Origin of the sequence: Bradyrhizobium canariense (assembly GCF_019402665.1) — a bacterium.
Lineage (GTDB): Bacteria > Pseudomonadota > Alphaproteobacteria > Rhizobiales > Xanthobacteraceae > Bradyrhizobium > Bradyrhizobium canariense.
Genome location: NZ_VSST01000012.1, coordinates 108391 through 153835, shown reverse-complemented (window position 1 = coordinate 153835; position 45445 = coordinate 108391). Strand labels below are relative to the sequence as shown.

The window sequence follows — 45445 nt, the reverse complement described above, 5'->3', positions numbered from 1 at the left end:
CTTCGATCTGAGCCGCGTCGCCACGGAACATAGGCGGGAATCGGCCAAAGTCAATGGAGCAGGCGCGGGAAGGCCCTAAAAAACCTGAGGTTTTCGCCCAAATAGCGGGCGAGGCTGCGGTTTTCCGCCCAATCCGGCGATCGGCCGGAGCTGTCCAAACGTCGGCTAACGCCCTTCCGAACCTTGGGCCCGGAAGTCGCCGGGGGCCATCCCGTAGGCGGCGTTGAAGACCCGGTAATAGGTCGCGAGGCTGTCGAAGCCGCAGGAGGTCGCGATGTCGGCGATCAACCGGTCCGGGGCTTCGCGCATCAAGCGGCGGCTCCGGTTCAGGCGTTCCTCCGTCACGGTTTGCGAGAAACTCTTGGCCGCGCTTTCGAACAGCATGTGCAGGTGACGCACGGAGATGCCGAGCAGGTCGGCCACCATGGTCGGCGCCAGATTTGGGTCTTGCAGGTGGCGCGCGATCAGGCGCCGTGCGTGCGAGAGCCGGGCGGTCCGCAGCGCGGCCTGCCCGAGGCGGCCGCTGGACCGCAGGATGCCGCGCTCGATCAACGCCAGATGGGCTAAAGCCTGGACGAGGGAAGCGGCATCGGCGGCGCCGTCGTCACCTGCGGCAACCGCACCGAGATCGGCGAAGCAGGCGCCAAGCAGGGGCGCCAGGGTGGAATCGTCGAACGTCCGGGGCGCAAGCTCGCGCATGCGCTTGTCCTGCGTGGAGAGGCCGATCACGGGAATCTTCAGGATCCGCAGGTGGAAGCCTCCTGCGCCCATCGGCGTGGTGCGATAGGGCAAGTCGGTGTGGCTGGTGGCGAAGCTGCCATTGGCGATCGTGAAGTCGCTGCCGCCCATGCCGCCGAACCAGCCGCCGCTGCCGAGCTGCTGATAGACGCAGATGCTGTCGCCCGGCGCGTGAGCGATGTCGGTCAGGCTGCGCTCGACCGTGTAGTGCGAGGCCTTCAGTTCGACGAGGCCGGCTCCGCCAAGCTGGCGCAGCGAGAATTCGCCGAAGAAGTCCGCGCGGCGTTCGCGCTCGAGTTCGGCGGTGACGCCGAACAGGCCCTTGGCGCGCACCTCGCGCCAAAAGTCGAAGCGGTCGTGCGGCTCGACCTCGTCGGTGCACCAGCGATACACGGCGGTCCCTCGCTTCCAGCGGAATTGCCCACAAGAATTGATTGAGAAAAAGCAGATTCCAGCGGGATCTGCCATAGGCTAGACGACAGAACCTGAGTCCTCAGGGCTGTTGAACCAGCGCTATGGCTGGGCCGACTATCACATCAACGACGCGGTTCCCATGAACCGCTGTTCGAAGGAACCGGCGTGGGCCGTTCTTGAGGGATTTTCGATGACGCGTCGGCTTTTCAGAGTACTGGCAGCGCTTGGCCTCGCGGCCGGCCTCAGCGGTTTCGCGCTTCCCGCCTGTGCCGAGAAGCGCGTTGCGCTCGTCGTCGGCAACAACGACTACAGGAACGTTCCGAAGCTGCTCAAGGCGGTCAACGACGCCCGCACCATGGGCGATACGCTAAAGCAGCTCGGCTTCTCGGTGATGGTCGCCGAAAACCAGAGCCGGCAGCAATTTTCGGAGACGCTGCTCGCGTTCGATCGGACGATCGAGCCCGGCGACACCGCGTTCTTCTTCTATGCCGGCCACGGCTTCGAAATCGCAGGCCAGAACTACCTGCTGCCGACGGACGTGCCGGCGGCCACGGAAGGGCAGGAAGAGCTGGTGCGTGACGCCTCCATCCTGGCCGATCGCATCGTCGAGCGCCTCCAGAACAAGAAGGCGCGAACCTCGATCCTGGTGTTCGACGCCTGCCGCAACAACCCGTTCGAGCGCAAGGGTACCCGCGCCGTCTCCGGTGGTGGCGGGCTTGCCCCGATGGTACAGCTGCCCGAAGGCGTGTTCTCGGTCTTCTCGGCGGGCCCGCGCCAGACCGCGCTCGACCGCCTCTCCAACGACGACGCCAACCCCAATTCGGTGTTCACGCGCACCTTCGCCAAGGAGCTGCTCCAGCCCGGCGAGAACCTGGTGCAAGTGGCGCAGCGTACGCGACGTCTCGTCAGCGAGATGGCCGACACCGTCAAGCACAGGCAAGTGCCGGTCTATTTCGATCAGATGGTCGACGACGTCTTCCTCAGCGGCATCGCCAAGGATGCCGCCGCGCGCCCGGCCGATCCACCGGCGCAGAAGCTCGCGGCGCTGCCACCGGTGTCGGTGCCGCGCGTGCCGAAGGAGGAGACCACCAACGCGCCGATCGCGAGCTTCTCGCGCCACAATGGCGGCTGGAGCGTGGTGTTCTCCTTTGCCGATCCGACCCTCGGCGTTTCCTGGCGCATGGCCGGCAATGGCGACTTCCGCGAAACCGGCTTCATCGATACGCTCGACCCGCGCACGCGCAAGAGAATGCCGAACCCGTCGATCGAATTGCCGCCGGACGCGCAAGCCGGCACCATCGAGGTCCGCTATGTCGACCAGTCCGGTGACATGCAGGGCCCGTTCCCGATCAGGTTCGATCCCGAAGCCGCGCTGATCCGCGACCAGCGCAAGATCCTCGACATGACCGCGACGAGCTGGCTGTCATTCCGCGAGTTCAACGGGCTGCTGGTCTACTACACGCACCTCGTGTCCTACCGCTGCGCCATCCGCGAGGTGCGCATCGGCATCGACACCGCCGTTCCGAACCAGGTCTTGAAGATGCCGGGCTGCGACATGCGCGATCCCAGCGCGATCAGCGCCGGCATGCCGCTCTACATGAAGCTCGCGCCGGCAACGCAGTTCATCTCGGTGGAGCTGACCTATCGCGACGGCAGCGTGTCGGAGATCAAGAGCTTCCGCAGCGCGAACCGCAGCAACAATTGAGGTGTCGAGCAGGACGCGTCCGCCGTAGCTATTCGCGGCGCTTCCTGATGAAGCGCTTGACGGCCTCGATCAAGGGCGGAGTCGGCAAGAAGAACGCGCCCATCGCGATCGAGATGATGACGCGGCGCAGCAGGAACTTCTCCTACTCCTCGTACGGATAACCGTTCTGTTCGATGCGCACCGGCGCAAGCGGCGGCCTGCGCGGTGCGATCATGATCAAGACGAAAAGTACGTTGATCAGGATCCAGACGCCGAGCAGTATGAGGATTGTCTGCACTGCAATTTCCTGAATGAGTCGGAATTGGCGGCGAGGCCAACGGCCATTCACAATCGCGGCAAATGAATCTTGCTTGTTGCACTGCACAGAAACCTTGACCCGTAAATGAGGGCCCGGCCGTGAAACCCGATACCTCGCAGCATCCCCAGGGCTCTTCGTTGAAAGTGCGGTGCTGCATCGTCGGCGGCGGACCGGCCGGCATGATGCTCGGCTATCTCCTCGGGCGCGCCGGCATCGATGTCGTGGTTCTGGAGAAGCATGCGGATTTCTTCCGCGACTTCCGCGGCGACACCGTGCATCCCTCGACACTCCAGGTGATGGACGAGCTCGGCCTGATCGACGGATTTCTGAAGCTGCCGCATCAGCGCTTGCAGAAGATGGACGGCCTGTTCGGCGGTACCCCCGTTCGCATCGCCGATCTCAGCCGCCTCCGCACCAAGTACCCCTTCATCGCCTTCATGCCGCAATGGGATTTCCTGAACTTCCTGCGCGAGGCCGGCCAGCGCTTCGCCTCGCTGAAGGTGATGATGAACACGGAGGCCGTCGATCTGATCCGCCGCGGCGAGACCATCGCCGGCGTGCGGGCGAATACGCCTGATGGCATCGTGGACATCGAAGCCGATCTCACCATCGCCTGTGACGGCCGGCATTCGACCGTGCGAGAGCATTCCGGCCTCGAGGTCGAGGAGATCGGCGCGCCAATGGACGTGCTGTGGTTTCGGGTCGGCCGCAAGGCGAACGAGACCGAGAACGTGTTCGCGCGCGTCGAGCCCGGCAAGATGATGATCACCTTCGACCGCGGCGACTATTGGCAGTGCGCCTATGTCATCGCCAAGGGACAATATGACGCGGTGAAGGCGAGGGGATTGCAGGCGCTGCTTGACGAGGTCGTCCGCATGGCGCCGATCCTGAAGAACGGCATTGCCGACGTGAAGAGCTTCGACGATTTCAAGCTGCTGACCGTTGCGATCAACCGCCTGAAGCGCTGGACGCAGCCGGGCCTGCTTCTCATCGGCGACGCCGCCCATGCGATGTCGCCGGTCGGCGGCGTCGGCGTCAATATCGCCGTGCAGGATGCGGTCGCGACCGCAAATTTGCTGGCGGACAAGCTGCAGCACGGCTGTCCGTCGGAGAACGAGCTCGACGCCGTGCGCCGTCGCCGCGAATTCCCGGTGAAGATGACGCAGCGAATGCAGATGATCGTGCAGAACAACATCATCAGCGGCGCCTTGCGAGGCGGCGACCGGCCGTTGAAAGTGCCGCTCATCGTGCGCCTGATCACCGCGCTGCCGTGGCTCCAGGGCATTCCGGCGCGCCTGATCGCGCTTGGCGTCCGGCCCGAGCACGTGCAGTCGAAGGCTGCGGCGGCACGGTAGCGCAAGGACCCGGTAGGGATAACGCGGCGTTAAATCGCGCTCAGGGCGTTGCCTGCGTACAACAGTTCAGATGGATTGAAGGCGCGCTGCTTGCCAATCCGGCGTCTTAACTGTCTTGATTCAAATTTGAGTAAGACCTGCGTGTGAGCGTGCACCCATCAAAGGACACGGGGTGTACCATGCGTACCAAGTTGATTGCCGCCTTCGCCTGCACGACCGCTCTGGTTTCGACGGGCGCCGCTTCCGCCGCCGATCTCGGCGCGCGCTACACGAAGGCGCCGGCCTATATGGAGTCGATGTTCAACTGGACCGGCTTCTATGTCGGCGGCCACATCGGCGGCGCATGGACCAACGAGCAGTTCATCAACAACGGGACCGGCGCGCCGTTCGGCGATCTGACCCTGGGGCAGGGCTACCGTCAGCGCAGCGCCGGCATCATGGGCGGCGCCCAGATCGGCTACAACTGGCAGGCCAACAACTACGTCTTCGGTATGGAAGGCACGATCTCCGGCCTCGACAACAAGGGCACGGTCGTGAACACGGCATTTGCTCCGGGCGGCAACGTCTTTGATTGGCGCGCCAATGTGCTTGCCACCGTCGTCGGTCGCGCGGGCTTCGCCGTGCAGAACAACCTGTTCTACATCAAAGGCGGCTATGCCGGCGTGAACAACCGTCTGTCGGTCACCGATACGGTCGGTCCGGCCACCGGTTCCGGCGGTCAAACCCATTGGGCCAACGGCTGGACCGTCGGTGCCGGCTGGGAATACGGCATCACCCGCAACTGGATCGTCGGCCTCGAATACAACTACGCAGCCTTCGCCAGCCAGACCTATCAACTTGGCGGCACGTCGGGCAACTACAGCTTCGATGCCAAGCCGCGCGACATCCAGTGGGCCGTCGTGCGCGCCAGCTACAAGTTCGACGCGCCAGTCATCGCCCGCTACTGAGTGGGTCAACGAACGACCAAGCAGCCATAAAAGACGATCACTACCCAAATTCAAAAGCCCCGGCATTGTCCGGGGCTTCTTTTTTGTGTGCAGGTTTATCGCGTACGATCTACGCCATCACCGAGAACCCGCCATCGACGGGGATCGCGGTGCCGGTGACGAAGTTAGAGGCGGACGAGGCAAGGAACACGGTAATGCCGGCGAAATCGTCGATGTCGCCCCACCGCCCCGCAGGCGTGCGTGCCAGCACCCGCTCGTGCAATCCCGATACCTGCTGCCGCGCACCGCGGGTCAGGTCAGTGTCGATCCAGCCCGGCAGGATGGCATTGACCTGGATGTTGTCGGGCGCCCATGCGTTGGCGCAGGCGCGCGTGTACTGAACGATGCCGCCCTTGCTCGCCGCGTAGGCCGTCGCGAAGCTCGCGCCGAAGATCGACATCATCGAGCCGATGTTGATCACCTTGCCGTTGCCGGACGCCTTCAGCGCCGGATAGGCCAGCTTCGAGCACAGGAAGGCGCTGGTGAGGTTGGTGTTGATCACCGTATTCCACTCGTCGAGCTCGAGCTCGTGCGGCGGCTTGCGGATGCTCATGCCGGCATTGTTGATGAGGATGTCGATGCGGCCGAGGTCCCCGACGACACGCTCGACCATCGCGGCGATGGCCGCCTTGTCGGTGACGTCGGTGGGAACACTGATCGCCTTCACGCCGCGTTGACTGAGATCGGCAACGGCGGCGGTAGATTTGGCTTCGTTGCGTCCGACCACGGCGATGTTGGCGCCGGCGTCGGCGAGGCCACGGGCCATGCCGAGCCCGATGCCGCCATTGCCTCCCGTGACGATCGCGACCTTGCCGCGGAGATCGAACCGACTGGATGTCATGCTGCTATTCCCTGGTTTCTTTTATTGGTTGCTCTGCCAGATCAGCACCAGCCCGAAGCCGGCCATGGCTGCGCCATAGCCGGCCCATTGCAACTGGTTGACCATGAAGCTCGATCGCGGCCACGCGACGGTGCCCGTGCCCTGCCCGATCCAGAGCAGCCCGACGGCAAGGGCAAACAGGCCTGCTACAAGCAGAAATCTGCGCATGCATTCCTCCCCATTGGTCCGCTCTGTCGTGCCGCAGCATGACGATAGCCGCGGCCCGAAAACTTGCCGGGAGACTAGCCGTAGCCGTGGTCGGGATACAATGGCTGCTGATGCAGGCCGCAGGGTGAATGCATGTCCACGCAAGGTCCGCTGAAGCACCGTACAACGAAAAAGCCCCGGCGATGCCGGGGCTTTGACGTCTGAAGATTAGGTCAGATCAGATCAGTACTTCGCGACGACCGGACCGGTCCAGTTGAAGCGGTAGACCAGCGAAGTCGAGATCGTCTGGTTCCAGGTGTTGGCGCGGATGTCGCGGCCCACAAGGACGTTGCCAGCATCGAACAGTTCGTTCTGGGTCTTGGCGTTGTAGAAGGCCGAGCGATATTCGGTCTTCATGAACCAGCCGGGCGACTGGATGCCGAAGATGTTCAGGTTGTTCTCGACGCCGCCGCCGACGAACCAGCCATTGCGGTTGTAGCTGTTGAGATGGATACCGGCGGGCACGCCGGCCAGGGTCATGAAGTTGGTCTGGCCGAAGTGAGCGCCCGAGTAACCGCCGTTGACGTAGGAGAGAACGTTCGGAGCGACCAGCCAGCCGAGGCGGACACCAGCGGCCCAGGAATCTTCCAGCTTCTGGTTGCCAGTGATGCCAGCGATCGGATCCTGGATGGTAGCACGGATGCTGCCGAACTGACCGTCAGCGAATACGCCGGCGACCCAGGTGCCGCTGAACTGCCAGTCGTAGCCGAGACCGACGGTGCCGAACCAGCCCGAGCCACCCTGGCGCTGATCGATCGTCAGGGGAACTGCGCCGACCGTGGTCTGCACGCGCTGGTCAGCGGCCGAGAGGCCGCCGCCGGCGCCGCCGAAGAGATAGAAGCCGGTCCAGCTGGCGACAGGCGCTGCCATCGGGGCCTTCACGTAGGGACGGGCGCCAAGGTCAGCGGCCGAGGCCGAACCGGTCATCGCGGCAACCGCGGTCAGTGCGAGCAAAATCTTCTTCATCTTAAAATCCCCAAGCTTTGGTCTGTCTGGCAGGCGCGAGCGCACTGAAGTCCGTGTCATCTGATGTCCCGGACTATACCTGCTTCTCTCCGAAATGCTGTTGCAGAGCAGGCACAGTTGCCGGGAAACGCCGCACGGCAAGGATTCCGAGTGTCGCTGTCGAAGTATACAATAATCCTGCATTATCAAAGTGATACGCCGAATTTTGCGATTTGTATCTTGGTAACTTCTCGTTAGTGAATCCGGCTTTGTCCGAAACGGAGGCAATCCTGCATCAGCCTGACTGGGTGAGTCGTTGGCCGAGTCGCGATGCGACGAGGCAGGGAATCACCGAAATCGAGGCGGACCGTTGGCAGGATGGTCGGGCAGGATCGGCGGGCAGGATCGGCGGGAAAGAGCGGTTGTCGTCCCCAAAAACAAAAGAGCCCCGGGCTTCATGCCGGGGCTCTGGATGGGATACGACCGGGTAGCGCTTGCGGATCAGACGTCCAGCAAATCGTCATTGGCGAATTCGGCCTTGTCCGAGATGAACGCGAAGCGCGCTTCGGCCTTGGTGCCCATCAAGCGCTCCACCGAATCCGCCGTGGTGTCGCGGTCGTCGGCGAGCAGAACCACTTTCAGCATGGTCCGCTTGGCCGGATCCATGGTGGTTTCCTTGAGCTGCGCCGGCATCATTTCGCCGAGGCCTTTGAAGCGATTGACCTCGACCTTGGCGTTGGCGTTGAACTCGCTCTTGATCAGCGCCGCCTTGTGCGCGTCATCGCGGGCGTAGACCGACTTCGTGCCGTTGGTCAGCTTGTAGAGCGGCGGCACGGCGAGGAAGAGGTGGCCTTCGTCGATCAGCCGCGGCATCTGCCGATAGAAGAAGGTGATCAGCAGCGAAGCGATGTGGGCACCGTCGACATCGGCGTCCGTCATGATGATGATGCGCTGGTAGCGCAAATCCTCTTCGCGATACTGCGCGAGCATCCCGCAGCCGATCGCCTGCACGAGGTCGGCGAGCTGCGTGTTTGCCGTCAGCTTGTCCTTGCCGGCGGACGCGACGTTGAGGATCTTGCCGCGCAGCGGCAGCACAGCCTGGGTCTTGCGGTCGCGCGCCTGCTTGGCGCTGCCACCGGCCGAGTCTCCCTCGACGATGAAGAGTTCCGAGCCGTCCAGACCGGCATCGCTGCAATCGGCGAGCTTCCCGGGCAGACGCAGCTTCTTGCCGGCGGTCTTGCGCGCGGTCTCCTTCTCTTGCCGGCGGCGCAGCCGCTCCTCGGCGCGGTCGACCACGAAGTCGAGCAGCCTGTTGGCCTGGTTCGGATTGCCCGACAGCCAATGGTCGAACGGATCCTTCATCGCCTGTTCGACGATGCGCTGCGCTTCGGCCGTGGCAAGGCGGTCCTTGGTCTGGCCCTGGAATTCAGGCTCGCGCACGAACACCGAGAGCATCACGGCTGCACCCACCATCACGTCTTCAGACGTAATGGACGACGCGCGCTTGCCCTGGCCGACGCGTTCGGCGTGGTCCTTGAGGCCGCGCAGCAGCGCGCTGCGCAGGCCGGATTCGTGCGTGCCGCCGTCAGGCGTCGGCACGGTGTTGGTGTAGGAGGAGAGGAAGCCGTCGGCATCCGCGGTCCAGGCCACCGCCCATTCGCAGGCGCCATGCGCGCCGTTGCGGCCCGACTTGCCGGAGAAGATGTCGGGATGCACCAGCGTGTCGGCATGGATCGCCGCCGCCAGATAGTCCTTGAGGCCACCGGGAAAGTGGAACGTCGCTTCCGCCGGCACGTCGTCGACGCCCTTGAGCAGTTCGGGCGCACAATTCCAGCGGATCTCGACGCCGCCGAACAGATACGCCTTCGAACGCGTCATCTTGAACAGGCGCTGCGGCTTGAACGCGGCCTTGGCACCGAAGATGTCGGTGTCCGGCTTGAAGCGCACGCGGGTTCCGCGGCGGTTGTTGATCTTGCCGAGATCCTCGAGCTTGCCCTTCGGGTGCCCGCGCTCGAACGTCATGCGATACAGTTTCTGGCTGCGCGCGACCTCGACCTCGAGCAGCGAGGAGAGGGCGTTCACCACGGAGATGCCGACGCCGTGCAGGCCGCCCGAGGTCTCGTAGACCTTGGAGTCGAACTTGCCGCCCGAGTGCAGCGTGCACATGATGACTTCGAGCGCCGACTTCTTCGGAAATTTTGGATGCGGATCGACCGGGATGCCGCGGCCGTTGTCTGTGACGGTCAAAAAGCCGTCCGCGCTCAACTCGACTCCGATGAAGGTCGCGTGCCCCGCCAGCGCCTCGTCCATCGAGTTGTCGATAACTTCGGCGAAGAGGTGATGCAGCGCCTTCTCGTCGGTGCCGCCGATATACATGCCGGGCCGGCGGCGCACCGGTTCCAGACCTTCGAGGACCTCGATGTCGGCTGCCGTGTAGTCGGCCTCGGCGCCGCCCGCGCGCGGGGCGGCCTTGGCTGCGCGGGGCTTCGGCTCATCGCCGCCGAAAAAATCGTCTTTTGCTTTGGGCTTCAACTGCTTGGACATATATCTTTATGCGCTTTGAGGGCCGCATGAGCGGCGAATCGGTTGGGCCGACTATGCCACTTCTGACCTTGAAAGGTTATCGCAGGGCGGGCCGGGCGGTGTGGTTGGGAGCCAATCCCGGCAATTTTACGCCGCAGCCCCACCAGTTCCCGGCAATGTGACGGTCCGGTCCGGTCTGGACCTGACTTTGTGACTTGATGTCACACAAGTCCTTGGCTTACCAGTCCTTTTCATCGAGCAGCACCTTCGGGCAGGGCGGAAAGGCTATTTTGAATGGAGCAGTTTGCGCACGCGCTGGCCGATTTCGTGCGCGCTCATCAGACGTGGGCAGCTCCCATCGTGTTCGTGCTCGCCTTCGGGGAGTCACTCGCGTTCATCTCGCTGCTGATCCCGGCCTGGGGCGCGCTGGTCGCGATCGGCGCGCTGATCGGGGTGAGCGGCATCAGCTTCTACCCGGTCTGGATCGCCGGCGGCATCGGCGCAGCACTCGGGGACTGGGTCTCCTACTGGTTCGGCTATCGCTACAAGGAGCATGTCGCCCAGATGTGGCCGCTCTCGCGCTATCCGGAACTCCTGCCCAGGGGTGAGGCTTTCGTGCGCAGCTGGGGCGTGCCGAGCATCTTCATCGGCCGCTTCTTCGGCCCCTTGCGTGCCTCCGTGCCGCTTGCAGCCGGCATTTTCGAGATGCCCTATTGGAGCTTCCAGGCCGCCAATTTCGTCTCGGCGCTGATCTGGTCGGCGGCGCTGCTGCTGTTCGGCGACGTGATCGCCAAGATCATGGAATGGCTCTGGCGGGTGGTGTGACAAGACGCACGGATTGGAAGGGTCGTGGAGAAACTTAAAAGTTGTTCTTTCCGAGAGTGCGGCTGGTAATTTTCACCTGCTAGTTGAGCTGCCGACCTGAGGGCCGAGCGCTCAGCATATGATCGTACGAATTTGTTCAGCTTTTCTGGCAGCATTGCTGCTCTCGTCGCCGTGCATGAAATTGCGTGCCGCCGAGTCACCGGATAGCGACGGTAGACCCGGCTGGATCGACCCGGGCTGGCGCCGAACGGTGGCCCGCGATGCCGTTAGCTTCGATGAGAACGGGCTCAGCACCGAGGTCTTCGAGTTCGAAATCAAGGCGCTCGACGAGAAGGGCGCAGCAGCCATCGCGCAGCAACGTTTTCAATACAACAGCTATTTTGACGATTTGACGTCAATCGAGCTTGCCACTCTCAAGGCAGACGGCGGCGTGGTCGCGGTGGATCAGCGCGCCATTCGCGATCAACCGGCATCGACAGATTCCTCATCGCCCTATTTCGACGAGGTGCGCGACAGGATCATCGCCTTTCCGCATGTTGCTCCCGGCGACAGCATCCGCGGGCGTCTGGTCTACAAGGCCAAGCAGCCGAGATTTCCGGGTGAGTTTGCGCGCTTTTGGAGCGAGCCGGCTAACCAGCCACCCGAGTTACTCGAAGTGACCGTTGACGGACCGGCATCCAGGCCGCTGCGGATAGCATTGCGCAACGTCGAGCACCATGAAGAGAGAGTGAACGATCGGATCATCCATCGGGTGCGTTTCCGGCAAGACGCGCCGAGACCCCGGCAGATCGACGAGGAGACTCTCGCGGGTGCAGAGCGTTTCGAGGTGAGCACGTTTGCTGACTATTCCGCTTTCGCGGCGACGCTGAACTCCCGCAACGCCCCCATGGCGCGACCGGATGAGAGGATTACACGACTTTCGCAGGAGATCGTCGGCGACGCCATCGGCGCACGCGCGAAGATCGAGCGCATCTACAATTGGGTGGCCCGTAATATCCGCTACGTCGGCATTGGCCTCGAGGACGGCGGCTGGACGTCTCAGCCCGCCTCGGCCGTGCTTGCGTCGCGCTATGGCGACTGCAAGGCGCATGCGACACTGTTCAAGGCGCTGCTCGCCGCCCAGGGCATAGAAGCCAATCTGGTCGCGGTGAACTCGGACGCAAGGTACACGCTCACCGAAGTGGCGACGCCAAATTTTGACCACGCGATCGCTTACGTCCCGGAGATTGACCAGTACCTCGATCCGACAGCCTCTCTCTTTGCCTTCGGATCGCTGCCGCCGGAGCTTGCGGGCAAGCCGGTCCTCAACATCGACAGAGGTGCCTTGGGCCGCATCCCCATGACCGAGCCGGCGCGCTTCCGGCTGGCCGCGGAAACGGACTACGTCCTTGGCAAGGACGGGAAGCGCGAGGTCCGGTCGATCCTGTCCGGGACAGGCGTCGGTGCACAATTAGGACGCGTGGTCGCGCAGGGCTTGGATGATGCGGATCGGCGGATGGCCGCCAGCCGGCTGATCGAGCAGGCCGGCCTGACCGGCACCGGTGATTATACTTACCCCAATCCGCGCGAGCTGACGGACAACTACGCCATCACGTCAACATTTCAGATCAGCAAAGCCCTCGAAGTTGATCGGCCCACGCGCGTCAGGATGTTGCCTTTGACGGATCCAAGGCAATCGCTCTTGCGGTTGGTTGCGCGCCAGGCGAGCGGGCGGCCGTTTGTTTGTCGGCCGATGGAATACCGCGAGGCCGCTTCGCTCACGATTCCCGAAAACACTTTCTTCTACGAAAAACCGGCGCCGGTCGTCTATTCGGCGACTTTCGAGGGCAGGACAGGCTACGGAGACGTTCACGGCCGGATTGACGTAAGTGGTACCATTGACCTCGATGGCCGAACCATTCGTTCCAACGCAGTTCTTCGCCTTACACTCGATGCGCCGGTCTGTCCGGCAGAGTTTGCTCCGGCAATCGAGAAAGGGTTCGATAAGCTTGACGAGTTCAAGTACGGGCTGATCGGCGTGACCTCGAAAGGCGGATCCTCGGTCATCGACGTCAGCGCCGACTTCAAGGACGGCGTGAGCGCATATCTTGCGCATGATTTTGAACGCGCGATGGAGCGCTTGAAGCCGCTGGCTGAAATCGGAAGCGCACGTGCGCAATTCTATCTGGGAGCGATGTACCGGAACGGAAGTGGGACTAAGCGCAATAGCGCGGAGGCCATCAAATGGTTTCGCCTGTCTGCCGAACAGGGCGATGCCTACGGCCAGGAGAATCTTGCGTACGTCTATGAGATGGGCCTGGGTACAGCTCGCGACGAGAAGCAGGCGGCCGACTGGTACGCCAAGGCGGCGGATCAGGGGAACGCTTTTAGCCAATCCCGACTTGCAGCTATGTACTGGGACGGACGCGGCGTTCCCCAAGACTTCTCTTTGGCTTTCGATCTGTTTTCGAAGGCGGCTGACCAGGGCTTGACGTTCGCGCAAACACGTCTGGGCCTCTTGCACATCAAAGGCGAAGGCGTGCCGCAGGATCTCGCCAAGGGTATATCCTTGCTGCGCAAGGCCGCTGATCAGAACGACGGGTTGGCCCAATACAATCTGGGGTGGGCGTATGAGAGCGGCACGGGCGTGTCCAAGGACACCCGGCAGGCGATCAAGTGGTACAGCAAGGCGTCCAATCTTGGAAACGGCCAGGCAAGCGCCCATTTATACGAGCTAACCCGCGCAGGTTCCTTTTGGGAGATTCTCTTCAGCCGGCTCGGCATGGCCAGGTGGTAGCGACGGCGAGTGCAGGCCAGCCGATCGAGCGCACCGGCCCCCTCTCTTGGCTACGGCAGCCCGGAATGACCGGTTCCAATACCTTGACGGCTCGCCGATCTGGCCTTATAGCCGCCCGCCATGATCAGCGCCGCGACCATTTTGTTCGCCCGCCGCCGCCGCTCTTTAGCGGTTTGGGCGGTCGATCGCGTTTGAGATCATCGTCTTTGCCGCTGGATCCGATCCGCGGCATTCTCTCTCCTGTCAGCGCGATCTGATCCGGCGGCCCCCAAGGAGGCCCAGCAGGAGACAACGATGTACACGCCACCCTTTTTCAAGCAAGACCGCGCCGCGAGCCTGAAATTTGCCGACACGCGCGGCTTCGGCACCGTGTGCGCCTTCGACGGCCACAAGCCGGTCGCCTCGCCAATTCCGTTCTATCTGACCTATGCCGCGGACGGCACCCCGCAGGCTGCCTTTCATGTCGCCCGTCACAATCCGCTGCTAAAGCTTGCGGACGGGACGAGCTCCTGGCTGCTCGCGGTCAACGGCCCCGATGCCTACGTGTCGCCGGACTGGTACGTCTCGCCGGATCAGGTGCCGACCTGGCTGTACCAGTCGGTGCATCTCAGCGGGCCGGTGCGGCTTCTGTCGGATGACGAGCTGGCGGTGCAGATCGACACGCTCAGCGAGAAGTTCGAAAACTGGCTGTTGCCGAAGACGCCATGGACGTCGGGCAAGATGACGGCCGGCAGGCTGGAAGCGTTGAAGAAGGGAATCGTAGGGCTGGTCATGGCGGTTGAAGAGGTCGAAGGCAGCTTCAAGCTCAACCAGCACAAGTCCGACGCCGACTATACGGCGATCGCCAATGCGCTCGGCGCGCAAGCCGGTGCCGACGCCAGGGAAATCTCGCAACTGATGCAGGACGTGAGGCCGGAGGCCTTCGCACCCGAAACCAACATGCTCGAAAGGAGCGCGCCATGACCTTTTCTGAAGCCAGCCTCGTTGACACCAAAAACGCCCCCAAGGCCGGCGCTGCGACGAAGCCCGCCACCGTCTTCGTCGACGGCGGCTCCGGCACCACCGGGCTCGGCATCAACGAGCGGCTGAAGCTCCAGGACGACGTGGTCGTGAAGACCATCGCCGAGGACAAGCGCAAGGATCCCGCCGCCAAGAAGGCGCTGATGGAGGAGGTCGACCTCGTCATCCTCTGCCTGCCGGACGATGCTGCCAGGGAAACGGTTGCGCTGATCGACAGCATGGGGCCGTCGGGGCCGAAGGTGCTGGATGCCTCGACCGCGTACCGGGTCGCGCCCGACTGGGCCTATGGCTTTCCGGAACTGACGCCGGATCAGGCTGGCAAGATCAAGGCTGCGAAGAAGGTCTCCAATCCCGGCTGCTATCCGACCGGCGCGATCGCGCTGCTGCGACCGATCGTCGATGCCGGCCTGCTGCCTGCGGACTATCCCGTCACCGTCAATGCCGTGAGCGGCTATTCCGGCGGCGGCAAGTCGATGATCGCGACTTTCGAGGACGGCAGCGCGCCGTCCTTCGAACTCTACGGCCTCGGCTTCGAACACAAGCATCTGCCGGAGATGCAGCTCTATTCGAACCTGACCCGGCGGCCGATCTTCATCCCTTCCGTCGGCAATTTCCGGCAGGGCATGCTGGTCTCGGTGCCGCTCCAGCTCGACACGCTGCCCGGCAAGCCCAGCGGCGCCGATCTCCACGCCGCGCTGGCAAAGCGTTACGCCGGCTCGAAATACGTCTCGGCGATGCCGCTTCAGAACGAAGCGACCAAGGGCGGCAAGCTTGAGCCGGAAGCGCTCAACGAGACCAATATGCTCGAGCTCTACGTCTTCGCCAGCGACAAACATCACCAGGCGGTGCTGGTCGCCCGGCTCGACAATCTCGGCAAGGGCGCCTCCGGCGCGGCCGTGCAGAACATGCGACTGATGTTGGGCCTTGCCGACGAGTAGCCGATCGAGCGTTGCTCGCGAGGCCAGCCCGGCGGACGAAGCGATGCTGCAACTTTCGGCCCGGCAAGACGATCCAGTGACGCCTGAAAGGAACGCGTGATGAGCTCGAAGAAGATCGGCATTCTCGGCGCCTCCGGTTACACCGGGGCCGATGCGGTGCGCCTGTTGGCGCGGCATCCGAATGCCGAGATCGTCGCGCTCACCGCCAACACCCACGCCGGCAAATCGATGGGCGAGGTGTTTCCGCATTTCTTCATGCTGGATTTGCCCCAACTCGTGGAATGGGAAGAGGTCGACTGGAGCAAGCTCGATGCGGTGTTCTGCGGGCTGCCGCACGGCACCACGCAGCAGATCATCGCGGCCGTGCTGAAGGCCAACCCGAAGATCAAGGTCCTCGACATGTCCGCCGATTTCCGGCTGCGCGACAAGGACACCTACGCGCAGTGGTACGGCCACGAACATCAGGCACTCGAGTTGCAGGGCGAAGCCGTTTACGGCCTGACCGAATTCTATCGGGAGAAGATTGCCGCGGCGCGGCTGGTCGCCTGTCCCGGCTGCTATCCGACGGCAGCGTTGTTGGCGCTGGTGCCGCTGGCGAAAGCAAATCTGATCGACGTCGATGACATCCTGATCGACGCCAAGTCAGGCGTCACCGGCGCCGGACGCGGCCTGAAACAGAACACGCTATTCAGCGAGGCGGGCGAGGGGATTTCGCCGTATTCGGTCGGCACGCACCGGCATGCGCCGGAGATCGAACAAGAGATCGGCGTCGCGGCGGGCGCGAGCGTGACCGTCAATTTCACGCCGCATCTCATACCGATGTCGCGGGGCGAGCTCTGCACGTCCTACGTCAAGCTCAATGGCGCGACGCCGGACGATTTGCGGGCCGCCCTCGAGAAAGCCTACGCGAACGAGCCGTTCGTGCATGTCGTCAAGAAGGGCGTGCTACCGCAGACCCAGAACGTACGCGGCTCGAACTATGTCCAGATCGGTGTCATCGCCGACCGGATCAAGAACCGCGCCATCGTGATTTCGGTGCTTGATAATCTGGTGAAGGGCTCGGCCGGTCAGGCGATCCAGAACATGAACCTGATGTTCGGATTTCCCGAGACCGCTGGACTGGAGCAGATCGCGCTGTTTCCCTGATCGGAGTGGCCGCCGTGGACCAAGGGACTCTGCAATTCTATCGGAGCAACGCCAGGTCCTATGCGGACTGGGCGAAGGCGCCCTCGACGCGGCTGCGAGGCTTTCTCGCTCTGCTGCCGTCCGGCGGCTCGATCCTCGAGCTCGGCTGTGGCGCCGGCAATCATTCGGCGGTGATGCTGGCCGAAGGTTTTTCGGTGCGCGCCACCGACGGCTCGCCTGAAATGGCCGAGATCGCGTCGCAGCGGCTCGGTCATGCCGTCGAGGCGATGCGGTTCGACCAGCTTGACGCGCACGAGGCCTATGACGGCGTCTGGGCCAGCGCCTGTCTCCTGCACGTACCGCGCGACGAACTCGCCGGCATCCTGGCGCAGATTCGTCGCGCGCTCAGGCCGTCAGGCGTGTTCTACGCCAGCTACAAGATGGGCGAGGGCGATGGCCGGGACAGTCTCGGGCGCTATTACAATTATGCGTCGCCGGAATGGCTCGAGGCGACCTACGCCAGCGCAGGTCCATGGATCACGCTGTCGTCGGACAGGAACGTGATCCAGAGCTTCGACGAGACGCCGGCGAACATGCTGCATCTCGTCGTTCGCAAGGCCTGATTTCAGACTACAAGGCCTGATCTCAAACCACCTTGAAGATCGCGACGGCCAGCACGGCCTGCGCGATGAAGCCGACGGTGAAGGCCAATGTGCGGAACACCGGGATCCCGAGCGCATAGACGATCAGATGCGCGACGCGGGACCAGAAATAGACGGCGCAAGCAAGCACCGTCCATTTCGAGGAATAGTCGATCGCGTTCAGGATCAGCACCAGCGGCGCGAACAGCACGAGGTTCTCGACGGCATTGTCATGCGCGAACATCAGACGGTTCGCCCATTCCGACTGCGGCTTGTCGGTGCGCGAGGGATTGGCCATCGCGCCACCGAGGCCGCGAATCTGGCAGCGGTTGATGGTGTAGGGAATCCAGAGGATTCCGGTCAGGACCACCGTCAGTGTCAGCCAGAACAATTCACGCGTCATAACCCGGTCCCCTCATCAATTTCTGCCGCAGGCGTGGAGCTTATACGAAAGCGCGGAAGATTCTGCTATGCGCGAACCCTGACATAGCTGCCGGGCGCGTCCTCGATCGGGGGAAACGCCTCGCTGCCGACCGTGCGGGCCGGGACTTCCTCGGGATCGAGTGCGCCCAGCCATTGCCGCCAGTCCGGCCACCACGAGCCCTTGTGCTCGACCGCGCCCTTCATCCACTCGGCGACATTGGCGGACTTCACGTTGTCGTTGGTCCAGTACTGGTATTTGTTCGAGGCGGGCGGATTGACCACGCCGGCGATGTGGCCCGAGCCGGACAATACGTATTTCACCGGACCGCCGAAGAACTGGGAGCCGTACAGCACCGATTCTGCCGGCGCGATATGGTCCTCGCGGGTTGCGAGATTGTAGATCGGCACCATGACCTTGGAGAGATCGAGCAAGGTGTTGTCCAGCACCAACGTGCCGGTCGAGAGCCGGTTCTCAAGATAGCAATTGCGCAGATAGTACGAATGGTTCGACGCGGTCATGCGCGTCGCGTCCGAATTCCAGTGCAGCAGGTCGAACGCGCTCGGCTGTTGGCCCTTGAGGTAATTGCTGATGACATAGGACCAGATCAAATCGTTGGAGCGCAGCATGTTGAAGGCCATCGCCATCTTCGAGCCTTCGAGCACGCCGGCCGCCTTCATGTCCTGCTCGAGGGATGCGATCTGCTCCTCGTCGACGAACACGAGCAAATCACCGGCATGGGTGAAGTCGACCTGTGCCGCGAAGAATGTCGCGGACGCCACACGCTGGCGGCGCTTCTCGGCGAGCCAGGCCAGCGTGGTCGCGAGCATGGTGCCGCCGACGCAATAGCCGGCGGTGTGCACCTTCATCTCGCCGGTGACCTTCTCGATCACGTCCATCGCCGTGAGCGGGCCTTCCTTCATGTAGTCTTCCCAGCTCTTGGCACCGAGCCGCTTGTCGGGATTGACCCATGAGATCACGAACACGGTGATGCCCTGATCGACGCACCACTTGATGTAGGATTTCTCCGGCTTGAGGTCGAGGATGTAGAACTTGTTGATCCAGGGCGGGATGATCAGGAGCGGCGTCCGCAGCACGTTCTCCGTCGCCGGCGCATACTGGATCAGCTGCATCATCTCGTTCTGGTAGATCACCTTGCCGGGCGTCGTCGCCATGTTCACGCCGACGACGAGATTGTCCGGATCGGACTGACGGATCTTCAGCGTGCCCTTGCCGGCGGCGATGTCCTCGGCCAGCATCTTCAGCCCGCGCGCGAGATTTTCGCCGCTGCTGGCCACCGTCGCGCGCAGCACTTCCGGATTGGTTAGCACGAAGTTGGACGGCGACATCGCGTTGGTGAGCTGCTGGACGTAGAACTCGGCCTTGCGGCGTGTCTGCGGATCGAGCCCCTCGGCGTCGCGCACAAGCTCCTGCGCAAATTTGGTCGTGAGCAGATAAAGCTGCATCACGAAATCGAAGAACTGGTTCGACTTCCATTCCGGATCGGCAAAGCGCTTGTCGCGCGGCGAGGGCGCGATCGCGGGCGGGGCGTCCTGACCGGCCATGCGGCGCGCCGCCGAGCCCCAGAGGTCGAGATAGTCCTTGGCGAGCTTGGTCTGGAGTGCGGAAGACCGCGACGTATCCGACAGCCAGTATTCGGCGACGGCGGTGAAGGTCTTGACGACCTCGGCTAGCTCGGCCGGCGGACGATCCTGCACCTCGCCGCTTTCGCGCGGCTTCAGGTATGCGGCGAGCGCCTTGCCGCCGCTCTCCATCGCCCGCGCGACATTCATCGCGAAGGTTTCCGCATCGAACTTCGTCTCGGGTTTGGGCGTATCGATCGTGGCCATACTCATGAGCAGAACAGTAACGATTCATTCCGTATTCGTCACCGCGAAGCTCGCATGTTTGGCGTTAAACACTCGCGAAGATGTGTTGCAGTGCGACAAATTTTCTTGGTTCCGTCACAATCGAGCCGCACCGCTCGGCTTGGTGGGTATCTGGGCTATTTTCTCGCTCGCACCATTTGGGCAGCAATGGTTTGAGCTTGGGCGCGGGCTTGGGTAAGGTTGCCCGGGGCCGTGCTTTGGGACGAAGTGGGGATTTCCCTAGTGTTGGCGTTGAGGGACCTGCAAAAGTCGCGGCGGATCTGTGGCGCGCTGCTGATGGTGGCGCTCGCCCTAGGCGGCTGCTCGAGTCAGCTTGCGGATATGACGCCTTCCGATGCGCAAGCGCATCCCAGGGAGGCCGGGAGCTATCTGCCGGTGCACGATCTGCCTCCGGATCGCGATCAGGCGGTCATCCCGCCGGACCAACGCGCCAAGATCGAGGCCGAGCTTGCTGCCGCGCGCGACCGTCAGGCGGTCGCCACCAAGGACGCGAAATAGGGCCCTGCAAGGTAATCGCTGGCGCCTCCGCCTCGCCGTGCTAAAAGACCTTAGTTCAGCCGAGAGTCAGGGCGAACGACTTCAGTCAACGTCGTCGATAATTGCTCTAAGTATTTGATCTTGAGTAATTTTCGCGAAGGACGCGGGCGCCTTCCGCCTGGTCTTTATGGCCTGTCGATTCTGTCCTGACCGGTTGCCCGGAGCCGAGAGAGCCATGGAAGAGTTTTACCGCATCCGCCGCCTTCCGCCTTACGTATTCGAACAGGTCAACCGGGCCAAGGCAGCCGCGCGGAATGCCGGCGCCGACATCATCGACCTCGGCATGGGCAATCCGGACCTGCCGGCGCCGGCGCATGTGCTGGAGAAGCTGAAGGAGACGCTGGGCAAGCCGCGCACCGACCGCTACTCGGCCTCCCGCGGCATCCCCGGGCTGCGCCGGGCCCAGGCCGGCTACTACGCCCGCCGTTTCGGCGTGAAGCTCAATCCCGACACCCAGGTGGTGGCGACGCTCGGCTCCAAGGAGGGGTTTGCCAACGTGGCGCAGGCGATCACCGCGCCCGGCGACGTCATCCTCTGTCCCAATCCGAGCTACCCGATTCACGCCTTCGGCTTCTTGATGGCGGGCGGCGTGATCCGCTCGGTGCCCTCAGAGCCGACGCCGCAATTCTTCGAGGCGGTCGAGCGAGCGATCGTGCATTCGATCCCGAAGCCGCTGGCGCTCGTCGTCTGCTATCCTTCGAACCCGACCGCCTATGTTGCGAGCCTCGACTTCTACAAGGACCTGGTCGCGTTCGCGAAGAAGCACGAGATCCTGATCCTGTCCGATCTCGCTTATGCCGAGGTTTATTTCGACGAAAGCAACCCGCCGCCCTCGGTGCTCCAGGTGCCGGGCGCGATGGACGTCGCCGTCGAGTTCACCTCGATGTCGAAGACCTATTCGATGGCTGGCTGGCGCATGGGCTTCGCGGTCGGCAACGAGCGCGTGATTGCGGCACTCGGCCGCGTCAAATCCTATCTCGACTACGGTGCGTTCACGCCGATCCAGGTCGCAGCGACCGCCGCGCTGAACGGACCGGACGATTGCATCAAGGAGATGCGCGACACCTACCGCAAGCGGCGCGACGCGCTGGTGGAATCGTTCGGCCGTGCCGGCTGGGAGATCCCGCCGCCGGAGGCGTCGATGTTCGCCTGGGTGCCACTGCCGGAAGCCTTCCGCAGCGTCGGCAGCATGCAGTTCGCGACCCTGATGGTGGAGAAATCCGGTGTCGCGGTCTCGCCCGGCGTCGGCTTCGGCGAGCATGGTGAAGGATATGTCCGTATCGCCATGGTGGAAAACGAGCAACGGATCAGGCAGGCCGCGCGCGGCGTGCGCCGCTTCCTTGAAAGCGGCATCGAAACGTTGCACAACGTCGTTCCGCTCGCCACTCGGCGTTAAGTTCTCTTCCGCAGGTTTTCCAAGGCATCATGGTTGCACCCCTGAAAGTGGGCATAGCGGGGCTCGGCACCGTGGGCGCCGAAGTTGTCCGTCTGATTGAAACGCAGGCGCGCGTGCTTGCCGGCCGCAGCGGCCGCGGCATCCGCGTCGTCGCCGTCACCGCGCGCTCGAAGGCCAAGAAACGCGGCGTCGATCTGCGCGGCGTCGAGTGGGTCAAGGATCCGCTTGCCCTCGCCACGCATCCCGGCATCGACTGCTTCGTCGAGCTGATGGGGGGCTCCGGCGATCCCGCCTTGTCGGCGGTCGAGGCCGCGCTCGCTGCCGGTAAATCCGTCGTCACCGCCAACAAGGCGTTGCTGGCAAAGCACGGCCTCAAGCTGGCAAAGGCCGCCGAAAAGCACGGCGGCGCGCTGAATTTCGAGGCAGCCGTCGGCGCTGCGATCCCTGTCATCAAGACGTTACGCGAAGGCCTTGCCGGAACCGGCATCAACCGGGTCTACGGCATCCTCAACGGCACCTGCAATTACATCTTGACCCGGATGGAGCAGGAGGGCCTGTCCTTCGCCGAATGCCTGAAGGACGCGCAACGGCTCGGCTATGCCGAGGCCAATCCGTCCTTCGACGTCGACGGCCACGATACCGCGCAAAAGCTCGCCATTCTCGCCAGCCTCGCTTTCGGCACGAAAGTTGCTCAAAGCGCGGTGTATGTCGAAGGTATCTCCTCCATCGCGCCGGAAGATCTCCGTGCCGCTGACGATCTCGGTTACCGGCTCAAGCTCCTCGGCGTCGCGGTTCGCACCGCCAAGGGCATCGAGCAGCGCGTGCATCCGACCATGGTTCCGAAATCCTCGTCGATCGCACAGGTGATGGGTGTCACCAATGCGGTCACGATTGATGGCGAGGGCATCCCGCCGATCACGCTGGTCGGCCCCGGTGCCGGCGGCGCTGCGACCGCATCCGCCGTCGTGGCCGACATCGCCGACGTCGCGCGCGGCATTCGCGCCAATCCGTTCGGCCGGCCGATTTCGCAGCTGCGCGATACCAAGAAGGCGCCGATGGAGCGCCATGAGGGCGGCTACTACATCCGACTTCTGGCACGCGATTTCCCGGGCACCGCGGCTGCGATCGCGACGCGGCTTGCGGAGCAGAAGATTTCGATCGAGTCGATCGTGCAGCGCCATCCCAATGGCGGCGCTGCGCCGGCAGACGGCAAGGCGGTCCCGGTGCCCGTCATCCTCATCACCTATGCCACGCACGAGGACGCCGTGCGCCGCGCGCTCGCGGCCGTGCAGAAGGACAAGGTGATCAGTGGGCGACCCCAGGTCATCAGGATCGAGAAGAACTGAGCATGACCCGGAAAAGTGTGAAGCGGTTTTCCGGAAAGGTCATGCTCCAAGAATAAGACACGGTTCGAACGAACTGTGGGTGTTACGAGTTGATGCGACGGAGATGTCCGTCCAAAACTGTTTCGAAGGAGTGAGCCGATGTCGACCCATATTTCAGTCCCGCCGCAAGCGTTGCTCGAGCGCATTCTCACGCTGGAGATCGTGCGTGTGACGGAGCGGGCGGCGGTGTCTTCGGCGCGTCTGCGCGGGCACGGCAACGAGAAGGCGGCCGACCAGGCCGCGGTGGACGCGATGCGGCGCGAGCTCAACAAGCTCCCGATCGAGGGCACCATCGTCATTGGCGAGGGTGAGCGCGACGAGGCGCCGATGCTCTTCATCGGCGAGAAGGTCGGCATGAACGCCGGCCCGCAGGTCGACATCGCCGTCGATCCGCTCGAAGGCACCACGCTGTGCGCCAAGAACATGCCGGGCTCGATCGCCACCATGGCGATGGCCGACGGCGGCACGCTGCTGCACGCGCCCGACGTCTACATGCAGAAGCTCGCGATCGGTCCCGGCTATGACAAGGGCGTCGTCGAGCTCGATGCGACACCGGCCGAAAACGTCCACCGCCTCGCCAAGGCCAAGGGCGTCAAGCCTGACGGCATCACCGTTCTCGTGCTCGACCGGCCGCGCCATGCCAGCATCATCGAGAGCGTACGCTCGACCGGCGCCGCCGTGCGCCTGATCACCGACGGCGACGTCGCCGGCGTGATCCACTGCGCCGACCCCGACAATACCGGCGTCGACATGTATCTCGGCACCGGCGGCGCGCCGGAAGGCGTGCTCGCGGCCGTGGCGCTGCGCTGCATCGGCGGCCAGATGCAGTGCCGTCTCATCCTCGACTCCGAAGAGAAGCGCGAACGCGCCGCCAAGATGGGCGTCAACGATCCCAAGATGATCTACGGCATCGAGGACATGGCGCGCGGCGACTGCCTGTTTGCCGCCACCGGCGTCACCACGGGCTCGCTGCTGTCAGGCGTCAAATTCCGCAAGGACGGCGTGATCGAGACCGAGACGGTGGTGATGCGTTCCGTCACCGGCACCGTGCGCTACATCAAGGCCGAGCATCGCGAACTGGCGAAGTTCCATTTGGACTAGTGTCAGCGACGTCCGCCTGCGTTCGTTCGGCGAATTTAGCCGGACGTCGTCGCATACAGCACCAGGATGGACATGATCCATCGCCTGTCTACTAAGGGCTGCGCGGCGCGGCCGGCATGAACAAGAACGCATCGCGCAAGGTCAGAGCGAGTTGGAGCGCTTTTTGGAGCTCACCAACTTCCTCAGCCCAAGGCAGCAAAAAAGCCCTCGCTGACGCAATGTCTCCGCTCGCGAGCGCGCGGCGCGCATTCGTGTCCGCCTCGGCATAGGCGTCGGTCGCGAGCATTTTGGACAGCTCTTGCGATACGCCGCCATCGAGGATTTCCAGGCGAGCTTCCGATACGTAGTGATCTGGCCGCAGCTCTATCAGGTTCTCTGACTTCGCCGGATCGAAAAGCCCGACCTTGCCCAGCATGATCAGAAGCGGGTGATTTCGCGCGAGAGATGACGGAATGATCTGGTAGGTCTTGAGCCTTCCAGCTCGGTCTTGAAGAGAAAAGAACGAAATGACCGGCCCGATCCGAAAGCGCGAGTTGCGGTGGAGCACCGCAACGTGACCGATGTTCTCGTCATCGTCTTTGTACACCGTCCCGCTCTCGATGTTTTTGTCGAGGCCATTTGCAATCAAATAGGACGAAGCGTTGGCAACACGAAGCGTGACGCCGCGTTGGTCGAGTCCGTCCACCTCAAATTCGATCTCGCGTCCGATGAATGCGGACAGTCCGACCGTATAGGCTCCGACGGTCTCTCCGGAACGGAAGGGAATGATTTCCATCCACGATCCGAACGGATGATCCGGAAACGGCTCGAACGAGCGGCGTGACTGCTCGAGCCACATCTCGGGCGAGCGGCCCACATTGCCGCGCTAGACGACGCCGAGACAGCCGGGAAGTGCTTCAAGCACGGCGCCGACAAAGGCAGTCGTAAGGCGCACACTCTCGGCGAACCCAAGCGCTTTCGTTTCTGAGTTGTCTTCGGCGGAGCCCATTGTCGCGACGACGAGGTGCGCGCGGTGGCGGCCGGCGGCGTGGAAAGCCTCCGGCCATACCCAGGAGGCTCGCTGCCATAGCTGCTGATCGTAGGGCATGGGTGCGGGCATCAAGAGGATGGTCATGAGATGATCGCCGACGCGGATGAACATCGGACCGTCGGTATCGTTACTTGGTGCGACTGGGCTGCGGTCCCACCGCAAGCCAGGATGACGAACGCGTAACGTCTCGATTAAAGATGCCTCGTCCGGAAGGCGGGCATCCTCAAGCAATATACATGCAACAGGGATGGTGGTCATGACAGATGCGCTGCACCCCGACTGGTTGAGACCCGTCACTTTGTTCATCTTGCGCGTGTTTGATGTGCGGGACTAGCGCTATTGTTGCACGGAAAGGATCATGCTTTAAAGCCTTTCATCTGAGACGAAGCCAGCCGGGGCGCGGAAAATCCGCGAAGCGAAACATGACCACGACATCCGATCTCTCCGCCGTCAAAGCCCTCGTCTTCGACGTGTTCGGCACAGTCGTCGACTGGCGCACCAGCCTGATCACGGACTTCATGTGGTGGGCGAAGGGCCGCGGCATCTCCGCCGACTGGACCGCACTCGTCGACGGCTGGCGCGGCATGTACATGGCCTCGATGGATGACGTGCGCAAACATCCCGAGCGCGGCTATGTCATGCTCGATGATCTGCATCGCCGCTCGCTGGAAAAGCTGGTCGCGCAATTTTCGATTCCAGGCCTGACCGAAGCCGATCTCGATCACCTCACCAGGGGCTGGCACCGCCTGTATCCGTGGCCCGACAGTGTCGCGGGCCTGACGCGGCTGAAGACGAAATTCGTGATCTCGCCGCTGTCAAACGGCAATGTCGCGCTGCTCACCAACATGGCGAAGTTCGCAGGGCTTCCCTGGGACCTCATCATGTCGGCCGAGCTGTTCGAGCACTACAAGCCCGATCCCGAAACCTATCTCGGCGCCGCGCGCCTGCTCGGCCTCAAGCCGGAAGAGGTGATGATGGTCGCCGCCCACAACGGCGATCTCGCTGCCGCGCAGAAGAACGGGCTGAAGACGGCTTTCGTGGCGCGACCGACCGAATACGGTCCGCTCCAGAAGGTCGATTTCGAGGCCACCGGCAATTGGGACATCGTCGCCAGGGATTTTGGCGGAATCGCCGACAAGCTCGGGTGCTAAGGTGGCTGCGACTTTGCAGAGGGCCAAGGCTCAGCCTCGCAGCACGTTCCACGGGGCGAAGGCGTTGTTGACGCCCTCGAGCGCCGGTCCGAGTTGCGGCACATGCCGCAGCAGCACCGATTTCATTCCGTTGTTGTGGATCCAGTCCAGACCGAAATTGGTGTAGACTTCCGCCCGGTAGTCATCGGTGAAGAACCGGTCGCTCTTGAGACGCCGCGATGCCATCAGGATGAAAATGCGGAAGGCGGTATCGCTGAAGCCAAAACCATCCGGCAGGTCCTCGGCCAATAGTCCGACCATCAGATCAACGCGATCGACGTCGCCCTTGTAGATCGCGCGCATCTTCCTGGCCGCGCCGGGGATGCTGGTGATTTCCTCGAATGTGTTGACCCGCTTCTTGCCGACCAGTTCGCGAAACCGATTGTAGCGCGGCACGCCGCGCTCGCGATCGCGCATGATATCGATGGCGGCCACGTCCAGCAACGGCTGGCCGTCTTTCGTGAACTGGCGCAGGAAGTTGGGAAAATTGTGGAGGCGAATGGCGCCGGGATGAGCGGTGCCGAAGGAGTGGAGCAGGTTGGCGAAGCCGTGAGTCTGCATGAACTTGCGGGAGGCGGGGCCCTGCATATGGACCAAATCGCTAGGGGTAATCTCTGCGCTATCGAGCCGCCGTACATCCATCTTTTCGGGGATCAGCGGGTGCAGGCGGTACACGGCGGTGAATTCCTCCGTCATCGCGTACGGCGCGCTGTGCTGATCCGTCGGAGAGCCGATGATACCAAAGGCGGCTTCGCTGTCCTTGCCGAGCACCGCGCGCAGCACCCGGCACGGGATCCCCGACCAGTTGGCGTGCATGCTGAAGTCCAGTGCGGGATGGCCGAGGATGCCTGGCGTCCATTCGACGGTGTGGATCTTGGCGATCAGGGCTGCGTTGATCAGGCGCGCATGCTGGAATAGCGCCTCGTCGTTCCAGGTCGGATACCGCGTCTTCAAGCCGTCGCAGATGACATTGTGCTCGCGTGCAAAGAGGTTGTGCAGCAGGCTGAGCCCCACCCACCAATTGTCATTGAAGCCGGTGAGATCGGCGCCCGGATGGACTGGATCGGCTGGAAGCATCCCATCATCGCCGACAGCGATCTTCCCATCTGCCCCGGAACGGATCTGCATCTGCCTCGCGCGGTCGCTGCCGTAGATCTGTCCGGCGTCCCACCAGTGCGAGTTGAGGTTGCGGAACGTGGGAGTCGCGCCGAGCCATGGTTCACGTGGCGTCTCGTCGCAAACGGTCCGACGGATCTTCATGCAGCCGTCGATCCGCTGATCCGCTGGCCATTCGTCGTTTGGCTTCAGCGGAATCTTGAACTCGTTTCCCGACTTAGGGGACCCATGGCTGAACCAATTATGGGTTTCGAACTGGATCCAGGCGGCGGCCAGCAGATTGAGGCTGGTCGCGGGAATGAATTCGCGGCGCGCCAGCAATTCCTCCGAGATCAAGCGCGGACTGGGTTCGAGCAGGTCGTCCAGGCTGCCCGGTACACATTCGGGCAGCGCGAAATTGCGTCCGAACCGGGCGCCAGCCATCCCCATGCGCGGATGGTCGAGGCTGTTGAACGAGCCGTCGGCGGAACGCCAGCGGTCATTGCCCGTGCTCCAGCGAGGCGATGTCGTGCCGTAGCCGGTATGGTGCAGATTGTGCTCACGCAGCCGGTCGCGGAACGCCGAGAGATTGGCAGCTCCGAGCAGGGTCGGCAGTTTGTCCCATGTGACAAAGAAGTTGACGGCCCGATAGACAACATCCGGGACCCATTGGAGCCGGTCACGATGGAAGACAAAACCATCGTTCTCGCGGGACATTGACGCTCCCAAACAATTCACGTCAATAAATGCGATCTGCAATTAGTAGCTGTAGTTCAATAACACCAAAATGTCCGCCTGCCAACGCCGCCGGAGACATTGCGGATTGCAATTGCTTGCCGGTCAGCCGGACAGCGGTGATCGTTCGGACGGCCCGGGCGGCGCGTGCGCCACCCGGACCTGATCCGCCGATTACAACGTCATCTGCATCGGTTCGGGATAATAGTGGAATCCTTCGCCGGCCTTGGCAACATGGCCATAGCCCGGCCAGGCGAAGTGATAGGACATCACGGGCGTCTTGTTCGCCGCAAGCATAGTCAGCAGCTTGACGCGCGACTCGGCCGCCTGCTTCGGGTCGGTGTCGTAGGAGAATTCCATCCGCGGCCGCTCGAGCAGCAGAACGGGATGGTGCGAGAGGTCGCCCATGAAGGCGAAGGACTTGCCGGCCGACGAGACCATGAAGATGGTATGGCCGACGGTGTGACCGGGCGCTGCGATCGCCTGAACGCCGGGCAGGAATTCCTGGCCATCCTTGAAGAACACGATGCGGTCGCGCACCGGCAGCAGGTTCTTGCGGGCGTGAACGACGAAATCCTTGGCGTCGCTGCCGAGCTTGCCTTCGTCGGTCCAGAAGTCGAAATCGGTCTGCGAGATGTAGATCTGCGCGTTCGGAAACAGCGGCTTGCCGCCGTCGTCCACGATGCCGCCGATGTGGTCGATATGCGCATGCGAGCAGACCACCGCATCGATGTCCCCAGGCTTGATGCCTGCCTCGGTCATGCTCTTCTGCTGCCGGCCGGTGGTGGCGCCGAACATCTTCGAGCTGCCCATGCCGGTATCGAACAGAATGAGCTTGTCGCCGGTGTTGACGATCGGCGAGTTCTGTTCGAGCACGACATTGTCCGGCGACAGGAAATTGTCGACAAGCATCTTCTTCACCTCTTCCTTGGGAACGCCGGTGAAGGTCCCGGAGGGGTCGCCGAGCGGCAGCGGTCCGTCGGAGACGATGGTGACTTCGGCATCGCCGAGAACGAAGCGGTGCCAGTAAGGCGTCTGGGTGCCGAGCTTGGGAGCGCGCGCCATCGCGCTGCTGCCGAGCATTGCGCTGGCACCAAGGCCAGCCCCGAGAGCGAACAAGGATCGACGTGAGACATCGATTGTCATGCGTTTCCTCCGCTTTTGTCTTTTGTTTTGCGCAATTGTTTGCGCGTTACATTCGGCCCGCGCCGATCGCCTCGCGTCAGCACGATCCGACCGCACGGCTGAATGCAATCAATGATTGTGTCGCGATTGTGTCTCTTGACCGCGCGTTGTAGGGGGCCGCGAGTTTCTTTCTGCGTCGCGAATGCCGTCTCACGCAATCCGCGGCACCAGGTCACTGCCTTCCGTTTCAGCAAAGCCCGCCTGCAAAACCTCTTCGCGCTTGTGGCGTAGATGCGCGCGCAGGATATGGGCGAGGCCGACGCCGTCGCGCCTCTGCAGTGCGTTCAGGATGGCATCGTGCTCCTTCACGGCGACCGCCCAGCGCTCGGGCGTCATCGGCGTGACATAACGCGCGCGCCGGATGCGCGCGGTCACCGACGCATACAGCCCTGCAAGCACCGGGTTTCCGGCCGCAGCGACGATGCCTTCGTGAATGGCGCGGTTGCCGCGATAGTACTGGATGAGATCGCGCTCGCGATAATGCCGCACCATGTCCGCGTGCGCGGCGGCGATCGCGGCGATCTCGGCGTCCATGATGCGCTCGCAGGCGAGCTCGCCGGCGAGCGCCTCGAGACCCTGGCAGACCTCGAAGAGGTCGCGCATGTCCTTGTCGGTCAGTTTTGCGGCGCGCGAACCGCGATGCGGCAAAAGCTGCACGAGCCCTTCGGCGGCGAGCACCTTGAGCGCCTCGCGTAGCGGCGTGCGCGATATCTGAAGCCGCTCGCACAGCTCGCGCTCGGGAATCCGCGCGCCGGGCGGGATTTCGCCGTCGAGCAGGATGGCCCGGATGCGGCCGACGACTTCCTCATGGAGCATGGGTCTGAAGTCCATTTGAATGCAAAAATGAAGCTATATGCGAATTAATGCAAGTTCCAGCTTGTAAATCGATCATTTTGCATTCAAAAATGTAGAAAAGCAGAAGGACATGAGGAAATGGACCAGCAGGTGGTGGCGGAAGACCTCGTTTTCGAGCGCCAGGACGGTATCGGGCGGATCACCTTCAACCGCCCGCAGGCGCGCAATGCCTTCACCTTCGCGATGTACGAGCGGCTCGCCGCGATCTGCGAGGAGATCAACGACGATCACGCGATCAAGGTGCTGGTGCTGCGCGGGGCCGGCGACAAGGCCTTTGCCGCGGGCACCGACATCAATCAGTTCCGCGATTTCAAGTCGCCGCAGGACGCGATCGACTACGAAAACCGCATCGATCGGGTCCTGACCACGCTCGAGCAATGCCGCGTGCCGACGATAGCAGCGATCAACGGGTTCTGCACCGGCGGCGGCGCGGGCATCGCCGCGGCCTGTGATCTCCGCATCGGCACCCAAAGCGCGAAAATCGGCTTTCCTATTGCCCGCACGCTCGGCAATTGCCTGTCGATGTCCAATGTCAGTCGTCTCACCGCGCTGATCGGCGCTGCCCGCGTCAAGGATCTGATCTTCACCGCGCGCCTCGTCGACGCGACGGAGGCGGCCAGTGTCGGGCTGCTCGGCGAGGTCGTCGAGGATCTTACCGCGCTCGACAGGCGCGCCGACGAGGTTGCCCGATTGCTTGCCAGCCACGCGCCGCTGACGCTGAATGCGACCAAACAGGCCGTGGCGCGTCTGCAAAGGCGGCTGACGCCGGACGAGGGCGAGGACCTCATCCTGATGTGCTACACGAGCCAGGATTTTCGCGAAGGGCTCGATGCTTTCCTCACCAAGCGCGCGCCGCAATGGCGCGGCCAATAGGACGCCCCGATGCAAAGCGATCGCTCGCAATCAACCTCCGGCCGTTCGGGGCCGCTTGCCGGCCTCAAGGTCATCGATCTCACCCATGTCATGGCGGGGCCGACCTGCACTTTGATGCTGGCCGACATGGGCGCCGACGTGATCAAGATCGAGAAATCGCCGAACGGTGACGACACCCGCCATTCGGTGCCGCCGAAGATTGGCGACGAGGCGGCCTCCTTCCTGATGATGAACCGCAACAAGCGTGGCATCGTGCTGGATCTGAAGACCGAGGGCGGCAAGCAGGTGTTGCGGCGGCTGATCGCGGGCGCCGACGTGCTGGTCGAGAATTTTGCGCCGGGCGCCATGGAGCGCCTCGGCTTCGGCTACGAAGACCTGCACAAGCAGCATCCAACGCTGATCTATTGCTCGCTGTCGGGCTTCGGCCGCACCGGACCCTACAAGCACCGCCGCGGCTTCGATCTGGTCGCCCAGGCGATGAGCGGCATCATGAGCTTTACCGGCGAACGTCCCGATGGTCCGCCGGTGAAATGCGGCCCGCCGCTGTCCGACATCACCGCCGGCCTGCTGGCGAGCATGGGCATCCTCGCGGCCTACACGCACCGTCTCAAGACCGGCGAAGGGCAGTGGGTCGAGACCTCGCTCTATGAGGCCGCGCTGGTGCAGACCTACTGGCAATCCACGATAGCGCTGGCCGCTGGCACTGCGCCGCGTGCGATGGGTTCGGCCCATCCGCTCAACGCGCCGTACCAGGCCTTCGAGGCCTCGGACGGCTGGCTGGTGGTCGGCGGCGCCAACAAGAAGCACTGGCTGTTGATGCTGGAAGCCCTCGGTGCGAGCGAACTCGCCTCCGATCCGCGCTTCGTCACCGGGGCCGACCGCATGGCCAATCTGAAGGAGCTCGAAGCTGTCCTGAGCGAGCGCTTTCGCACCCGGACGCGGGCGCACTGGCTCGCTGCGCTGGACGAGAAGGGCGTGCCGTGCGGACCCGTGCACGACATGCTGGAGGCGCTTCGCGATCCGCAGACGCTGGCGCGCGAGATGGTCGTCGAGGTCGAGCATTCCACGCTCGGACCCGTGAAGACGATCGGCTTGCCGGTCAAGTTTTCGGAGACCCCGGGCAAAGTGCGCACGGGCGCGCCGGTCTACGGTGAGCATACAAGCGAGGTGCTGGTCGAGCACGGGTTCGACCAGAAGCAGATCGAAGCGCTCGAAAAAGAAGGCGCAATCGTCCTGGCATCAGGAAGACGCGAGGAACGCGTCGCCTGACCGGACGTCGAAAACAACAAGATACAAAAATCAGCTGGAGGACATCATGGGTCGGACGTCAACACTTCTGCTCTCCGCCGCCGCAATTGTGCTCGCCGGCACGATGCCGGCGCTCAGTGCCTGGCAACCGCAAAAGCCGATCGAGTTCGTAGCGACCGCCGGGCCCGGCGGCGGCACCGACAATCTCGCGCGCGCCGTGCAGAACATCATCACCAAGCACAAGCTGGTGGAGCAGCCGATCGTCGTCGTCAACAAAGGGGGCGGCAGCGGCGCGGAAGGCTATGTCTACGGCAAGGCGTCCGCCGGCGATCCCTACAAGGTGATCTTCGGCACGTCGAATGCCTGGCAGCAGCCGCTCGTCTCCAAGGTCGCCTTCAACTACACCGATCTCACTGCGATCGCGGCGATGGCGCAGGACGAGTTCCTGCTCTGGGTCAAGCAGGACGCGCCCTACAAGACGGCGGGCGACTATCTGAAGGCGGCCGCCTCGGGCGAATTCAAGATGGGTGGCGCGCAGTCGAAGGATACCGACGAGGTGCTGACCCGCATGATCGAGAAAGCCGGCCACATCAAGCTGACCTACATCCCCTTCAAGAGCGGCGCAGAGACTGCCGTGCAGCTCGCCGGCGGACACCTCGACTCCCACGTCAACAATCCCAGCGAAAGTCTCGGGCAATGGCGCGGTGGAACGCAACGACCGCTTTGCGTTTTCAGCCCGAAGCGGCTGCCGCAGGGCGCCAAGGTCACCGCGACCGAAGGCTGGGGCGACGTTCCGACCTGCGTCGAGCAGGGCCTCGACATCAAGCAATATGAGCAACCGCGGACGGTGTGGCTCCCCGGCAAGGTCACCCCGGACCAGGCCGCGTTCTATGTCGACCTCATGAAGAAGGTGCAGGCGACGCCGGACTGGAAGGACTACATCGAGAAAACCTCCCAGGTCGACACGTTCCTGACTGGCGCCGAACTCGACAAGTTCATCAAGGAGGACCTCGAGCACGTCAAGCAGGTCGCGGGCGAGCAGGGCTGGTTGGTCAAGTGAGGCGGCCGATGGCGTTCGATCGCGCAGCCGAGTTCAACCACCGTCCTCATCCTGAGGAGCCCGCCGCAGGCGGGCGTCTCGAAGGATGGCCGGGGATGGGATGTCGTCCGGAGCCGTCCTTCGAGACGCGCGCCAAAGCGCGCTCCTCAGGACGAGGACTGAGCAAACATCTGGCGCTTCGCTGGAGCGGCCCATGATCTCGCGCCGCGCCCTCGAACTTGCGACCGCCGTTCTCACCGGCAGCTTTGGTGTGGCCGTCGTCGTCTCCAGTCTCGATAACGGCATCGGCTGGTCAAGCGCGGGCGTGGACGCCGGCACGTTCCCGTTCCTGACCGGGATCATCATCGTGCTCGGGAGCTTCTACAACCTGGTGCGCGGTTTGATGCCGGTTGCGTCACTGGCGAACGTCCCCATCGCCATCACATCGATCGAGCTGCGCCGGCTTGCCGGCCTGTTCGTGCCGGCCGCGATTTTCGTGGCTGCGATTCCGTTGGCCGGGATGTACGTCGCCTCAGCCCTGTACATCTTCGCGGTGCTGGCGATCCCCAGACAACAATCCGTGCCGCGCGCGCTTGGCATGGCGGCGGCGACAGCGCTCGCGCTCTACGTCGTGTTCGAGCGCATGTTCCAGGTGAGCTTGCCGCACGGCGCGCTCGCCGCGGCGTTCGGCTTCTGACGGAGAGGCCGATGGACAACCTCGGAGAACTCCTTCACGGCTTTGGCATCGCGATCACGCTGCCGCATCTGGCGCTGATGGTGATCGGCGTGCTGCTCGGCATTCTCGTCGGCGTGCTGCCTGGGCTGGGTGCTCCGAACGGGGTGTCGCTGCTGCTGCCGCTGACCTTCGGCATGCAGCCGGTCTCTGCCATCATCCTGCTCTCCAGCATGTATTGGGGCGCGCTGTTCGGCGGGTCCGTGACCTCGATCCTGTTCAACATCCCGGGCGAGCCGTCGTCTGTCGCCACCACCTTCGACGGCTACCCGATGGCGCGCGATGGACGTCCGACGACAGCGCTCGCCACCGCCTTTGGCTCGGCGGCATTCGGCGCGCTGATCGGCGTCATCCTGATCACCTTCCTCGCATCGTGGGTCGCGCAGGTCGCACTCGCCTTCGGGCCGGCGGAATATTTTGCAGTCTATTTCCTGGCCTTCGCCAGCTTCGTCGGCATGGGCGGGGCGGCGCCGATCAAGACCGTCGTCGCACTGGCGATCGGCTTCGCCATTGCCGCCATCGGCATCGACACTGTCTCCGGCAGCGTGCGCCTCACGATGGGCGTCGACGAGCTGGTCAAGGGCGTGAACTTCGTCGTCGCGGTGATGGGCCTGTTCGGCATCGGCGAGCTGCTCGTCGCCGTCGAGGAAGAGTTTCATGCCCGCGCAGTCTCGTCGAAGATAGAGTGGCGCGAGGTGTTTCGTGCCGTCGGCCGCCTGCCGCGACATAGCGTTGCGCTGCTGCGGAGCGCGGCCATCGGATGCTGGATGGGGATCACGCCTGGCGGCCCGACTGCGGCGTCGTTCATGAGCTACGGCATCGCCCGACGCTTCTCGCGCCGTGGCCGATACTTCGGCACGGGAGAGGTCGAAGGCATCATCTCGCCGGAGACGGCCGATCATGCCGCCGGCACCAGCGCGCTTTTGCCCATGCTCTCGCTCGGCATTCCCGGCTCGGCCACCGCGGCCGTCATGATGGGCGGGCTCATGATCTGGGGCCTCAATCCCGGGCCGATGCTGTTCGTCGACCAAAAGGACTTTGTCTGGGGCATGATTGCGTCGATGTATGTCGGCAACATCGTCGCCGTTGTGCTGGTGCTGCTGACCGTGCCGGTCTTTGCGGCGCTGATGCGGATTCCCTTCGTGATCATCGCGCCGCTGATCGTGATCATCTGCGTTGTCGGCGCCTATTCGGTGTCGAACTCCTATCTCGATGTCGTCATGATGCTCGGCTTCGGGATCGTCGGCTATCTCTTCAAGAAGCTGTTCTATCCGCTGGCGCCACTCGTGCTCGCGATCGTCATCGGCGACAAGGCCGAGGACGCGTTCCGGCAGTCGATGCTGATGTCCAAGGGATCGCTCGGGATATTCTTCGCCAACAAGCTGGTGACATGCCTGATCGTGGCGGGCATCGTGCTGTTGCTGCTTCCGCTCGTGCTGCAGCTTGCGCGCTTGCTGCGCAAGCCTGCGCCGTCGATCCACGAGACGACAGTCCAGAACACAGCTCGAGAGACCGCTCGAGAGAAGGTGATCATATGACCGCAAAGCCGCTCATTGCACTGGCAATGGGAGATCCCGCTGGCATCAGCCCGGAATTGACCGCAAAGCTCGTGGTGCAGGACGACATCCGCGCCCGCGGCCGGATCGTCGTGATCGGCGACCGGCGCGTCTTCGACCAGGGCGCGCGGATTGCCGGCGTCAAGCCGGAGCTGACCATGGTGGAGCAGGGGGCCGATTTGCGCGCGGCGGAGGGCGAGACGCTCTTCGTCGATCTCGGGCACCTCGATCCCGGCGAGGTCCAGCAGGGGATCGCGAGCCTCGCCGGCGGCAAGTTCGCGCTTGCCAACTACAAGCACGCGCTCGAACTCGGCCGCGACGGCCGGGTCGATGCCGCCTGCTTTACGCCGTTCAACAAGCAGGCGATGCGGCTGGCCCGCGCCGAGTATGACGATGAGATCGCGTTCTCCGCCGAAGTGGTCGGACTCAAAACTCCCGCAAGCGAGTTCAATGTGCTGGACCGGCTCTGGAATGCCCGCGTGACGTCCCACATCCCGCTCAAGGACGTCGCCGCGCGACTGTCCGGCGAACGTATCCATCGCGCGCTCAAGCTGACTGATGCCTGCATGCGCAATGCCGGCTTCGCCCGGCCGCGCATCGCGGTCGCCGGTCTCAATCCGCATGCCGGCGACGGCGGTAATTTCGGCCGCGAGGAGATCGATGTCATCGCACCCGTGGTCGCGGCCGGCCAGCGCGAGGGCATTGCCGCCGAAGGGCCGTTCCCGGCCGACACCGTGTTCCTGCGCGCCAAAAGCGGCGCCTTCGATGCAGTGCTGACGATGTATCACGACCAGGGCCAGATCGCGATGAAGCTGATGGGCTTTGATCGCGGCGTGACGTTGCTCGGCGGCTTTCCATTTCCGATCTGCACGCCGGCGCACGGCACTGCCTACGACATCGCCGGCCAAGGCATTGCATCAGTCGGTGCCAGTCGTGCCGCGGTGTTGCTCGCCGCGGAGATGGCCGTGCGTCGCGTCGCCTGATTTCTCCGACGGGGAGGTGGGCGCCTGCTTGTGTCTGCGGTGGCCGCGCAGTTTCGGACTTTCCGGGAAGAAGTGGAAACTTCCGTCCTCGTAACGAGTTGCCGTCGCATGAACGTCTCCAATCTCGGAGTTGGAACATGGTCGACGACGACCCGCTACGAACGGCGGTGGATATTGCTTGGTCCGTTTACCGCGCCCGGCATCGCCACGTCGATGCCGCGGATAGTCGTCGCTGCCTGCTTGAGCGTCATCTGCAAGGGAGATGGAAAGCGCGCGGGAGCGATGCCGAAGAACTCACGCAATTCGGGATTGCCTTCCTCGATCGGCTTCCTGACGACGAATGTTGAGGCTCATGGAAGGGCTCGTCTGCCGGGTCGCGGCCGCAAGTGCCAGGCCGAATTGGACGCTGCTCGCGATTTCGAACCTTCTGTCCGCCGCGATCATTCTGGTCGTGCGTGCGGCGGTTTAACGGGTAGCCTCTCATGCGCATCGCTCAGATTGCTCCCCTCGCCGAAAGCGTCCCTCCGAAACTTTACGGCGGCACCGAGCGGGTAGTGGCCTGGCTGGTGGATGGGCTGGTCGAGCTCGGCCACGAGGTCACGCTGTTTGCGAGCGGCGATTCCAGGACGAATGGTGCGCTTCATCCGGTTTGGCCACGCGCGCTGCGTCTCGGGCGGAAGGGGGCGGACCCGACGGCCGCGAGCGCCATGCTGATGGAGGCGATTGCAAGGCGTGCGAAGGAGTTCGACGTGATCCACGCGCATGTCGACTGGCTGTCGTTGCCGTTGCTCAGCCGTCTCGGCGTGCCGTTCCTCACGACCATGCACGGTCGCCTCGACTTGCCCGGGCTACCCGACGTAGCCAGGCAATTCCCTGAAGCATGCTTTGTGTCGATTTCCGATCATCAGCGCCTGCCGCTTCCCGATGCGAAATGGATCGGAACCATCCAGCACGGGCTGCCGTCCAACCTGTTTCGTCCGTCCTACGAACAGGGGTCCTATTTGGCGTTTCTCGGGCGTCTCACCGCAGACAAAGGTCCGGAAGACGCCATTCGCATCGCACGTGCGGTCCAGATGCCCCTCCGCATCGCCGCGAAGGTCCCCCGCGCCGAGACAGCCTACTTCAGGAAGCACATCGAGCCCAACATCGACGGTAAGAACATCCAGCTTGTTGGTGAAGTCGATGACGCGGAGAAACAGCCCTTCCTTGCCGAAGCCGCTGCGCTGTTGTTTCCGATCGACTGGCCGGAGCCGTTTGGGCTGGTCATGATCGAAGCGATGGCATGCGGAACCCCGGTGATCGCCTATCGCTCCGGCTCTGTCCCCGAAGTCGTCGAGCACGGATTGACAGGCTTCATCGTCGAGAACGAGGAGCAGGCCGTCAGGGCAGTCGGCGAATTGGGCAAGCTGGATCGAAGGAAGGTGCGCGCCCGCTTCGAGGAGCGCTTTTCCGCGAGCCGAATGGCGAGGCAGTACGAAGACCAGTACCGCAAACTGGCTGCCGCCGCGGCTCGGGAGTTGATCACTGAACCGTCGGAAACGTGAAAGGACCCGGCGATGTCGCTCGGAAAAGCGGGGCAGATTTGCATCTTTCTGGTCTTCGCTCTGGCTGCGCCGCCGGCGTTCGCCGCGGAGATCGACGCCGCTGCCATCAAGGTCGCTGAGCCGTCGAAGAAAACCCTGTCGAACGATAAGCCGACCGCGGCGGGTGTCCGGTTGCAGGTCCTGCTGGACCGCGCGCACTTCTCGCCCGGCGAGATCGACGGCAGGTTCGGCGAGAACGCCAAAAAGGCGTTGCGGGCCTATGCCGAAGCGCGGCAGCTGCCGGTTTCGGACACCGTGACGGACGATGTCTGGACCGCGTTACGGGCGGACGACCGGCCGGTGACGATGACCTATGCCATCACCGAGCAGGACGTGGCGGGTCCTTTCCTGAAAAAGCTGCCGTCGAAGATGGAGGACATGATGGAGCTTACAAAGCTAGGCTTCACCAGTGCGCGCGAGGCCCTGGCCGAGAAATTTCACATGAGCGAGCAGCTCCTGGCCGCGCTCAACTCCGGGCGCCATTTCGATCGCGCCGGCGACACCATCGTCGTGGTGGACACATCAGGCGCAGGCGAGGGCATCTCCACCAAGGCCGACAGGATCGAGGTCGACAAGGTCAGGCAGACTGTAAAACTGTTCGACAAATCGAATGCGCTGATCGGATTTTATCCCGCGACGGTCGGCAGCGAAGAGAAGCCGTCGCCTTCAGGCACGCTCAAGGTCACGGAAGTCAGCCGAAATCCGTACTATCGCTACAATCCCGCTTATCGTTTCAAGGGCGTCCATTCCCGCAAGCCCTTCACCATCAAGCCCGGCCCGAACAATCCGGTCGGCACGGTCTGGATCAACCTGTCTGCCGAGGGCTACGGCATTCACGGCACGCCTTCGCCGGAGAAGATTTCCAAGGCGGAATCTCACGGCTGCGTGCGTCTGACCAATTGGGATGCCGAGCGCGTCGCCGGCCGTGTCTCGAAAGGCACGCCGGTGGCATTCGTGGGCAGCCCCGGATGAACGAACGCCTCGAGGTGGCAACGCCGCTCGCCGATTGTGCGCTATTTCGGGATCGGCATCGTCAGCTCCTTGTCGGCCGTATCCACCACGAAGACAGCCAGCAATTTTGCGGGTTCGGTGTCGCTGGCATTGGCGCTGACGGCATGACGGTCGCCGGGTTTTTCAGAGAAGTTCTCGCCCTTGTGAAAGACCTTGGCGGGGCCGTCATTGACCTGACTGCGGATCGCGCCTTCCAGGACGGTGGCGTAGATGAAAGCCGAGGGCGCGTGGATGTGGGCCGGCGAGGAGCCTCCGGGACCATACTCGACCAGCACGCCTTTCATGCTCTTCCCCGGGACATTGGGCAGCGCCTGGTCGAACACGACGGTCACCTTGGCCGTGGGGGCCGCCGTCTCGGCGGCATGGGCCGTCAGGAATGATGCGGCATAGACAGCGGTTGCGATCAGCAATTTGCGCATGGGAGTCTCCTCAAAGCCTCGCGAGCCATGTTGCGAGCGACGTTTTGCCGAGCCGCGCCTCGCCGAGAGGGTTCAGCGATGTGTCGTCGATGGGAGCGCCGTAGTACGGCGCCTTTGGGTCTCCCACCACGGGTCGAGCGTCGCCGGACGCCTTCAGGCGCCGTGCGATGAATTCGTTGAAGGGCGCCTTCTCAGGTCCTGCGATATCGATCGTGCCGTTGAGCGGCTGGCCCATCGCGACCTCTGCGAGGCGATCAGCCACGTCGTCGGCCGCGATGGGTTGAAACAATGCCGTGGGAACGACGATCCGGCCCTCGGCCGCACCCATGTCACCGATGGCGCTGAGGAATTCGAAGAACTGGGTGGCGCGGACGATCGAATAGGGGACCGGAGATGCCTTGACGATGGTCTCCTGCGCCAGCTTGGCACGAAAATAGGCGATGTCGGGCGAGCGCTCGGTCCCGACGATCGAGAGCGCCACATGATGCTTCACGGCCGCAGCCGCCTCGGTCGCAGCGAGGTTTTTGCTCGAACGCTCGAAGAATTCAAGCACGGCGGCAGGCTCCCAGGACGGCGCGTTGGCAACGTCAACCACGACATCCGCACCCGCCAGCACTGCTGCGAGGCCTTCCCCGGTCACGGCGTTCACGCCTGACTTCGGCGAAGCCGCAACAGCGTCGTGGCCTTGTTGCTTGAGCTTCGTTACGAGCTTGGATCCGATCAATCCGGTCCCGCCGATCACGACGATCTTCATGGCCTATCTCCTCGGCACGTTGCGAGCGCGAGCCTTTCAGGATCGACGGCGCCCGCGTCGCGAAAGCGATGAGGCGACTCTTACCGGGGAAATGGGGCAGGCTCTTGCCTGTAACCGGCCTGCCTTGTCCAAAAATGCTGAAGACGTCTGTCCAATCGCCGATAGATAAAGTTGCGTATCGAAATAGTCCGACGCACGGAGCGCACCGCTGACGCCGGCATCCGCCAGCGGCGCTCGCTAGATTGCAGCACGTCCTTCTCGTTGGCGTTCGGTTACAGACGGCATTCGCACCACGCAGCGGAACCCGACATGGCCGGTCGAGGTATCGACCGGCTCGGCGTGCCGCGCAGCCGGGCGATATCGGCGGCAATAGTTCGGCGCGCAAAGATGCGAGCCGCCCTTGAGGACCCTGCGCGGAATCTGGATGTCGGGGAGGCGAGGGTCGTAGCTTGTGTGCTCACCGCCGCCGCGGGGATTTTTGGGGATGCAGCAGGGCTTTGCAGCGTCGGCGGCGTGCTTCGACGACCACCAGTCGGAGGTCCACTCCCAGACGTTGCCGATCATGTCGTAGAGACCGTAGCCGTTCGGCGGGAAGGCCATGACCGGCGAGGTACGCTCGTACCCATCCTCGCCGAGATTCTGGACGGGGAAGTTGCCCTGCCAGATATTGGCCATGTGCTTGCCGCCCGGCACCAGCGCATCGCCCCAGGCGTATTCCTCCGCCTCGAGGCCGCCACGCGCGGCGAACTCCCACTCCGCCTCCGTCGGCAAGTCCTTGCCGGCCCAGTGGGCATACGCTGCCGCATCGCTAAAGGAGACGTGAACGACCGGATGGTCGTCGAGGTCCTTGATGTTGCTGCCGGGACCATAGGGATGGCGCCAGTTGGCGCCGCGCAGGAAAGTCCACCACTGGCTCCAGTCGGTGAGATCGGTGATGCGCGGCGGCGGGGAGAACACCAGCGATCCCGCGTAGAGCATCTTCGCCAGCGCGCCCGGATAGTCCTTCGGATCCGGAACGACCTGCGCCTCGGTGACATGGCCGGTTGCGTTGACGAACTGCTTGAACTGCCGGTTAGTCACGGGCGTGCGGTCGATCCAGAAGCCGTCGACAGCGACGCGATGGCTCGGCGCTTCCTCGGGATAATGATGGTCGGATCCCATGCGAAAGGTTCCGCCGGGAATGAAGACCATCTCGCCGGTCTTCAAATCATCCGGCAACCACTCGCAGTGATCCAGATCCGCTCGCAACATGGTGGAAGCTCCGATACCCGCATTCCACCCGATGCTACTGCGCTACCTCTGGCAGACTTCGACGATGGCTCCTTGTCCGGCCCATTGGACGCATTGTCTGGTCCCCCACTTTTTTGGCGCTCCGGGCAGAGGAGGACGCTGCATTGCGTCCACATCTCTTTCCTTTGCACGCACGTCTTCGAACACGCGGCAAATCCATGCCGCGTGCGCTCTGCCACCCGCAGAACGCTTCCGCTTAATATCGCTAAGGTTGCAAATGATACCCGAAGATTGGACGGCTGTGATGTGCAATTTGTGCCAGTCTGCCCGGACAGTGAGACCTAATGCCCCATGGCTCAGATCCTTCAGTGCAGAGGCATTTGAGAGCAAATCTTGCGACAAATTCGGCGATGACTTGCCTGAAAACGCGAAGTCAGCTTGTCGTACCCACCTCGCGTTGTAGTGGTACTTCGCTATCGCGTGCCGCAGAATTGTCGCGCTTCAGTAACACGGTACAGCCATGGGGCAATTCCTTCTGGTTGATTCGCGCAAGCTGGATGGTTTCGAAGGTCTTCAGCAGGCCGTCCACGGCTCGCATGTCGATGTGATGCAACTCGGCCGCGGTCGGTTGCGCGGAACTTTATCCCATGTCGGCATCGGCGACTTCTCGCTCAGCATTGGTGCTTTCAACGTCGGCATGCGCACGCAGCGGGTTTCCAGCGACGACAGACTGATCATCGGGATGCTGCTCGCGGCCGAAGAGCGCGTCGCCCACTGGTCGTTCGACATGCAGCTCAATGATGTGCTCGTCATTCCGCCGCGGCTCGAACATGACGGTGTTTTTCACGGCGGCTCCGCCTACGCCGCCATGCGATTCGACATCAACGAGGTCGCGACGCTGTTCGGCGGAGAAGCACGGCTAAGCGATCCCGACACCTGGCGCAGCCGCGGTCATTTCCGCGCGCACATCGAGACCGGCGCGATCGCCTCGCGCCGCCTGGTCCGGATCATGTCGCACCTGCGCGACAACAAATATGGGCTGACGCTATCAACTGCCGATTTCTGGAAACGATCGATCGCCGAATGCATGGCTGCCAACGTCGCGTCGTCGCTGCCACCCGACGGGAATGGCTGGCTCCCTTCCGCACGCCGGCTGATCCGCAAGGTCGAGGAGTTTCTCGACGACGCCGGCACCCGTCCGGTGCACGTGTCGGAAATTTGCGCGGCGCTCGGCGTATCGCGGCGCACCCTCCACCGCGCCTTTCAGGAGGTATTCGGTCTCGGTCCGGTCACCTTCCTCAGGCACAAGCGTCTCTGCGCTGTTCATTCGATCCTGCACCAGAGCGCACCTGGCTCGACCACCGTGACAGCCGTCGCCATGCAACAGGGCTTTTACGAGCTCGGCCGGTTTTCGCAATATTACCTGGCAATGTTCGGGGAGCGTCCGTCGCAAACGCTTGGAATTGCGACGGTGCAGCCCGTCGAAGACGATATCACCAGAACCTAGCGCTCTGAGTCTGGACCGCGAACGACGCCATGATGGCATGCGTGCCGGTGTTTTGCCGGCGTGAAACGGCGAAAAAAACCGTCATGAAAACAACCAGATGGCTACTGTGCATGGGGTTGTTTTCAGAGTTTTGAGTTGGATAGGCAGGCCGCCTTCAGCTTTACGCCCCGCAGACGATCACGCCATACCAGCCCAGACCCCGATAGGTCTCGTAGCCCGGGGTGGCATGGAACGCGACCAGCGTGCCCGAGCCGTCCTGACAGAAGCCGGAACGCTGGCCATTGAGCGACAGCGAGATGCGTTCGCTGAGAATGCCTTGTCCGTCGGAAGCGGCGATCACGCGAAGATTGGAGTCGACCAGCAGCACGCGCGCCTTGTCGCTGTCGCCGACACGCACGCCTTGCACGATGGCGCGGGCCTGTGCCTCCCAGTCGAAATGGATGGCGAGCACCCCGATCGGCGCGCCGTTGGCCTGTCCACCGGCGCGGACGCTGGCGCAATAGGTCGCGACCTGGGCATTGCCGAGCAGCGGCTGGTTCTCGACGTCGCCGGCGACATAGTCGTCGCCGGAGCGCAGGGTCTTGGCCTCGCGAAACCATTTGGTGTGGGTGACGTTCTGGCCGACGGCGTGAAACCGGTCGGCGCGGCCGTTGGCGATGACGTTGCCATCGAGGTCGCAGAGCCAGAGGTCGAGATAGACGGTGTAGGCCCCCAAGATCACGCCGAGACGCTGCGAGGCATGGGACACGGCCGCGCCGTCGGGCGAGGCCGCGCAATCGACCAACGCGGAATCGGTCGCCCACCAGCGCACGTCGCAGGTCCGTTCATAGAGGTTGCGGTCGATGAGCTCGATGGCGTTGAGCGACAAATCGACCATGCGCTCGCCGCGCGAGCGCTGGCTCATCCGGTCGATCGAGGAGACGAGATCGCCAGTCCGTTTCGTCAATTGGCTTTCGAGCTCGCGGGCGATGGTCTCGACCTGCTGGCCGACGCCACGGACCTCCTGCGCCACCACGGCGAAGCCCGCGCCCTGTGCGCCGGCACGCGAGCTTTCGATCAGCGCGTTCAGTGCCAGCATCTTCATCTGGTTGGTGATCTGCTGGATCGACTTGGTCTTATCGACCGCGATCTGGTTGACCTCCGCCGTAAGGCGGTTGATCAGCGCGGAGATGTCGGAATCATCCTCGGCGGATTCATTTGCGATCGGCTTGGCTTTGAGACCCAGCGCAGCAGACATCGGGGGCTTCCCTTGGCAATGAGGTCTGATCTGCAACGAACCCGGAACAATCACTGACAGATCGAATACAATTCTTTTTCGAAGATTCCGCCTAACGCCTGCTTAATTTGCTGTTTTGCGGAATGCTCAAATGATAGTCAGTCCGCGCAGCAAAGCGGCAATCCACCGCTTTGTGCGGCGCAGACATTGCAAATCCCGGGGGATTGCGGGCCAATCGTTCCGTCGGCCGGGCGATGCAATACCTCCGGCTCCCAGGTTCCTCAAACCGACCGCTGTTCATGACGCCGCCCGCCACCGCCTTGCCCGTCGAAGCGCCCCAGGCGTTCCTGGGAGTGGCGCGCTCGCTCACCGACAAGCTCTGGCGTGACCGGCTGGATGCGCGCGGGGCGGCGAAGGCGCTTGCCATCGTGCAGCGCCACCAACTGCCCGAGCTGCTGGCGCGGGTGCTGGCAGGTCGCGGTGTCGACAGCGATGCCGTCGCCGATTTCCTCGATCCAACCATCCGCAAGCTCCTACCGGACCCGTTCACGGTGACGGAGATGGAAGCCGCCGCGAAGCGGATCGCGGATGCCGCAGGGAACGGCGAGAAGGTAGCGATCTTCGGCGATTACGATGTCGACGGCGCGACCTCGGCGGCGCTGCTGACCTGGCATCTGCGCCATTGCGGGCTTGACCCGCTGATCCACATTCCCGACCGCATCTTCGAGGGCTACGGGCCCAACACGGAAGCCGTGCGTGCGCTGGCCGAAAAGGGCGCCACGCTGCTCGTCACCGTCGATTGCGGCACCACCAGCATCGAGCCGCTCGCCGAAGCAAAACGTCTCGGCATGTCCGTCGTCGTGATCGACCATCACCAGGCCGGCACGGAGCTGCCGCTGGTCGATGCGCTGGTCAATCCGAACCGGCTCGACGATCTCTCCGGCCTCGGCCATCTCGCCGCCGTCGGCCTCGTGCTGGTGACGTTGGTCGCGGTCAATCGTGAATTACGCCAGCGCGGCTTCTGGACCGCGGAGATGCCCGAGCCGGATTTGCTCGGCATGCTGCATCACGTTGCGCTCGGCACGGTTGCCGACGTCG

General features: G+C 63.3%; 42 protein-coding genes (1 of these 42 cut by a window edge). 25 read left to right on the top strand and 17 right to left on the bottom strand.

The genetic code is table 11. From position 1 onward, the window contains the following. Positions 1–165: 165 nt before the first annotated feature. Complete coding sequence (locus FXB41_RS05460; protein WP_219680315.1) at positions 166–1131, bottom strand: helix-turn-helix transcriptional regulator; 966 nt, start codon at positions 1129–1131, stop codon at positions 166–168. 211 nt (positions 1132–1342) lie between these two features. Between FXB41_RS05460 and FXB41_RS05455 the strand changes: the two genes are divergently transcribed. Continuing rightward, positions 1343–2857 carry a caspase family protein gene (locus tag FXB41_RS05455; RefSeq protein ID WP_219680313.1) on the top strand — a complete coding sequence of 505 codons (1515 nt, stop codon included), beginning with the start codon at positions 1343–1345 and terminating at the stop codon, positions 2855–2857. A gap of 142 nt (positions 2858–2999) precedes the next feature. On the opposite strand, the gene FXB41_RS41440 is transcribed toward FXB41_RS05455, so the two are convergent. Then, positions 3000–3134 (bottom strand): hypothetical protein, encoded by a 135-nt coding sequence (locus FXB41_RS41440; RefSeq protein WP_007591544.1) that lies wholly within the window; start codon positions 3132–3134, stop codon positions 3000–3002. A 119-nt stretch (positions 3135–3253) separates the two neighbouring features. Between FXB41_RS41440 and FXB41_RS05445 the strand changes: the two genes are divergently transcribed. Beyond that, positions 3254–4510: an FAD-dependent oxidoreductase gene (locus FXB41_RS05445; RefSeq protein WP_219680310.1), complete on the top strand. Its 1257-nt coding sequence runs from the start codon at positions 3254–3256 to the stop codon at positions 4508–4510. 179 nt (positions 4511–4689) lie between these two features. Then, the gene (locus FXB41_RS05440) at positions 4690–5457 is read left to right on the top strand and encodes an outer membrane protein (RefSeq protein ID WP_007591542.1); all 768 of its coding nucleotides are present in this window, start codon (positions 4690–4692) and stop codon (positions 5455–5457) included. Between the two features lie 109 nt (positions 5458–5566). Here the strand turns inward: FXB41_RS05440 and FXB41_RS05435 are convergent, their stop codons facing one another. From FXB41_RS05435 to parE, 4 genes are all read right to left on the bottom strand, one after another. Beyond that, positions 5567–6337 (bottom strand): SDR family NAD(P)-dependent oxidoreductase, encoded by a 771-nt coding sequence (locus FXB41_RS05435; RefSeq protein WP_007591541.1) that lies wholly within the window; start codon positions 6335–6337, stop codon positions 5567–5569. A gap of 21 nt (positions 6338–6358) precedes the next feature. After that, entirely contained in the window at positions 6359–6544 is a 186-nt protein-coding gene (locus FXB41_RS05430; protein WP_007591540.1) for a hypothetical protein, read from the bottom strand. Between the two features lie 222 nt (positions 6545–6766). Then, positions 6767–7549, bottom strand: a complete 783-nt coding sequence (locus FXB41_RS05425) for an outer membrane protein (RefSeq protein ID WP_007591537.1) — start codon at positions 7547–7549, stop codon at positions 6767–6769. 480 nt (positions 7550–8029) lie between these two features. After that, positions 8030–10072: a DNA topoisomerase IV subunit B gene (gene parE, locus FXB41_RS05420; protein WP_007591536.1), complete on the bottom strand. Its 2043-nt coding sequence runs from the start codon at positions 10070–10072 to the stop codon at positions 8030–8032. Positions 10073–10345: 273 nt separating this feature from the next. Between parE and FXB41_RS05415 the strand changes: the two genes are divergently transcribed. The 6 genes from FXB41_RS05415 (at position 10346) to FXB41_RS05390 (ending at position 17358) form a co-directional block, all read left to right on the top strand. Further along, positions 10346–10876, top strand: coding sequence for a DedA family protein (locus FXB41_RS05415; protein WP_007591534.1), 531 nt, complete (start codon positions 10346–10348; stop codon positions 10874–10876). A 118-nt stretch (positions 10877–10994) separates the two neighbouring features. Continuing rightward, positions 10995–13652 carry a DUF3857 domain-containing protein gene (locus FXB41_RS05410; protein WP_246648623.1) on the top strand — a complete coding sequence of 886 codons (2658 nt, stop codon included), beginning with the start codon at positions 10995–10997 and terminating at the stop codon, positions 13650–13652. Positions 13653–13946: 294 nt separating this feature from the next. Continuing rightward, the gene (locus FXB41_RS05405) at positions 13947–14615 is read left to right on the top strand and encodes an FMN-binding negative transcriptional regulator (protein WP_219680307.1); all 669 of its coding nucleotides are present in this window, start codon (positions 13947–13949) and stop codon (positions 14613–14615) included. Further along, on the top strand, positions 14612–15610 hold the full coding sequence (argC, locus tag FXB41_RS05400) for an N-acetyl-gamma-glutamyl-phosphate reductase (protein ID WP_219680302.1): 999 nt from the start codon (positions 14612–14614) through the stop codon (positions 15608–15610). Before FXB41_RS05405 ends, argC (FXB41_RS05400) begins: the two co-directional genes overlap by 4 nt. Positions 15611–15709: 99 nt before the next feature. Then, positions 15710–16756 carry an N-acetyl-gamma-glutamyl-phosphate reductase gene (gene argC / locus FXB41_RS05395; RefSeq protein WP_007591529.1) on the top strand — a complete coding sequence of 349 codons (1047 nt, stop codon included), beginning with the start codon at positions 15710–15712 and terminating at the stop codon, positions 16754–16756. Between the two features lie 14 nt (positions 16757–16770). Next, entirely contained in the window at positions 16771–17358 is a 588-nt protein-coding gene (locus tag FXB41_RS05390) for a class I SAM-dependent methyltransferase (protein WP_007591528.1), read from the top strand. Between the two features lie 22 nt (positions 17359–17380). Here FXB41_RS05390 and FXB41_RS05385 read toward each other — a convergent pair whose 3' ends face one another. Together FXB41_RS05385 and FXB41_RS05380 are read right to left on the bottom strand one after the other, a co-directional pair. After that, on the bottom strand, positions 17381–17779 hold the full coding sequence (locus FXB41_RS05385) for an MAPEG family protein (RefSeq protein WP_007591527.1): 399 nt from the start codon (positions 17777–17779) through the stop codon (positions 17381–17383). Positions 17780–17844: 65 nt separating this feature from the next. After that, on the bottom strand, positions 17845–19653 hold the full coding sequence (locus FXB41_RS05380) for a PHA/PHB synthase family protein (protein WP_376707485.1): 1809 nt from the start codon (positions 19651–19653) through the stop codon (positions 17845–17847). 255 nt (positions 19654–19908) lie between these two features. Between FXB41_RS05380 and FXB41_RS05375 the strand changes: the two genes are divergently transcribed. The 4 genes from FXB41_RS05375 (at position 19909) to glpX (ending at position 24105) form a co-directional block, all read left to right on the top strand. Then, positions 19909–20184 carry a hypothetical protein gene (locus FXB41_RS05375; protein ID WP_035992760.1) on the top strand — a complete coding sequence of 92 codons (276 nt, stop codon included), beginning with the start codon at positions 19909–19911 and terminating at the stop codon, positions 20182–20184. A gap of 214 nt (positions 20185–20398) precedes the next feature. Beyond that, positions 20399–21619, top strand: coding sequence for an LL-diaminopimelate aminotransferase (locus FXB41_RS05370; RefSeq protein ID WP_018454429.1), 1221 nt, complete (start codon positions 20399–20401; stop codon positions 21617–21619). 29 nt (positions 21620–21648) lie between these two features. Then, positions 21649–22965, top strand: a complete 1317-nt coding sequence (locus FXB41_RS05365; protein WP_007591523.1) for a homoserine dehydrogenase — start codon at positions 21649–21651, stop codon at positions 22963–22965. A gap of 138 nt (positions 22966–23103) precedes the next feature. Continuing rightward, complete coding sequence (gene glpX / locus FXB41_RS05360; RefSeq protein WP_007591522.1) at positions 23104–24105, top strand: class II fructose-bisphosphatase; 1002 nt, start codon at positions 23104–23106, stop codon at positions 24103–24105. Positions 24106–24196: 91 nt separating this feature from the next. Here glpX and FXB41_RS40515 read toward each other — a convergent pair whose 3' ends face one another. Continuing rightward, on the bottom strand, positions 24197–24880 hold the full coding sequence (locus tag FXB41_RS40515) for a hypothetical protein (protein WP_246648621.1): 684 nt from the start codon (positions 24878–24880) through the stop codon (positions 24197–24199). A gap of 90 nt (positions 24881–24970) precedes the next feature. Continuing rightward, the gene (locus FXB41_RS40510) at positions 24971–25246 is read right to left on the bottom strand and encodes a hypothetical protein (RefSeq protein ID WP_246648620.1); all 276 of its coding nucleotides are present in this window, start codon (positions 25244–25246) and stop codon (positions 24971–24973) included. 311 nt (positions 25247–25557) lie between these two features. On the opposite strand from FXB41_RS40510, the gene FXB41_RS05350 reads away from it, so the two are divergent. Further along, complete coding sequence (locus tag FXB41_RS05350; protein WP_219680299.1) at positions 25558–26286, top strand: haloacid dehalogenase type II; 729 nt, start codon at positions 25558–25560, stop codon at positions 26284–26286. Between the two features lie 30 nt (positions 26287–26316). Here the strand turns inward: FXB41_RS05350 and FXB41_RS05345 are convergent, their stop codons facing one another. The 3 genes from FXB41_RS05345 to FXB41_RS05335 form a co-directional block, all read right to left on the bottom strand. Continuing rightward, positions 26317–28137 (bottom strand): peroxidase family protein, encoded by a 1821-nt coding sequence (locus FXB41_RS05345; protein WP_219680296.1) that lies wholly within the window; start codon positions 28135–28137, stop codon positions 26317–26319. Positions 28138–28329: 192 nt separating this feature from the next. Next, a complete protein-coding gene (locus FXB41_RS05340) occupies positions 28330–29301 on the bottom strand; it encodes an MBL fold metallo-hydrolase (RefSeq protein ID WP_007591519.1) in 972 nt (323 codons plus the stop codon). Positions 29302–29490: 189 nt separating this feature from the next. Beyond that, positions 29491–30156: a GntR family transcriptional regulator gene (locus FXB41_RS05335; protein ID WP_246648619.1), complete on the bottom strand. Its 666-nt coding sequence runs from the start codon at positions 30154–30156 to the stop codon at positions 29491–29493. 117 nt (positions 30157–30273) lie between these two features. Between FXB41_RS05335 and FXB41_RS05330 the strand changes: the two genes are divergently transcribed. The 9 genes from FXB41_RS05330 to FXB41_RS05290 all read left to right on the top strand — a co-directional run bounded on the left by FXB41_RS05330 (position 30274) and on the right by FXB41_RS05290 (position 39182). After that, the gene (locus FXB41_RS05330; protein WP_219680291.1) at positions 30274–31068 is read left to right on the top strand and encodes an enoyl-CoA hydratase/isomerase family protein; all 795 of its coding nucleotides are present in this window, start codon (positions 30274–30276) and stop codon (positions 31066–31068) included. Between the two features lie 9 nt (positions 31069–31077). After that, positions 31078–32337, top strand: coding sequence for a CaiB/BaiF CoA transferase family protein (locus FXB41_RS05325; RefSeq protein ID WP_219680289.1), 1260 nt, complete (start codon positions 31078–31080; stop codon positions 32335–32337). A gap of 46 nt (positions 32338–32383) precedes the next feature. Continuing rightward, entirely contained in the window at positions 32384–33376 is a 993-nt protein-coding gene (locus FXB41_RS05320) for a Bug family tripartite tricarboxylate transporter substrate binding protein (protein WP_007591514.1), read from the top strand. Between the two features lie 193 nt (positions 33377–33569). Further along, complete coding sequence (locus tag FXB41_RS05315; RefSeq protein ID WP_035992756.1) at positions 33570–34052, top strand: tripartite tricarboxylate transporter TctB family protein; 483 nt, start codon at positions 33570–33572, stop codon at positions 34050–34052. An 11-nt stretch (positions 34053–34063) separates the two neighbouring features. Continuing rightward, entirely contained in the window at positions 34064–35626 is a 1563-nt protein-coding gene (locus FXB41_RS05310; protein WP_219680287.1) for a tripartite tricarboxylate transporter permease, read from the top strand. Continuing rightward, positions 35623–36627: a 4-hydroxythreonine-4-phosphate dehydrogenase PdxA gene (locus FXB41_RS05305; RefSeq protein ID WP_219680285.1), complete on the top strand. Its 1005-nt coding sequence runs from the start codon at positions 35623–35625 to the stop codon at positions 36625–36627. Before FXB41_RS05310 ends, FXB41_RS05305 begins: the two co-directional genes overlap by 4 nt. A 137-nt stretch (positions 36628–36764) precedes the next feature. Beyond that, positions 36765–36974, top strand: a complete 210-nt coding sequence (locus FXB41_RS05300; protein WP_007591507.1) for a hypothetical protein — start codon at positions 36765–36767, stop codon at positions 36972–36974. A gap of 135 nt (positions 36975–37109) precedes the next feature. After that, positions 37110–38171 carry a glycosyltransferase family 4 protein gene (locus tag FXB41_RS05295; protein ID WP_219680282.1) on the top strand — a complete coding sequence of 354 codons (1062 nt, stop codon included), beginning with the start codon at positions 37110–37112 and terminating at the stop codon, positions 38169–38171. 12 nt (positions 38172–38183) lie between these two features. Beyond that, positions 38184–39182: a L,D-transpeptidase family protein gene (locus FXB41_RS05290; protein ID WP_219680279.1), complete on the top strand. Its 999-nt coding sequence runs from the start codon at positions 38184–38186 to the stop codon at positions 39180–39182. Positions 39183–39223: 41 nt separating this feature from the next. Here the strand turns inward: FXB41_RS05290 and FXB41_RS05285 are convergent, their stop codons facing one another. The 3 genes from FXB41_RS05285 to FXB41_RS05275 all read right to left on the bottom strand — a co-directional run bounded on the left by FXB41_RS05285 (position 39224) and on the right by FXB41_RS05275 (position 41645). Continuing rightward, positions 39224–39640 carry a cupin domain-containing protein gene (locus tag FXB41_RS05285; RefSeq protein ID WP_007591502.1) on the bottom strand — a complete coding sequence of 139 codons (417 nt, stop codon included), beginning with the start codon at positions 39638–39640 and terminating at the stop codon, positions 39224–39226. Between the two features lie 10 nt (positions 39641–39650). Then, the gene (locus FXB41_RS05280) at positions 39651–40394 is read right to left on the bottom strand and encodes an SDR family oxidoreductase (RefSeq protein ID WP_007591489.1); all 744 of its coding nucleotides are present in this window, start codon (positions 40392–40394) and stop codon (positions 39651–39653) included. 237 nt (positions 40395–40631) lie between these two features. After that, positions 40632–41645 carry a formylglycine-generating enzyme family protein gene (locus FXB41_RS05275; protein ID WP_219680276.1) on the bottom strand — a complete coding sequence of 338 codons (1014 nt, stop codon included), beginning with the start codon at positions 41643–41645 and terminating at the stop codon, positions 40632–40634. Between the two features lie 499 nt (positions 41646–42144). Between FXB41_RS05275 and FXB41_RS05270 the strand changes: the two genes are divergently transcribed. Beyond that, positions 42145–43131, top strand: a complete 987-nt coding sequence (locus tag FXB41_RS05270) for a helix-turn-helix domain-containing protein (RefSeq protein ID WP_007591473.1) — start codon at positions 42145–42147, stop codon at positions 43129–43131. A gap of 160 nt (positions 43132–43291) precedes the next feature. Here the strand turns inward: FXB41_RS05270 and FXB41_RS05265 are convergent, their stop codons facing one another. Continuing rightward, positions 43292–44368, bottom strand: coding sequence for a methyl-accepting chemotaxis protein (locus tag FXB41_RS05265; protein ID WP_219680274.1), 1077 nt, complete (start codon positions 44366–44368; stop codon positions 43292–43294). 278 nt (positions 44369–44646) lie between these two features. On the opposite strand from FXB41_RS05265, the gene recJ reads away from it, so the two are divergent. Continuing rightward, positions 44647–45445: the 5' end (the start) of a single-stranded-DNA-specific exonuclease RecJ gene (recJ, locus tag FXB41_RS05260; RefSeq protein WP_219680271.1), read on the top strand. It continues 1043 nt past the right edge of the window; only the first 799 of its 1842 coding nucleotides appear in the window; the start codon lies at positions 44647–44649; its stop codon lies beyond the right edge, outside the window.

Bases quoted from the DNA above. Each gene is read 5' to 3' on its own strand.
- FXB41_RS05455 (WP_219680313.1), top strand. From the start codon at position 1,343: ATGACGCGTCGGCTTTTCAGAGTACTGGCAGCGCTTGGCCTCGCGGCC.
- FXB41_RS05440 (WP_007591542.1), top strand. From the start codon at position 4,690: ATGCGTACCAAGTTGATTGCCGCCTTCGCCTGCACGACCGCTCTGGTT.
- FXB41_RS05435 (WP_007591541.1), bottom strand. From the start codon at position 6,337: ATGACATCCAGTCGGTTCGATCTCCGCGGCAAGGTCGCGATCGTCACG.
- FXB41_RS05430 (WP_007591540.1), bottom strand. From the start codon at position 6,544: ATGCGCAGATTTCTGCTTGTAGCAGGCCTGTTTGCCCTTGCCGTCGGG.
- FXB41_RS05425 (WP_007591537.1), bottom strand. From the start codon at position 7,549: ATGAAGAAGATTTTGCTCGCACTGACCGCGGTTGCCGCGATGACCGGT.
- parE (WP_007591536.1), bottom strand. From the start codon at position 10,072: ATGTCCAAGCAGTTGAAGCCCAAAGCAAAAGACGATTTTTTCGGCGGC.
- FXB41_RS05415 (WP_007591534.1), top strand. From the start codon at position 10,346: ATGGAGCAGTTTGCGCACGCGCTGGCCGATTTCGTGCGCGCTCATCAG.
- FXB41_RS05410 (WP_246648623.1), top strand. From the start codon at position 10,995: ATGATCGTACGAATTTGTTCAGCTTTTCTGGCAGCATTGCTGCTCTCG.
- FXB41_RS05405 (WP_219680307.1), top strand. From the start codon at position 13,947: ATGTACACGCCACCCTTTTTCAAGCAAGACCGCGCCGCGAGCCTGAAA.
- argC (WP_219680302.1), top strand. From the start codon at position 14,612: ATGACCTTTTCTGAAGCCAGCCTCGTTGACACCAAAAACGCCCCCAAG.
- argC (WP_007591529.1), top strand. From the start codon at position 15,710: ATGAGCTCGAAGAAGATCGGCATTCTCGGCGCCTCCGGTTACACCGGG.
- FXB41_RS05385 (WP_007591527.1), bottom strand. From the start codon at position 17,779: ATGACGCGTGAATTGTTCTGGCTGACACTGACGGTGGTCCTGACCGGA.
- FXB41_RS05380 (WP_376707485.1), bottom strand. From the start codon at position 19,653: ATGAGTATGGCCACGATCGATACGCCCAAACCCGAGACGAAGTTCGAT.
- FXB41_RS05370 (WP_018454429.1), top strand. From the start codon at position 20,399: ATGGAAGAGTTTTACCGCATCCGCCGCCTTCCGCCTTACGTATTCGAA.
- FXB41_RS05365 (WP_007591523.1), top strand. From the start codon at position 21,649: ATGGTTGCACCCCTGAAAGTGGGCATAGCGGGGCTCGGCACCGTGGGC.
- glpX (WP_007591522.1), top strand. From the start codon at position 23,104: ATGTCGACCCATATTTCAGTCCCGCCGCAAGCGTTGCTCGAGCGCATT.
- FXB41_RS40515 (WP_246648621.1), bottom strand. From the start codon at position 24,880: ATGGAAATCATTCCCTTCCGTTCCGGAGAGACCGTCGGAGCCTATACG.
- FXB41_RS40510 (WP_246648620.1), bottom strand. From the start codon at position 25,246: ATGTTCATCCGCGTCGGCGATCATCTCATGACCATCCTCTTGATGCCC.
- FXB41_RS05350 (WP_219680299.1), top strand. From the start codon at position 25,558: ATGACCACGACATCCGATCTCTCCGCCGTCAAAGCCCTCGTCTTCGAC.
- FXB41_RS05345 (WP_219680296.1), bottom strand. From the start codon at position 28,137: ATGTCCCGCGAGAACGATGGTTTTGTCTTCCATCGTGACCGGCTCCAA.
- FXB41_RS05340 (WP_007591519.1), bottom strand. From the start codon at position 29,301: ATGACAATCGATGTCTCACGTCGATCCTTGTTCGCTCTCGGGGCTGGC.
- FXB41_RS05335 (WP_246648619.1), bottom strand. From the start codon at position 30,156: ATGCTCCATGAGGAAGTCGTCGGCCGCATCCGGGCCATCCTGCTCGAC.
- FXB41_RS05330 (WP_219680291.1), top strand. From the start codon at position 30,274: ATGGACCAGCAGGTGGTGGCGGAAGACCTCGTTTTCGAGCGCCAGGAC.
- FXB41_RS05325 (WP_219680289.1), top strand. From the start codon at position 31,078: ATGCAAAGCGATCGCTCGCAATCAACCTCCGGCCGTTCGGGGCCGCTT.
- FXB41_RS05320 (WP_007591514.1), top strand. From the start codon at position 32,384: ATGGGTCGGACGTCAACACTTCTGCTCTCCGCCGCCGCAATTGTGCTC.
- FXB41_RS05315 (WP_035992756.1), top strand. From the start codon at position 33,570: ATGATCTCGCGCCGCGCCCTCGAACTTGCGACCGCCGTTCTCACCGGC.
- FXB41_RS05310 (WP_219680287.1), top strand. From the start codon at position 34,064: ATGGACAACCTCGGAGAACTCCTTCACGGCTTTGGCATCGCGATCACG.
- FXB41_RS05305 (WP_219680285.1), top strand. From the start codon at position 35,623: ATGACCGCAAAGCCGCTCATTGCACTGGCAATGGGAGATCCCGCTGGC.
- FXB41_RS05300 (WP_007591507.1), top strand. From the start codon at position 36,765: ATGGTCGACGACGACCCGCTACGAACGGCGGTGGATATTGCTTGGTCC.
- FXB41_RS05295 (WP_219680282.1), top strand. From the start codon at position 37,110: ATGCGCATCGCTCAGATTGCTCCCCTCGCCGAAAGCGTCCCTCCGAAA.
- FXB41_RS05290 (WP_219680279.1), top strand. From the start codon at position 38,184: ATGTCGCTCGGAAAAGCGGGGCAGATTTGCATCTTTCTGGTCTTCGCT.
- FXB41_RS05285 (WP_007591502.1), bottom strand. From the start codon at position 39,640: ATGCGCAAATTGCTGATCGCAACCGCTGTCTATGCCGCATCATTCCTG.
- FXB41_RS05280 (WP_007591489.1), bottom strand. From the start codon at position 40,394: ATGAAGATCGTCGTGATCGGCGGGACCGGATTGATCGGATCCAAGCTC.
- FXB41_RS05275 (WP_219680276.1), bottom strand. From the start codon at position 41,645: ATGTTGCGAGCGGATCTGGATCACTGCGAGTGGTTGCCGGATGATTTG.
- FXB41_RS05270 (WP_007591473.1), top strand. From the start codon at position 42,145: ATGGGGCAATTCCTTCTGGTTGATTCGCGCAAGCTGGATGGTTTCGAA.
- FXB41_RS05265 (WP_219680274.1), bottom strand. From the start codon at position 44,368: ATGTCTGCTGCGCTGGGTCTCAAAGCCAAGCCGATCGCAAATGAATCC.